At 62.7% G+C, this 57671-nt stretch carries 50 protein-coding genes and 1 other RNA gene (1 of these 51 only partly in view); 20 read left to right on the top strand and 31 right to left on the bottom strand.

The features are described 5' to 3' along the window. The 5 genes from KBC96_05300 to KBC96_05280 all read right to left on the bottom strand — a co-directional run. On the bottom strand, window positions 1–2026 hold the 5' portion of the coding sequence (locus tag KBC96_05300; protein ID MBP6963806.1) for a DEAD/DEAH box helicase. Its footprint begins 335 nt before the window's first position; 2026 of the gene's 2361 nt are visible here — the first part of the coding sequence; it begins with the start codon at window positions 2024–2026; its stop codon lies beyond the left edge, outside the window. A gap of 80 nt (window positions 2027–2106) precedes the next feature. Further along, a complete protein-coding gene (locus KBC96_05295) occupies window positions 2107–3459 on the bottom strand; it encodes an alpha/beta fold hydrolase (GenBank protein MBP6963805.1) in 1353 nt (450 codons plus the stop codon). Beyond that, on the bottom strand, window positions 3459–3872 hold the full coding sequence (locus tag KBC96_05290; protein MBP6963804.1) for a DUF3887 domain-containing protein: 414 nt from the start codon (window positions 3870–3872) through the stop codon (window positions 3459–3461). Before KBC96_05290 ends, KBC96_05295 begins: the two co-directional genes overlap by 1 nt. A 32-nt stretch (window positions 3873–3904) precedes the next feature. Beyond that, complete coding sequence (locus KBC96_05285) at window positions 3905–4483, bottom strand: metalloregulator ArsR/SmtB family transcription factor (protein MBP6963803.1); 579 nt, start codon at window positions 4481–4483, stop codon at window positions 3905–3907. 91 nt (window positions 4484–4574) lie between these two features. Then, window positions 4575–5252: a cytidylate kinase-like family protein gene (locus tag KBC96_05280; protein ID MBP6963802.1), complete on the bottom strand. Its 678-nt coding sequence runs from the start codon at window positions 5250–5252 to the stop codon at window positions 4575–4577. Window positions 5253–5375: 123 nt separating this feature from the next. Here KBC96_05280 and rnpB point away from each other — a divergent pair. Next, window positions 5376–5720: RNase P RNA component class A (rnpB, locus tag KBC96_05275), an RNA gene on the top strand. Between the two features lie 41 nt (window positions 5721–5761). Here the strand turns inward: rnpB and KBC96_05270 are convergent. The 4 genes from KBC96_05270 to KBC96_05255 all read right to left on the bottom strand — a co-directional run bounded on the left by KBC96_05270 (window position 5762) and on the right by KBC96_05255 (window position 10157). Beyond that, window positions 5762–6535, bottom strand: a complete 774-nt coding sequence (locus KBC96_05270) for an ADP-ribosylglycohydrolase family protein (protein ID MBP6963801.1) — start codon at window positions 6533–6535, stop codon at window positions 5762–5764. Window positions 6536–6634: 99 nt separating this feature from the next. Continuing rightward, window positions 6635–7861, bottom strand: a complete 1227-nt coding sequence (locus tag KBC96_05265) for an ATP-binding protein (GenBank protein MBP6963800.1) — start codon at window positions 7859–7861, stop codon at window positions 6635–6637. A 215-nt stretch (window positions 7862–8076) separates the two neighbouring features. Next, a complete protein-coding gene (locus KBC96_05260) occupies window positions 8077–9240 on the bottom strand; it encodes an aminopeptidase P family protein (GenBank protein MBP6963799.1) in 1164 nt (387 codons plus the stop codon). A gap of 29 nt (window positions 9241–9269) precedes the next feature. Next, window positions 9270–10157, bottom strand: coding sequence for a polysaccharide deacetylase family protein (locus KBC96_05255; GenBank protein MBP6963798.1), 888 nt, complete (start codon window positions 10155–10157; stop codon window positions 9270–9272). Between the two features lie 268 nt (window positions 10158–10425). Between KBC96_05255 and KBC96_05250 the strand changes: the two genes are divergently transcribed. Together KBC96_05250 and KBC96_05245 are read left to right on the top strand one after the other, a co-directional pair. Continuing rightward, window positions 10426–12402 (top strand): alpha-L-fucosidase, encoded by a 1977-nt coding sequence (locus KBC96_05250; protein MBP6963797.1) that lies wholly within the window; start codon window positions 10426–10428, stop codon window positions 12400–12402. Window positions 12403–12605: 203 nt separating this feature from the next. Then, entirely contained in the window at window positions 12606–13412 is an 807-nt protein-coding gene (locus KBC96_05245) for a VCBS repeat-containing protein (protein ID MBP6963796.1), read from the top strand. Between the two features lie 6 nt (window positions 13413–13418). Here KBC96_05245 and KBC96_05240 read toward each other — a convergent pair whose 3' ends face one another. After that, on the bottom strand, window positions 13419–14195 hold the full coding sequence (locus KBC96_05240; protein MBP6963795.1) for a SagB/ThcOx family dehydrogenase: 777 nt from the start codon (window positions 14193–14195) through the stop codon (window positions 13419–13421). A 155-nt stretch (window positions 14196–14350) separates the two neighbouring features. Here KBC96_05240 and KBC96_05235 point away from each other — a divergent pair, with 155 nt between their 5' ends. Further along, complete coding sequence (locus KBC96_05235; protein ID MBP6963794.1) at window positions 14351–16345, top strand: hypothetical protein; 1995 nt, start codon at window positions 14351–14353, stop codon at window positions 16343–16345. Between the two features lie 9 nt (window positions 16346–16354). Next, the gene (locus KBC96_05230; GenBank protein MBP6963793.1) at window positions 16355–18802 is read left to right on the top strand and encodes a glycoside hydrolase family 95 protein; all 2448 of its coding nucleotides are present in this window, start codon (window positions 16355–16357) and stop codon (window positions 18800–18802) included. A gap of 14 nt (window positions 18803–18816) precedes the next feature. On the opposite strand, the gene KBC96_05225 is transcribed toward KBC96_05230, so the two are convergent. From KBC96_05225 to rpsB, 12 genes are all read right to left on the bottom strand, one after another. Then, a complete protein-coding gene (locus KBC96_05225; protein MBP6963792.1) occupies window positions 18817–19641 on the bottom strand; it encodes a metallophosphoesterase family protein in 825 nt (274 codons plus the stop codon). Window positions 19642–19645: 4 nt separating this feature from the next. Continuing rightward, entirely contained in the window at window positions 19646–19951 is a 306-nt protein-coding gene (locus KBC96_05220; protein MBP6963791.1) for a type II toxin-antitoxin system RelE/ParE family toxin, read from the bottom strand. Next, the gene (locus KBC96_05215) at window positions 19939–20124 is read right to left on the bottom strand and encodes a hypothetical protein (GenBank protein ID MBP6963790.1); all 186 of its coding nucleotides are present in this window, start codon (window positions 20122–20124) and stop codon (window positions 19939–19941) included. The genes KBC96_05220 and KBC96_05215 overlap by 13 nt, the downstream gene beginning before the upstream one ends. Window positions 20125–20137: 13 nt before the next feature. Further along, entirely contained in the window at window positions 20138–20593 is a 456-nt protein-coding gene (locus tag KBC96_05210) for an N-acetyltransferase (GenBank protein ID MBP6963789.1), read from the bottom strand. 3 nt (window positions 20594–20596) lie between these two features. After that, on the bottom strand, window positions 20597–21655 hold the full coding sequence (gene ispG, locus KBC96_05205) for a flavodoxin-dependent (E)-4-hydroxy-3-methylbut-2-enyl-diphosphate synthase (protein MBP6963788.1): 1059 nt from the start codon (window positions 21653–21655) through the stop codon (window positions 20597–20599). A gap of 30 nt (window positions 21656–21685) precedes the next feature. Then, window positions 21686–22741, bottom strand: a complete 1056-nt coding sequence (locus tag KBC96_05200; GenBank protein ID MBP6963787.1) for a site-2 protease family protein — start codon at window positions 22739–22741, stop codon at window positions 21686–21688. Further along, window positions 22734–23918, bottom strand: a complete 1185-nt coding sequence (locus KBC96_05195) for a 1-deoxy-D-xylulose-5-phosphate reductoisomerase (protein MBP6963786.1) — start codon at window positions 23916–23918, stop codon at window positions 22734–22736. The genes KBC96_05200 and KBC96_05195 overlap by 8 nt, the downstream gene beginning before the upstream one ends. A gap of 3 nt (window positions 23919–23921) precedes the next feature. After that, window positions 23922–24659 carry an isoprenyl transferase gene (locus tag KBC96_05190; GenBank protein ID MBP6963785.1) on the bottom strand — a complete coding sequence of 246 codons (738 nt, stop codon included), beginning with the start codon at window positions 24657–24659 and terminating at the stop codon, window positions 23922–23924. Between the two features lie 125 nt (window positions 24660–24784). Beyond that, window positions 24785–25342 (bottom strand): ribosome recycling factor, encoded by a 558-nt coding sequence (gene frr, locus KBC96_05185; GenBank protein MBP6963784.1) that lies wholly within the window; start codon window positions 25340–25342, stop codon window positions 24785–24787. Further along, complete coding sequence (locus KBC96_05180) at window positions 25339–26070, bottom strand: UMP kinase (GenBank protein ID MBP6963783.1); 732 nt, start codon at window positions 26068–26070, stop codon at window positions 25339–25341. The genes frr and KBC96_05180 overlap by 4 nt, the downstream gene beginning before the upstream one ends. A 63-nt stretch (window positions 26071–26133) precedes the next feature. Next, window positions 26134–26736 (bottom strand): translation elongation factor Ts, encoded by a 603-nt coding sequence (gene tsf, locus KBC96_05175; protein MBP6963782.1) that lies wholly within the window; start codon window positions 26734–26736, stop codon window positions 26134–26136. A 4-nt stretch (window positions 26737–26740) separates the two neighbouring features. Next, window positions 26741–27628 carry a 30S ribosomal protein S2 gene (gene rpsB / locus KBC96_05170; GenBank protein ID MBP6963781.1) on the bottom strand — a complete coding sequence of 296 codons (888 nt, stop codon included), beginning with the start codon at window positions 27626–27628 and terminating at the stop codon, window positions 26741–26743. A gap of 245 nt (window positions 27629–27873) precedes the next feature. Here rpsB and KBC96_05165 point away from each other — a divergent pair, with 245 nt between their 5' ends. From KBC96_05165 to KBC96_05135, 7 genes are all read left to right on the top strand, one after another. Then, window positions 27874–29106, top strand: coding sequence for a DegT/DnrJ/EryC1/StrS family aminotransferase (locus KBC96_05165; GenBank protein MBP6963780.1), 1233 nt, complete (start codon window positions 27874–27876; stop codon window positions 29104–29106). Between the two features lie 24 nt (window positions 29107–29130). Beyond that, entirely contained in the window at window positions 29131–29895 is a 765-nt protein-coding gene (locus KBC96_05160) for an amidohydrolase family protein (protein MBP6963779.1), read from the top strand. Between the two features lie 3 nt (window positions 29896–29898). Continuing rightward, window positions 29899–30696: an amidohydrolase family protein gene (locus KBC96_05155; protein ID MBP6963778.1), complete on the top strand. Its 798-nt coding sequence runs from the start codon at window positions 29899–29901 to the stop codon at window positions 30694–30696. Window positions 30697–30799: 103 nt separating this feature from the next. Further along, on the top strand, window positions 30800–32101 hold the full coding sequence (locus tag KBC96_05150; protein ID MBP6963777.1) for a sugar ABC transporter substrate-binding protein: 1302 nt from the start codon (window positions 30800–30802) through the stop codon (window positions 32099–32101). A gap of 71 nt (window positions 32102–32172) precedes the next feature. Then, window positions 32173–33042, top strand: coding sequence for a sugar ABC transporter permease (locus tag KBC96_05145; GenBank protein ID MBP6963776.1), 870 nt, complete (start codon window positions 32173–32175; stop codon window positions 33040–33042). Window positions 33043–33049: 7 nt separating this feature from the next. Continuing rightward, window positions 33050–33922 carry a carbohydrate ABC transporter permease gene (locus KBC96_05140; protein MBP6963775.1) on the top strand — a complete coding sequence of 291 codons (873 nt, stop codon included), beginning with the start codon at window positions 33050–33052 and terminating at the stop codon, window positions 33920–33922. A 58-nt stretch (window positions 33923–33980) separates the two neighbouring features. Continuing rightward, window positions 33981–35264 (top strand): hypothetical protein, encoded by a 1284-nt coding sequence (locus KBC96_05135; protein MBP6963774.1) that lies wholly within the window; start codon window positions 33981–33983, stop codon window positions 35262–35264. A 30-nt stretch (window positions 35265–35294) separates the two neighbouring features. On the opposite strand, the gene KBC96_05130 is transcribed toward KBC96_05135, so the two are convergent. The 7 genes from KBC96_05130 to KBC96_05100 form a co-directional block, all read right to left on the bottom strand. Next, on the bottom strand, window positions 35295–36698 hold the full coding sequence (locus tag KBC96_05130) for a glycoside hydrolase family 16 protein (GenBank protein MBP6963773.1): 1404 nt from the start codon (window positions 36696–36698) through the stop codon (window positions 35295–35297). A gap of 148 nt (window positions 36699–36846) precedes the next feature. Further along, the gene (locus tag KBC96_05125) at window positions 36847–38559 is read right to left on the bottom strand and encodes a glycosyltransferase family 39 protein (protein MBP6963772.1); all 1713 of its coding nucleotides are present in this window, start codon (window positions 38557–38559) and stop codon (window positions 36847–36849) included. A gap of 46 nt (window positions 38560–38605) precedes the next feature. After that, window positions 38606–40318: a glycosyltransferase family 39 protein gene (locus tag KBC96_05120; protein MBP6963771.1), complete on the bottom strand. Its 1713-nt coding sequence runs from the start codon at window positions 40316–40318 to the stop codon at window positions 38606–38608. 32 nt (window positions 40319–40350) lie between these two features. Beyond that, the gene (locus tag KBC96_05115) at window positions 40351–42117 is read right to left on the bottom strand and encodes a DUF4091 domain-containing protein (GenBank protein MBP6963770.1); all 1767 of its coding nucleotides are present in this window, start codon (window positions 42115–42117) and stop codon (window positions 40351–40353) included. Between the two features lie 241 nt (window positions 42118–42358). Then, window positions 42359–43534, bottom strand: a complete 1176-nt coding sequence (locus KBC96_05110; GenBank protein MBP6963769.1) for a hypothetical protein — start codon at window positions 43532–43534, stop codon at window positions 42359–42361. A 263-nt stretch (window positions 43535–43797) separates the two neighbouring features. After that, the gene (locus KBC96_05105; GenBank protein ID MBP6963768.1) at window positions 43798–45072 is read right to left on the bottom strand and encodes a hypothetical protein; all 1275 of its coding nucleotides are present in this window, start codon (window positions 45070–45072) and stop codon (window positions 43798–43800) included. 1 nt (window position 45073) lies between these two features. After that, complete coding sequence (locus KBC96_05100) at window positions 45074–46213, bottom strand: family 10 glycosylhydrolase (GenBank protein MBP6963767.1); 1140 nt, start codon at window positions 46211–46213, stop codon at window positions 45074–45076. A 300-nt stretch (window positions 46214–46513) separates the two neighbouring features. On the opposite strand from KBC96_05100, the gene KBC96_05095 reads away from it, so the two are divergent. Next, complete coding sequence (locus tag KBC96_05095; GenBank protein MBP6963766.1) at window positions 46514–48670, top strand: family 20 glycosylhydrolase; 2157 nt, start codon at window positions 46514–46516, stop codon at window positions 48668–48670. A gap of 8 nt (window positions 48671–48678) precedes the next feature. Here KBC96_05095 and KBC96_05090 read toward each other — a convergent pair whose 3' ends face one another. Then, window positions 48679–49809 carry a family 10 glycosylhydrolase gene (locus tag KBC96_05090; GenBank protein ID MBP6963765.1) on the bottom strand — a complete coding sequence of 377 codons (1131 nt, stop codon included), beginning with the start codon at window positions 49807–49809 and terminating at the stop codon, window positions 48679–48681. Between the two features lie 244 nt (window positions 49810–50053). Between KBC96_05090 and dprA the strand changes: the two genes are divergently transcribed. From dprA to KBC96_05055, 7 genes are all read left to right on the top strand, one after another. Then, window positions 50054–51136 carry a DNA-processing protein DprA gene (gene dprA, locus KBC96_05085; protein MBP6963764.1) on the top strand — a complete coding sequence of 361 codons (1083 nt, stop codon included), beginning with the start codon at window positions 50054–50056 and terminating at the stop codon, window positions 51134–51136. A gap of 93 nt (window positions 51137–51229) precedes the next feature. Further along, window positions 51230–52240: a LacI family DNA-binding transcriptional regulator gene (locus tag KBC96_05080; protein MBP6963763.1), complete on the top strand. Its 1011-nt coding sequence runs from the start codon at window positions 51230–51232 to the stop codon at window positions 52238–52240. A 30-nt stretch (window positions 52241–52270) separates the two neighbouring features. Continuing rightward, window positions 52271–53341: a hypothetical protein gene (locus KBC96_05075; protein MBP6963762.1), complete on the top strand. Its 1071-nt coding sequence runs from the start codon at window positions 52271–52273 to the stop codon at window positions 53339–53341. A 77-nt stretch (window positions 53342–53418) separates the two neighbouring features. Then, window positions 53419–54213: a ribonuclease H-like domain-containing protein gene (locus KBC96_05070; GenBank protein ID MBP6963761.1), complete on the top strand. Its 795-nt coding sequence runs from the start codon at window positions 53419–53421 to the stop codon at window positions 54211–54213. 64 nt (window positions 54214–54277) lie between these two features. After that, a complete protein-coding gene (locus KBC96_05065; protein MBP6963760.1) occupies window positions 54278–54481 on the top strand; it encodes a hypothetical protein in 204 nt (67 codons plus the stop codon). Between the two features lie 203 nt (window positions 54482–54684). Continuing rightward, window positions 54685–56607 carry a PQQ-binding-like beta-propeller repeat protein gene (locus KBC96_05060; protein ID MBP6963759.1) on the top strand — a complete coding sequence of 641 codons (1923 nt, stop codon included), beginning with the start codon at window positions 54685–54687 and terminating at the stop codon, window positions 56605–56607. A gap of 262 nt (window positions 56608–56869) precedes the next feature. Further along, window positions 56870–57385, top strand: coding sequence for a sigma-70 family RNA polymerase sigma factor (locus KBC96_05055; GenBank protein MBP6963758.1), 516 nt, complete (start codon window positions 56870–56872; stop codon window positions 57383–57385). Here KBC96_05055 and KBC96_05050 read toward each other — a convergent pair. After that, complete coding sequence (locus KBC96_05050) at window positions 57377–57544, bottom strand: hypothetical protein (protein ID MBP6963757.1); 168 nt, start codon at window positions 57542–57544, stop codon at window positions 57377–57379. The genes KBC96_05055 and KBC96_05050 overlap by 9 nt on opposite strands. Window positions 57545–57671: the final 127 nt, after the last annotated feature.

Here is a 57671-nt window from a genome sequence, read left to right as displayed (position 1 = left end):
CCGCCAGGTTGCGGATGCCCATCAGCCCCTCGATCGGGTTGCGTCCCTGCAGCTTGATCTCCCCGATGACGCCCGCCGGCGGGACGATCCACATCGCCATCGTCTCGAGATGCTGAGGAGGGATGTCCACCTTCCCGTAGCCGATGCTGTCCAGGCTGTAGAACTTGATCTTCTTGAACCCGGTCGTCGCCCATGTGACGGTTGCGGGGCCGTAAGACACCGATGAGCCGCCGAGCGCCTCCCGCTGAGCGCCGGGCGAGCCGTCCTCAGTCGTCCTCGCGATCCTGATGGACGAGTCGAGGATCGCGTTCGTGTAGTAGTCCACGTTCGCGCGGCGGACGGAGGCGACGCGGTTCACGAGGTCGAGTTCCTCGACGAAGTAGGTCTCGCCCTCGTGCATGTAAATCGCCTGCGGGTAGACGAGTTCCGGCGCGCTGATCGAATCAACCTGGCCGATGACCCGGCCCTCCGGCGACTCGACCTCGCCGTCCCTCTCCACGATGGTGAACGTGTTGTCCGAGATCGTCCGCAGGTTCACGTCCTTCGCGGGGAACTCTGTGCGCGAGTAGTACCACTTGTCGCCGATGCGCTTGAAGTCCCCGGCCTCCTCGAGGATGTCTGCGATCGGGGTCGTCCCGCCGCCGAACGCGCCTGCGTCCTCCTCCGTGATCGGTAGCTCGAACGCCGCGCACTTCAGGTGGTGAGCCAGCACGTAGGGATTCTCCGGGTCCACGACCGCGCTCTCCGGCGACTGCCCGAAGAAGTACTCCGGCCGCCTCACGAGGTACTGATCAATCGGGTCGTTATAGGCGACGAAGACGACCAGCGAATCCTCGACCCCCCGACCCGCGCGCCCCGCCTGCTGCCACACGCTGGCGATCGTCCCCGGGAAGCCGATGATGATCGAGGCGTCGAGCCCGCCGACGTCAATCCCGAGTTCGAGGGCGTTCGTGCTCGTGATGCCCATCAGTTCTCCCTCGAAGAGCTGCCGCTCGATCTCGCGCCGCTCCTCGGGCAGGTAACCTCCCCGGTACGGGCGCACCTTGTCCTGAAGCTGTCTCGGGAGCGCTTCCCTCACGTAGCGGTACATCAGTTCCGCGACGACGCGTGCCTTCCCGAAGGTGATCGTGCGCACGCCGCTCCGCATCAGCTCGACCATCAGGTTCTGGGCCTCTACGTTCGAGCTTCGCCGCTCCATGCCGCCGACGTCAATCACGGGCGGGTTCCACAACACGAACCGCTTCTCGCCCCTCGGGGAGCCGTCGTCGTCCACCAGGGTCATCGGGGTGCCGATGAGCCCCTCGGCAAGCTCCCTCGGGTTTGCGATAGTTGCCGACGAGCAGATGAATCGGGGCCGCGCGCCGTAGAACTCGCAGACGCGGTTGAGCCTGCGGATGACGTTGGCGACGTTCGAGCCGAAGATTCCCCGGTAGCTGTGGATCTCGTCTATCACCACGTACTGCAGGTTGGTGAAGAAGTTGCTCCATCGCGTGTGGTAGGGGAGGATGCCCTGGTGGAGCATGTCCGGGTTCGTGAGGATGATGCTCGCCTCGTCGCGCAGCTTCCGGCGCGTGGTCGGGGGGGTGTCTCCGTCGTAGCACCCGGCCTTCATCACCTCCGCGAGAGCGGGTTCCCACTCAGCGTAGCGCCTCAACCCCCGAAGCTGGTCCTGGGCGAGGGCCTTCGTCGGGAACAGGTAGAACGCCGTCGCATCTCGTGCTTCGTGCTTCGAATTTCGAATTTGCCTCTCGAGGACGGGCAGGTTGTAGCAGAGGGTCTTGCCGCTCGCGGTCCCGGTCACGATGACGACGCTTTCCCCGCGACGGACGGCCTCGACCGCCTCGACCTGGTGAGTGTAGAGCCTTTTGATCCCCATCTGTGCCAAGGCGGAGACCAGTTCCGGAGGCAGGGGCTCGGAGAGGTCGCCGTATGACGCCTCCCGCCTCGGGATGCGGTGTATGTGAACGATCTGCCCCTGGTAGTGCCGGGAACGCCGTATACTGTCCAGAAAGTCGGTGAAGTCCATTCGCTGTCCCCCGATCACTCCGCCCCTGACTGGTGCGAATGTATGTTCGAGACAATTGCGGGTCCATCCTGCACGCCCGATCAGTGCCGCTTCACCCAGGCCGCAATGTCATCAACGACTGCCTCGGAGACGAAGCCGGACTTCTCGTACTCCGCCGGAACGGCCTTGCCCTTGCCGGTCATGAACAGATGGTTTAGGTCCGGGTAGAACTTGAACGCCACGTCCTTCCGGGAAGAGAGCGAGGCCTTCCATCCGTTGAAATCGGCCTCGGTGACCTGGTAGTCGCGTCCGCCCTGCAGGATCAGCATCGGCTGCTCGACGGACTTCGCGATCTCGGCCGGCTTGGGCCGCAGGCTCAGCCAGTACGCCGCCGGAGCGCCGAGCGGCAGAGTGGATGCGGGCGTCTTCGGCGAAAGCCTGGGGCTCTTTGCGTTTGCCACCTGCCGCCTGATCTTCTCAAGCTCTTTCTCGTCGTCCGCCGACAGAGCGCCCTCGAGCGACGCGATGTACTCGACCTGCTCCAGAAGCACATCGTCGAAAGGGCGAGTCGCGCCTGCCATGATCACCAGCCCAGCGATCCCGGGGTCGGCCTTGCCTATCCTCGGTGCGAGTATCCCTCCGAGGCTGTGGCCGAGCACGAACACCCTCCTCGGGTCGATGCGGTCCGACTTGCGGGCGAGTTCGACGGCCGCCAGGGCATCATCGAGGACCTCCTCCTTCACAGTGATGGTATCCGTCATGGTGGCCATCCTGACGCCGTAGACCTTCGTGCGCTTGTCGTATCGCAGGACTGCGATGCCCTTCGATGCGAGGCCCCATGCCAGATCGCGGAACGGCTTGTTCGGGCCGATGGCTTCGTCGCGGTCGTTCGGGCCGGAACCGTGAACGAGCACCACGGCCGGGAATGGTCCCCCGCCCTTCGGGATCGTGAGCGTGCCGGGCAGTTCCCATTCCGCGCCCTTGTTGACGGCGACATCCCTCTCCTCGAAGCGGTCCTTCCTGACGTATGTCGGCGGGAGGTACTCGGGCGCGGCGCTCGATGCGCCCTCGGCCGCGGGCAGGATCCAGAGGCCGGAGACGCGCCCGGCGGAATCGTACACGACCTGGATATCAAGCTTGCCGTTCGCGAACTCGCAGGTCACGTCCACCGTGTCGAATCCGCCCTTCTTTCCGGGCTGAGCGCCGTCCATACCCTTGAAGCTCCCCTGCTGTTGCACGAGGCTCTGCCACAACTGCTGCAACTGCGCCGGGGACATGGCCTTCTTCATGGTCTCGTCGAACCGGGCGGTCGCGTCGGGGAATCTTCCATCGGCCAGCAGTTGGACGAAATCCCGGGCTTGCGCGGCCGTGTCTTCCGGTTGAGCGCACTGCGTGACGCAAGCCGCGAGTCCGGCGAACACCACCAGCAGGATGATCCAGCGCGCGGTCCTCATCACTTCGCGCCTGCGCCCGGCGCGGTCCGGACTACCCACAGTCCGCCGACCTTGTCGCTGCTGTCGAACACGACCTTGACGTCGAGGTTCACTTTCTCGAACGAGCAGGTCACGTACACCGTCTTGAATCCCTGCTCCACTGTCTCCCGAGTCGCGGTCCGACCCTTGAATGCCCCGGCCTGCTGCGAGAGCGCGGTCCAGAGCTGCTGAAGCTTCTCGTTGGGCATCGCAGATCTCATTGCCGCGTCGAAGTCCTTCGTTGCGGCGGCGAAGTCCCCCTTTGCCATGAGATCGACCATGTTCTCCGCCCTCCGCGTGATTCCGGGCTTGCCGCATGACGAGACCATCAGCGCTACCGCGCACGACAGCACCAACATCAGCGCTGTGCCCCCATTCCTCATCTTCCCGTTCATTGTGTTCTCCTTTCCAGCCGTCTCTCGGCTGATCACTCTTCCTCCATGAACCAGAGCCCCGATATCAGGCCCGACCTGCCGAAAACCACCTTGATACTGAGAGGCGACCGCCCGAACTCGCAGGCGACGATCGCATTGGTGAACTTCCAGTAGTTCTCAGTGCGCACGCCGGTCTGCTTCACGAACGGCCCATACTTCTCGACGACGAACTGCCAGTGCTCCCGCAGTTTCTCAGGGGTCAGGGCGGACTTCACCTCGTCGTCAAGGTCCTGATTCAGTGCGTCGAAGTCGCCCCGAACGAGCGATTCCACGAACTGCCGGGCCGCGAGCTCGACGTCAATCGGCGGCGCCCAGACGAACTGGTAGTCCTCCATCAGGGAGACAAGCGCGCGCTCCAGAAGCTCGGGCTCGAGCCGGTAGGTGACATGCCTGCCGCTCTTGTGGTCCGATACCAGGCCGGCCTCGCGGAGCACCGCGAAGTGTTTCGAGAGCGTCGGCTTCGTCAGCTCGAAATGCTCGGCCAGTTCGCCCGCGGTCATCTCGCGGTCGCGCAGGAGCTTGAGGACGGCCCTCCGGGTCGGATCTGCTATCGCTCTGTAGACCTTCTCCACTGCGAATCCTTCGATATTTAGCTAAGGTTCTAAATGTTATCACACGCGAAACGCCATGTCAAGCGTTCTGCGAAAAAACTTCCGGCGCGCGTCAACCGAACCTGAATCGCGCCCGGAAGGCCGTCTTGATGATCTCCGCCGCGTCGGCGGCCGTGAAGTGGTCGGTCCAGATCATGAGGTCGAAGTCGCCGCAATCGAGCTTCTTCTTGCCGAACGCCCGATCCAGGAACCGCCTGCGCTCCTTGTCGGATTTCTTGAGCTTGATCTCGGCCTCCGCGCGCCCGATGTCCTCATACTCCATCATGTTGGCGACCCTGCGCTCGAGCGAGGCGTCCATGCGGACGTTGAGCGCGCCCGGGAGCAGGTAGTTCGCCCCGCGGCCGAGGATGACCGCGTTACCAACGCTCGCGATAAGGGCGACGCTCCGCGCCAGGTGTTTCGTATACAGGAAGCCGGCAGGCTCGGAATCGCCTAGCATCGCGCGGACGAGAAGCTCGATCTCGGAGACGGTCCGCTCGTCGAACGTCTCGACGACCTTGCGGGGTATCTCCGCCTCCATCGCCATGATGTCAATCAGCTCTCTGTCCCACAGACTGAACCCGAGGTCGTCCGCCAGTTTGCGGGCGACGATGCGGCCCCCGCTTCCCATCGTGCGCGAGATCGTGATGACGGGATTGGTGACGGCCTCCCCGTTGCCGATGCGCTCCTTGCGCGCCAGTTCCGAGCGGCGCACCTGCTCGGCGATCATGTCCTCGACGCTTCTGGCCATTCGGGCCACCTGCCTTTCTCCGACTGCGGCGTCATCAATCACCCTGAGTATACCCAACCACACGCGCAACCGCAACCTGCGAGGCGGCCTTGACCTGCGGGCGCGGTGTGGTACAATGATGTCGGAGTAGGTCAGATGGTCGCTCCGCCCGAGAGGGCGGGGAGGAAAGTCCGGGCTCCGCAGGGCGCGATGCTCGCTAACGGCGAGGGGGAGCGATCCCACGGAAAGTGCCACAGAAAAGAAAACGCCGACCTCCGGGTCGGCAAAGCTGAAACGGTGGTGTAAGAGACCACCAGCTCCGCAGAGATGCGGAGGCTTGGCAAACCCCATCGGGAGCAAGGCCGAATAGGGAGGGGTAGAAGCTGCCCGCCGACCCTCCGGGTAAAGGCCGCACGAGGTGCGCGGCAACGCGCATCCCAGATAGATGACCATCCGAGACAGAACCCGGCTTATAGACCTGCTCCAGATAGGCGCATCCTGGTCGTTTTCACGCTCAGAATGCGCCTGATTCAAGTAGTGCGTCCGAAGCGGTAGATGAACTCCAGCGTGATTTCTCTCAGCCGCTCGTCGAGCCTGTCCAGCGTCTGCCTCGAGATATCCTCCGGAACCCCGTAGAAAGCCTCCGCGATCCCGCCGGTGATGCAGGCCAGCGTGTCGCTGTCGCCGCCAAGCGAGACGGCGTTCCGGACGGCGTCCTCGAAGTCCGTCGCGTCAAGGAAAGCGGCGAACGCCTCCGGCACGGTGCCCTGGCATGACTCGTCGAACCCGTAACCCGGCCTGATCTCGTCGCAGGTGCGGGAGAGATCGTAACCGAAGGTTCGCTCGACGTACTCCCTGATCTCCTCCTTGGACGAACCGGTGCGGGCGAGGAACATCGCGGCCGCCACTGACTGTGCGCCCTTGATCCCCTCCGGGTGGTTGTGAGTGACCGCCGTGAAGGCCTCGGCTTTCGCCAGCGTTTCCTCGAGCGTGTCGTAAGCATGTCCGGCGGGGCTGATCCGCATCGCGGCGCCGTTTCCCCAACTCTTGTAGGGATCGCCGTGTTTGGAGAGAGCCCACCTGCGGAACATCCCGCCGTAGCCCGCTCTCGGGTAAAGGCGGTAGTACTCCCTCAGCGCCGCAGCGTAGTCCTTCGAACGGAGTATCGCGTCGGCGAGGGCGACGGTCAGAACGGTGTCATCGGTGAACTTGCACCGCTGTCCGAACAGGGGGAACTCCTTGGTCTTGATCCTGTCCCACTCGTAGATGGAGCCGATGATGTCACCGGCTATCGCTCCTATCATCTTTCGCCTCCTAGTGTGGATCTCCGGTGCATCAGGGACGGCGGTCTGCCGGTTCGTGGTCAGCAGAACCGCTTGATACCTCAGCCGGCAGGTGGGACTTCACATCTCGGCAAAGGGCAGCGCGGTTACTCCCGGCGCCATAGGCAGAACCTCGCCGCCGAGGTGCACGAGCCACCCCGTGTCCACCCTGTCCGGGTAGTCCCGCATGAATGCGAGCAGCCCCGATGCCATCCGCGGGCGCGGCGTGCTGGTTGCCTTTACCTCTACCGGGACGAGCCGGCCACTCTGCTCGACGACGATGTCCACTTCGACTCCGTTGCTCGTCCTCCAGAAGTAGGCCTGCGGATCAGTTCCTCGGTGCAGGGAGTTCTTGACGATCTCGGATAGAACCGCCGTCTCCACTATCGCTCCGGACAGGGGACCGGCCTGCGCGTGCTGATGGTCCCTCAGTCCCGCTAGGTGGCAGAGCATCCCGACGTCCGTGAGATAGACCTTCGGCGTCTTCACCAACCGCTTTCCGATGTTCATGAAGTACGGCCGGAGGATCACCACCTGATAGGTTGATTCGAGGATGGACAACCACGACTTGGCGGTGTTGACCGCGAGTCCCAGATCACGCGACACGTCGGACAGGTTGAGCAGCTGCCCGCTCCGAGCCGCGATCACTCGCAGAAAGCTCTGGAACTGAGTCAGATCGCCGACCTGCCTGAGCGATCTGACGTCGCGCTCCAGGTACGTCTGAACGTAGCCGGAGTACCAGAGGCCGGGGTCCCTCTCCGGCTCTGCGGCGAGTTCCGGGTATCCTCCTCTCAGGAACTGCTCCCAGATCTGCTCTAGAGACGCCGGTCGCTTCCTTTCGGTATATCCGGGCTCCCAAGGCAGATCGGCGGCCGAAATGCCTGATATCTCATGTAACGACAGGGGAAGCAGCTTCAGGATGGCACTTCGCCCGGCAAGCGACTCGGTTACCTGGCTCATCATCAGAAGGTTCTGAGAGCCGGTGAGAACGAACTGGCCCTTGCGCGATCTGTCGGCGTCTATCCGCTCCTTGATGTAGAACAGAAGCTCCGGAGCGTACTGAATCTCGTCCAGAATGACGGGAGGGGAGTTGATCTCGAGGAAACCGCGCGGGTCAGCGGACGCGGAGGCTCTCACGTCCGGCAACTCCATCGAGACATACCGATAGCGGTCCCCGAGAAGGCGCTTGAGCAGTGTCGTCTTCCCTGACTGCCTGGGTCCGCTGAGGACCACCGCGGGGAAGTCCTCGACCGCCTTCCGAACCACCGGTTCGAGCGTTCTGGTGATGTAGGTCACGGTGTACTCCATGCAAATATGCAATCATAATGCAAGATTGCATGGATTTTGTCAAGTGCGGAATAGAATTGTCAACCGGCATGCAATACTGACCCACCGTGGGCGTCCAATGCTGACCCGTCTCCGCGCGCTTGACTCACGCTCAGCAGAGTGGGTCACCGTTTGGCGCCGAATGTGCGCCTGGGCGGGCCATGCTTGTCCCCCGACTTGCCTATCCGAGCGACCGATCACTCGATCTCGATGATCTTCCGGAAGCGGCCGGAGCAGAGTTCCTCCGCGCCGTCGCGTGTGATCCGGGCGCCGATCTCCCAGCGCATGCCGTACTCGGGCCGCTGCATGAATGTGTCCACCTGGAACGTCATATTCTCCTGCAAAAGGTAGTCCGAACTCGTTTCCATCCAGGGGCGCTCGACCTCAATCATGCCAAGCCCATGACAGGGACCGTACAGGAGGTTTTCGCCGTAGCCCCGCTTCTTCACGTAGTCGAAGAAGTTCACTGCCACCTGAGCCGCCGGCACCCCCGCAGCCATCCATTCGATGGTCTTGTGGTGAGCTTCCAGCCCGAACTCCGCCAGGTCCCTCATCGCCGGGTCCATCCTGCCGATGCAGATCGGGAGTCCCACGCTCGGCGAGTATCCTCCTACCCGCGCGCCCACGCTCAACTGCACCAGATCGCCCTTCCGGATCACCCTGTGCGACGGGCGGCCGATTGCGTGAGAGCTGTTCGGGCCAGACAGCACGTAGGTCGGGTGCGCCTCATACTCGGCCCCGTTGCGGTACATGGCTTCCTGGGCAATGCCGACGACCTGCAGTTCCGTCATGCCGGGCTCGATCCGCGACAGCACCTCTTCGACGGCCAACTCGCTGACTAGGAACGCTTCCTTGAGAAGCGCGATCTCGCTCTCGCTCTTGATCGCCCGCATCTCGTACATGATGTCGTCAGCCTTGACTATCTCCGCATTGGGAAGCGCCGCCTGCACCCTCTCGTATACCGAGACGGGCATGGCGGTGCTGCCTGCGATTCCCAGCTTCCCGATGCCCCCGCTCCCTATGGACGAGAATATGTCTTCGAAAGTGTCCACCTCGACGTCGGGGTAGTCCGGTTCGGCGGCCTCTCTGTAGTAGAGGACCTTCCTGATGTCGGGAATCACGCTGTGGCCCTGGGCGAACGTCTCGCTTTCCGGCCCGATGAGGAGGATTGGATTCCCCTCAGACGGTACCAGCACGCCTGCGCTCTCGAAGATCGGCCAGTACTCGGACAGATACCGCACGTTGGCGAAATCCGCCTCGTTGCTGTGTACGAGGAGAGCATCAAGACCTCGCTCCCGAACCTTGCGCCTCGCCAGTTCATGCCTCTCTCTGAACTCCTCGACAGGTATGCTGTTCATCATCCGATTCCTCCTAATGTTGTCCGCACCGATCAGGCCCGATACTCCTCGCAGATACCGGCGGCAGTGACGAAAGAGGCTCCCCTGTCCTCCAGCATCTCCAGCAGCCGGTCGAGTTCCCTGAGGGCAACCTCGCCGCAGTTCTTCACCAGGAACGGGTCGGGCAGAACCGAGCCCTCGCCATAGTGGATGAGCCCCTGGGGCATCTCGTGGAACTCCCACGGGTGCATGTAGAAGCAGAAGACGGCGGGCAGGGCCTTTCGCTCATAGAATCCGATCATGTCGTCCACGTGGCGCATCAGCGCCCCCGCGCCTTCGGTCCGGAAGACCGGCCACTGATCGCGATCTCTGCCGTATGCATCCGCGCTCTCGATGGTCATGTCCGCGAAGTTCGGGACCTCCAGTATTCGCATGTCCCCTTCCTGAGTCCAATCCTCCCCGCTCGGGTGGTAAGGTGTCAGCCGATCCTTGTAGAAGTACATCGGGTACGAAAGATCGGCCGCATACCCCAGGTCCTCCAGGGCGTTGGTGACGGCGGTGCTGCCCCAGAGCCTGGGGCATCTGAACGACACCACTCTCCTGCCGAGCGCCTGCTGCACGAGATCGGTCGCCACCTCGATTCGCCGATAGCACTCCTCCGGCAGCAGCGGTTTGATCCCAGGTATGGGAAAGAGCTCGTCACCCAGGGTCTCATGGTACAGCGAGTGACATCCCACCTCGCTGCCTGCGTCGTCCACCAGCCTGACGACTTCCGGGTGGGCGGCGGCGGAATCGCCGGTGAAGAGGAACGTCGCCCTCACATCGTGCCTGGCAAGGACGTCCAGAAGCCTCGGGGTGCCTCGCACCAGGCCTTGGTAGTACGGCGTCCAACTGCCGACATCGGTTTCCATGTCGAAACCCAGGATCACTCTCAGGTCCATGCTAAGATTCGCTCCTGCGGCCTATGGATAGTCCATTCTACGCAGCCGCGTCCGATCCGTCAACTTGCCAAGGCGGCGAGCGCCACCCCCGGAGCCGGCCGAGCGAAGAAAGGGACAATCCCCCGGCCCGTTGAAATAGTCCGCGGCAGACGGCAGCCGCATACACGGCATGGCGTCGGCCCACCGCGAGGAATCATGTTGTCACGGTCCCGCCGGCCTGGAGGTCGTACGGGCGGCGCCGGTCAGAGGAACAGGGGAGCGGAAGAGCATGTCGAGAAGAGCGTTTCCGAAAAGAGCCGTACATCTGGATTTCCATACTCTGCCGGGCATAGACGGGCTGGGTGCCGACTTCGATCCGGACGAGTTCGCGGGCACACTGGCGGACTGCGGGGTGGAGTACATCAATGTCTTCGCGAAGTGCAACCTGGGGTTTGCCTACTATCCGACGAAAGTCGGCATCCCCTATCCCGGGGTTGAGAAGGACCTTCTGGGTGGGATGGTGGAGGGCTGCCACAGGCGAGGGATCGGCGTGTCGGCATACTTCAACCTCGGGCTCGACCACGAGCAGTTGATGCGCCACAGGGAGTGGAGCCGCCTCGACGCCGACGGCTCCGTGTACGACGTGGCTTCTCACGACCACTTCTTCCGCACCGCTTGTGTGAACACAGCATACGGCGACTACATGATCTCGATGATCGAGGAAGTGGTGAATGCGTATCCGGTGGACGGCATCTTCCTCGACTGCATGAACGTCACCCCTTGCTACGGCGTCGAATGCCTTGACGGCATGAAGAGCCTGGGCGCAGACCCGATGGATGAAGGCGCGGCATACGAATATGCCCGGCAGAGCTACCGCAGCTTCATGGACAGGACCGAAAGCATGCTCGGCGACCGAGCAGACGACTTGTATATCATCTACAATGGGGCGGCGTACAAGCGCCAGCCCTCTCATCTCGAACTCGAGATACTGCCGTCCGGAGGATGGGGGTACGACTATCTTCCCGCAGCTATCAGATACGCGAGAACGCTGGGGAAACCGTATCTGACCATGACGGGCAGGTTTCACAATGGGTGGGGAGACTTCGGAGGGCTGCGTCCGGCGGAGAGCACGCTGTTCGACTGCTATTACTCAATAGCAAACGGGGGCGGATGCTCCATCGGGGACCATCTTCACCCATCAGGCAGGCTGGAGACTGCCGTCTACGCCATGGTAAAGGAAGTATTCGCGAAGACAGCTGAGCTCGACCCGTGGACCGAGGGGTCGCAGTCACTCGCCGAGGTGGCGGTCGTCGAACCCGCTCTCAAGCTGTACCCCGAGTTGCCCGCGAAGGATGCTTCTTCCTTCACCGATTCGCTGCGCGGGGCCGCCCGAATGCTTTCGGAACTGAAGGTGCAGTTCGACGTCTGCGACGGCGAAGGCGAACTCACGAAGTACAGCCTGCTCGTGCTTCCGGACCACATAACACTCGACGGCGAGTTGAAAGACAAAGTCCGAGCTCACGTCGCCGCGGGGAAGGGCGTCGTCAGTTCCGGAACATCCGGCTTGACAAGGGACGAGAAGGAGTTCGCCCTCCCGCAGTACGCCATGAGCCTTCACGGCAAGTATCCGTTCGTAGAATCATACTACAGGGCCGGCCCCCAGGTGTCCGACGGTATACCGGACATGCCGCACTCCGCGTACAAGACCGGCATCAGCATGTCCGCGGGGCCCGGATGCGAGATGCTCGCAGAGGCGCTCAATCCGTACTTCAACCTGGGGGACTGGGACAGACGCCACATGTATCTCTATTCGCCGCCGAACCCGAGTCCAACCGGCATGGCGGCGGCGCTGCGGATCAGCAACATCATACACATCGCCTTCCCGATCTTCGAAGCGTACTACGGCTTGGCCTCCGTGCCGGACAGAACGCTGGTCGGCAACTGCTTGCGGCTGCTCCTCCCTGAGCCGATGGTCAGAGTGGAGGGCATGCCCAGCTTCGGGCAGGTCGCCCTTACGGAACAGGCCGGCCGGCTGATCGCGCATCTGCTGACCTACGTCCCTGAACGCCGGGGGGCCCGGAAGGACATCCTGGAGGAGCCGATCACCGTGGACGACGTTCAGGTGCGGCTGCGGCTCGACGGGCGCGAGGTCGAGCGGGTCTACGAGGCTCCGTCCGGACGGCCTCTGGACCACGAGATCAGCGGCGGCTACGTCGTCATACGGGTGCCGAGAATCAGGGGTTACTGCATGGCGGTGGTGGAGTAGCAGTCACGGCGGAGGTATGGCACACCGTCGCCGCCGGCCTGACGGCCGCCCACCGAAGCTCGAGCGGGAAGGAGAGGTGTTGAACACAGACTGGGAGTCCATCAGAGACCGGTCGGTGTCGGAGTTCAGGCTCCACCCCCTGTCAGCGATCCCGAGCGAGGTGCTATAATGGGACTGCTCGGCGCGATAAGGATGGAGGCGATATGAACTCGATTCGTAGAACAGCATGTGCCTTCCTGTTCTGCATCATCATCGCGGTCGGCGGTCTTGTGTGCGCCGCCGCGCGCATTCATCCTGTCGTCTGCGATTACTTCCTGATCGGCGGGGCGGCGGACGGCAAGTGGCTCTCAGAGGAAGCCATGGGCAAGCTGATTCGCGGCGGCGAGCGGTACAGGATCTACAGTCTGACGAAGTACCACGGCGAGGGGACGGGCGGCAAGCTCTCCATCGAAGCGCCCGGCGACACCCATGCCGTCGAGATCGAGCCTCTGCCTAAGCAGAAGTCCCACCTGATCGCCGTCGCCTGCGACTGGAACGCGCTCCGGAGGGTTCCCAGGGTCCAGAGCACCTCGCAGAAGACGTACCTGGACGCCGTCTCCGCGATACTCAGGCAGAAAGGCCTCTCGGGCTCGAAGCCGAACATCACCCAAGTGCTCCGCATAGACCTTGAGGGCGACGGGCAGGAAGAGGTGCTCATCGCCGCCACCGTGGCGAGGCGCGGGTACCCATCGGACACGAATTCGCGCAAGGGCGACTACTCCTTCGTCGCGATGCGGAAACTGGTCAAGAAGAAGGTCGAGACGACCGTCCTCACCGGCGAGTTCCACACGAAGAGCCGCCGGTTCAGCGCCCCCAACAAGTATGAGATACCGGCGGTGCTGGACCTGAACGGCGACGGCCGGCTCGAGGTGCTCGTATGGTGGGAGTACTACGAAGGCAACGGGGTAGACGTCTTTGCCCTGAAGGACGGCAAGCTCGTGGAGGTCTTCGGCGGGTTCTCCGGCGCCTGACGGGGCCTAAGCCGTCTTGTCTTCCACCTTTCCTACCGGGGCCAGGTAGATCGTGAACTCGTCGTCGCCGTCCACGCGCAGCAGGGCATCCATCGCCTCCTGATCGTACGCCGCCACTGCGCACGTGCCCGCCCCGATCGCCTCGCAGGCCAGGTACAGGTTCTGGCACACGTGGCCGGCGTCCAGCGCGATCACCTTGTGCGCGTGAGGACCGTAGCGCCACTCCATGCGATATGGTATCGTCGTCCAGACGAAGACCGCCGCGCCCTCCCCGACGAAACGCTGGCCGAAGGAGGCCTGCGCGAATCTCTCGGGCAGCCCGTCCTCCGCAAACTCGGAAGCCAGCTCGTGGGAGAGCGGGAGGTATCGGTACACGCCAGCGTCGAGCCCCTCGACGTTCAGCGCCCCGACGTAGGTCTCGAAAGCGTGCCTGCATCCCGCCGACGGTACCGTCCGAAACGCGCTGATCGGCGGCCTCATCGCCCTGATCCCCTGGGTTGCCCAGAGCAGGAACGCGGTCTCGTCCAGCGTCAGCGGTTCGCGGGTGTAAGACCGCCGACTGCGCCTGTCGCGGATCGCTTCCTCGACACCCTTCGCAGGGATGTTCCACTCGCCGGGTCCGGGAAGGCCTATCCGGGTCGCGCCCGGCGGGCAGGGTTTCTCTATCGGCGGCGGGTCGATGCCTCGGCTCTGGTCCGTCTGCGAAAAGTCTATGCTCTTGCGGACGGTGTCCTTCAAGAACATGCGATACTGCTTCGACAGGTTCTCAAGCTCCGATCCCATTCTCTGCGTCTCCTCGTCTGCGATCGGCTCGGCCCAACCGCTTCTGCGCACATTGTACGCGAAAACCGGCCCTGCTGAAAATTCCGGCCGCAGGACAGTCGGCCGTCCGGGCAGTATACTGTATCTGTCAGACCACGGAATGGAGGCCGAAGAGTATGCTGCGCATGCGAACGATCACCCTGGTTCTCGTCTCTGCCGGCCTGTGCGGCGGGATCACTCTGGGCGGAAAGGCGGCGAACGGCATGAACCCTGCGGATTACCTGTCCGGCAAGACGATCTCCGTCCGGCAGGACGGCCGAACCTGGACCATCGAGGGCGAGAAACGCGCCGTCTCGGTCAATGAGGCCGACCTCGTCGTCACGGTCAGGTCCGGCGGCAGTGTCTGGAAGATGCGCGCGTCTCAGCCGGACGACCTTGTCGTAGAGTCGGACGGCAAGAGGCTTCCCCTGGCGCTCGTCTCTGCGGGGAAGGCCGAGTTCTCCCGGTACGACACCGGGAGGGTTACCGGGCTGAAACTCGACCTGAGGGAGTTCAGACAGGACGGCAGGCCGCTCGACTTCGACCTGTCGCTGATCGTGGCGCTCGAAGGCATGAGCGAGGATCTCATCTGCGATGTCATACCCACCGAGGGTGCCGCGAAGATCAAGGAACTCCGCTGGCCGAAGGCGTTCGAGCCGGCTGACGTTGACGCCACCGTCATTCCCGCGATGCAGGGAATGCTGGTGCCGAAGGACTGGCCGACCCGGGTCTACCTCTACGACAGTATGTCCTACGGCCGAGGGCTCTACATGCCGTGGTGGGGCGCGCAGAAGGGCAAGGCGGCGGCGGCCCTGATCCTGGAGACACCAGACGACGCCGGCTGCGTCATGGAGCATCCGGCGGGCGGCCCGACTCTGATGGAGTGCAGATGGGTGCACTCGCTCGGGAAGCTCGGGTATCCGCGCCGCGCGAGGATCGCCTTCTTCGACGAGGGGAACTATGTCACCCTTGCCAAGCGGTATCGGCGGTATGTCATCGAGACCGGGCATTTCGTCTCCCTGAAGGAGAAGATCGCCCGGAGCCCGCTGGTCGGCAAGCTGATCGGAACTCCCGTAGTGCACACAGGCATACTGACTCACATCCAGCCCGAATCCAGCTACTACCACAAGGACGACCTCGCGAAGAACCACTACTTCACGACCTTCGACGCCCGGTCCGAGGAACTGAAGAGGCTTCACGCCCTGGGTGTGAAGCGCGCTTACGTCCACCTCGACGGCTGGGGGTTCAGGGGCTACGACAATCTCCATCCCGACATCCTGCCGCCGTCCCCCGAGGCAGGCGGATGGGACGGGATGAAGCGCCTCGCGGACACCTGCGAGAAGCTCGGCTACGTCTTCGCGATCCACGACCAGTACCGCGACTACTACCACGATGCGGCGTCATACTCGGAGAGCCGGACCGTGCTCCGCGAGGACGGCTCGCGGCCCTTCGAGAGCACCTGGTACGGCGGCCATCAGTCTATTCTCTGTTCCAGCTTCGCGCCCGGTTACGTGAAGCGGAACCATCGCGCGCTGCTCGATCACGGGGTAAGAGTCAGGGGCGCTTACCTCGACGTGTTCGCGGTCGTTCCCCCGGACGAGTGCTACAACCCGGACCATCCCGTGACCCGCGCGGACTGCCTGAAGTATCGGGGTGAGTGTTTCGACATCGTGAGGGCGCAGCTGGGCGTCGTGAGTTCCGAGGAGCCTGCCGACTACGCGGTCCCGCACCTGGACCTTGTGCACCACGGCCCGTATGCTCTCGATCCGAATCCGGGCGCGGGGCCCGGGATGGGAGTTCCAGTGCCGCTCTTCAACCTCGTTTATCACGATGCGATCATCCTGCCGTGGGGCTCTTCGGACTCGGGGGGTGGGTGGGGCATACCGAACACAGACTCCAATTATCTCCACGGCCTCCTGAACGCCGGGATACCGTACTGCTCGACCGACCCTGGGGATGAGGAACTGGCGCGGGTGCGGGCGATGTGCGCCCTCCACAAACGGGTGGGGCGCCTCGAGATGACGAACCACGAGTTCCTCGATTCGTCGCTTCGCCGCCAGCGCTCGACTTTCGCCGACGGGACGACCGTCACGGTGGACTTCGACTCAGGGAAGTACACGATCTCACGTTAGGAGCGCAGTATGCGAAAGGAAGCCATCATGCTAGTGCTGTCGGCGATCACTGCAGGGAACGGCCACGCTGCCGGGGATGACGATCTGCGGCTCTGGTACAGAGTTCCCGCTAAAGAGTGGGTGGAGGCGCTCCCGGTCGGGAACAGCCGGCTTGGCGCGATGGTCTTCGGCGGGGTTCGGGAAGAGCGACTCCAGCTCAACGAGAAGAGCATGTGGTCAGGCAGCCCGCAGGATGCGGACAACCCCGAGGCCCGCGACGCCTTGCCGGAGATACGGAAGCTGCTCTTCGAGGGACGGTATGCCGAGGCCGACCGCCTGTCGTCCGAGAAACTCATCTGCAGGGGGCCGGGGACCTCGACCGAGGACCCGGACAAATCCCCGTTCGGCACCTACCAGACGCTCGGCGACCTGCACCTGTCGTTCGATCACGGCGCGGACTGCTCAGATTACGAACGCGACCTCGACCTGCGCGACGCGGTCGCGTCCGTGACCTACCGCGCGGACGGCGTCCGATACCGCCGGGAGGTGCTTGCCAGCGCGCCCGCCGGAGTCATCGCGGTCCGCATCACTGCGGACAAGCCCGGCAGGATCGGGTTCACCGCCCGGCTATCCAGGCCTGAGAGAGCGTCCGTCAGGGCGGCCGGCGGCGGCGAACTGACGATGTCCGGGACGCTGAGCGACGGCGTCGGAGGCGACGGGGTTTCCTACATCGCGCGGCTCAGGGTCCTGGCTGAGAATGGATCGATATCGGCTGATGGAGATGGTATCCGGGTCGCCGGCGCTGATGCCGTCACGCTTCTGATCTCCGCGGCGACCGACCTGAATGGCGCTCCATGCGAGACCATCACCCGTCGGAACATTGACCAGGCTGCGTCCACAGACTACCCGGACATGAAGAAGGTCCACATCGCCGATCACCGCGCGCTGTTCGACCGGGTGAAGCTGACGATCGAGTCCGGAAGAAATGATCTGCCGACCGACGAGAGGATCAAGGCGTGCGATGCGGGCGCCGAGGACCTCGGCCTCGTCGCTCTCCTCTACCAGTACGGGCGCTACCTGCTGATAGCGAGTTCGCGGCCCGGCGATCTTCCAGCGAATCTGCAGGGAGTATGGGCCGAGGGAGTAACGACCCCCTGGAACGGCGACTACCATCTGAACATCAACGTCCAGATGAACTACTGGCTCGCCGAGACCGCCAATCTCCCTGAGTGCGCCGAGCCGCTGCTCGACCTGATCGGCTCGCTGGTGGAGCCCGGGCGGAAAACCGCCGGTGTTCACTACGGGCTTCCCGGATGGACCAGCCACTGGGTCACGAACGTGTGGGGCTACACCTCGGCCGGCACTTCGGTCGTCTGGGGGGTCTTCCCGATGGCCGGCCCCTGGATGTGCCAGCACCTCTGGGAGAGGTATGCCTTCGGCGGCGACAGGGTGTTCCTTCGGAGGGTCTACCCGATCCTCAGAGGCTCGTGCGAGTTCTGCCTGGCGTGGCTCGTCGAGGATCCCGCGACGGGCAGGCTGGTGTCCGGCCCGGCGAGTTCCCCCGAGAACAGATTCCGGACGCGCGACGGCGTGACCGCCTCGATGTGCATGGGACCTTCGATGGACCAGGAGATCGTCTGGGACCTCTTCACCAACTTCCTGGAGGCTTCTCGCGACCTCGGGATCGAGACCGCCTTCGTCCGTCGCGTGGAGGAGGCGCGCGGCAGGTTGCTCGTCCCGGGCATCGGGTCGGACGGCCGCCTGATGGAGTGGGCGCAGGAGTTCGACGAGCCGGAGCCTCAGCACCGCCACTGCTCGCATCTCTTCGCGCTACACCCCGGTCGGCAGATCACCCGTTCCGGCACGCCCGATCTCTTCGAGGCGGCCAGGAAGTCGCTGATAGTGCGCGGAGACGCCGGTACCGGCTGGTCAATGGCGTGGAAGGTCTGCTTCTGGGCGCGGCTGCAGGACGGGGATCACGCGTACAAGATGGTCCGCCAGATGCTCCACCCGATATGGATCGGCGAGGCCAACTACCGTCGTGGCGGTGTGTACCACAACCTCTTCGACGCGCATCCGCCCTTCCAGATTGACGGCAACTTCGGGGTCACGGCGGGCATCACGGAGATGCTCCTCCAGAGCCACGACGGCGCGATCTCGATCCTTCCGGCGCTTCCTTCATCCTGGAAGGAGGGGCGCGTGACGGGGCTTCGGGCGCGCGGGAACGTGGAGGCGGACATCCGATGGTCCGGCGGCAGGGCGAAAGAGGTGATGCTGCGACCGGGGCGTTCCGGGGAGTTCCGGATCAGGCCGCCGGAAGGGCAGTCGGTCGCGAGTATATCTGATTTGGAAGGCTTATCGGTGAAGATCGCCGTGTCGGGCGCAGACGTCGCAGCGCCGCTCGAATCCGGGCGGGTCTATCGGGTGGCCTTCCGAGATAGAAAGTCAGATGAACACGCGCCCGGTTCTCTTCGATGACTCATCTTCCCTGGTCATTTCCGCCTGAGGGTTATCAATGTGATTTCTGAAGGGCAACGGAAGCGGATTGCATACGTGTGCATGCCGAGTCCGCGAGTCACATAGAGCTGGATGTCACCGACTTGGTAGAGTCCTGCCAGGTAACGCGTATTCGGGGTCTGCCCCGGGAGGTTGACTTGGCCTCCATGCCAGTGGCCTGCCAGCATAAGGTCTACCTTGCGCCCGCTTCTCGCGATATTGTCCACCGTCTCGGGAAAGTGGTCCAGTACGATCAGCGGCCGTCCAGCAACCTCGCTCGCGAGAACAGGCTCACTGTCACATATCGTGAGTGCTGCATCCCCCATCCTCACTGTCTTGCAGTCTTCGTCAATCACCTGTACGTTGGTCTCAGCGATGTCTTTCTGCAGCGTCGGTGGGTCCCAATTGCCGGAGACGGCGTAGATGCCGTGTTTGGCCTTCAGCCGGTGCGCGAAATGTCGGAACTCGCGCATACTCTCCTCCACGGAGATGTTGCCGGGGGTGATGCCGTCGTCCTGGACGTAGTCGCCGGTCAGGCAGATGATGTCAGGCTCGATGCGCCTGATCTTCGCGATCGCCCTGTCCTCGCGCTTACCCTGCTTGACGATGTGCAGATCGGAAAGGTGGACGATCTTGAGGCCCTCCAGTTCCCGGGGCAGGTCATCGATGAGTATATCCTGCCGAATCACTCGAGGGAAGTTCGGCTCGATGTAGAGCGCGTCGAGCGAGCATATCCCGGCGATCACCGCGGGGATGCTGAGGAGGATGAGTATGCGAGCGAAGGATACCATTCTGCCCAGCCATCGTCTTGCCTTGGGCATGGTGCTAGCCGCCTGAATCTGCGGGTGAGCCGAACATGAGTCTGGCACCGTGCACAACAGCGGCGATTTCAACTGTATCGGTCTTCACGCGGTACACAATGCGATAGTTCTGGAGTATCCTCTCGCGCAGATGCTCCGATTGGTATTCGGGGACGACCCTGCCCGCCATCGGCTGATCGGCAATCTGTTCCGCCAGCGAGATTACCCGCATTGCGAATACACGCGCGTAGTGCATGGAGTCTCTGGCGATGTACTCGCAAATCCCCTCAAGGTCCTTCACTGCCTCTGGGGACCAGATCAGTCGAGCCATTTGCCCAGCCGCTCCTTGACCTGTTCGTGAGGCAATCCCTTGCCTCTATCGAGTTGTCCGAGGCCGGCATCAACCTTCTGCCGAAAATAGAGTTCGGCCATGATATCGGCAACGCTGGTGTCGTCCGGCATGCCGCGAATCATCTTTATGACTTCCTGTTTCACTTTGGACATACTTCTTACCTCTCTACTCCAGGTCTCGGATGACCGCGACTTCGCCGCAGTCGGGGAACTTGACGCAGTTGATGCACTCCGTCCAGACCTTCTGAGGCAGGTCCGACTTCTCGATGTATCGGAACCCGTGCTTCACGAAGAACTCCGGCTTGTAGGTGAGCGCGAAGACCCGGTATATCCCGAGCGCCCGCGATTCGTCGAGACACGCTTCGATCAGCCGCCGCCCGAGCCCGCGCCCCTGGCACGATTCGTCCACCGTCAGCGCCATGATCTCCGCCAGGTCGCCCCAGTTAACGTGGAGCGCGCAGGTGCCGAGCACGCGGCCCTCTTCCTCCAGGACGTAGAAGTCGCGGATGTTCTCGTAGAGCTGGTTGAGCGAGCGGTGCAGAAGCTCGCCCCTGTCCGCGAACGCGTTGATCAGCCGCTGCATCTCAGCCACGTCCGCGATCGTTGCCTTCCGAATCTCCATGAGTTACCTCTTTCCGGCGACCCTGCGCACTTCCGACAGGAGTTCGTTCACCATCTCCGCCGAGGACACCTTGCGGAGCGCCTGTCCGCCGGCGAATATCACCCCGCCGTCCTTCGAGCCCGCGACGCCGACATCCGCCTCCCGCGCCTCGCCCGGACCGTTCACTTCACAGCCCATGACCGCGACCGTGATCGGCTCCAGGTCCTTCATCTCGGCGAGCCGCCGCTCGACCTCGGTCGCGATGCCGACGAGGTCAATCCCGCACCGGGCGCAGGTCGGGCACGAGATCAGCGTGAACCCTGTCTTCCGCATACCGAGCGACTTCAGAATCTCGATGCCGACTCGCACCTCTTCGATCGGATCGGCCGTGAGCGAGACCCGGAGCGTGTCGCCGATGCCCATCGCCAGCAGCGCGCCGATCCCGACCGAGGAGCGGATCGTGCCGTGCCATGCGAGCCCGGCCTCCGTGATGCCGAGGTGCAATGGATAGGCTGCTCTCTCCGACATAAGACGGTAGGCCTCGATTGTCATCGGCACGTCGAACGCCTTGAGGCTGACGACTATGTCGGTGAAACCCCTCGATTCGAGCAGGGCGATCTCGTCCAATGCGCTCTGAACGAGGCCCTCGGGAGTGAGTCCATAGCGCTTGCGGTCGATCGAGCCGGCGTTGACCCCGATGCGGATGGGGATGCCGCGCTCCCTGGCGCGGTCGGCGATCAGCCCGATCTTCTCCGGATCTCTGATGTTGCCGGGGTTGAGCCGGAGTTTGTCTACGCCCTGCTTGATGGCGGCGAGTGCGAGCTTGTAGTCGAAGTGGACATCGGCCGCGAGAGGTATGAGTATGCGTTCCTTGATCCGGGCTAGCGCATCGGCGGCTTCCCGGTCAGGCACGGCGACTCTCACAAGGTCGCATCCGGCTTCCTGCAGGCGCTCGATCTGGGCGACCGTGGCGGCGACGTCCCTCGTCGGGGTGTTCGTCATGGACTGCACCGACACCGGCGCGTTCCCGCCGATCAGCAGGTCGCCCACCCGGACTTGTCTCGTCTTCCGCCTCTCACACACGGCCCGGACCTTGACCTCTGGACTTCCCGGTTACCTGAACAGTCGTCCGTCAACGAGGCGGCTCAGGTCCAGGTACATGATCGAGAAGAATATCGCGGCTATCAGCAGTAGGCCGATCCTCTGCGCCACCTCGAGCGTCCGTGGCGATAGCCGCCTGCCGCGAACGCCCTCCGCCGCGAGCAGAACGATCGCGCCGCCGTCCAGGATCGGTATCGGCAGCAGGTTGATCACGCCCAGGCTCAGGCTCAGGATCGCCATCAACTGGAGGAAGCCGAACACGCCCCGCTTCACGCTCGTCTTGGTCGCGTCGGCGATCGCAATCGGCCCGCCGACATTCTCGCCGACTTCCTTGCTGAATATCACCGTGACTATGCCGACCACGAAGACGCGCGTGCGGTCCATTCCGTAGAGCACCGATTCGCCGACACCGATCCGCTGAAGCTTCGGCGTGGGCATGAACCCGAGCAGACCGATCATCTTGCCGTCGACTTCCTCGGCCTTCGGGGTGGCGTAGGCGGTGAAGACCTTCTCTCCGCGCTTCACGGTGAGACGGAGCGCCTTGCCGGGACTGCCGTGGATGATCTTCACCATCCGCTCGCCCGAACTGATCGCCTCGCCGTCTATGGCGATGATGTAGTCCGCCGTGCGCAGTCCGGCCTTCTCCGCCGCGGTGTCCGGGTAGACGAACTCGACGCGGTTCACGATGTCACCTGTGACCGGCAGTCCGGTCGTGACCCCCATAAGGGAGAAGACGAGCGCGGCTAGTGCGAAACTCATGAGGGGCCCGGCGAAGTAGACGACGATCCTCTGCCACACCGGCTTGGTATTGAAACCGTTCGGCACATCCTCCTCGCCGGGATCCATGCCCGCCAGCTTGACGAAGCCGCCGAGCGGGAACGGGTGAATAGTGTACTCGGTGTCGCCGCGCTTGAACAGGCGAATCCACTTAGGGCCGAAGCCGAATGCGAACTCGTCCACGCGAATCCGGAACAGTTTCGCCATCGCGAAGTGCCCGACCTCGTGGAAGAGGACGAGCGTCCCCAGGAGCACTATCAGCGCGAGCGCAGTGGTTATGTAATCAGGCAATGCAGTCCTCCGCCGCCGCAGCGGCCTCTCGTCGAGCCCACGCGTCGGCCTCAATGATCTGATCGAGAGTGGGCTCCTGGACGACCGAGTGGCTCTCCATCGTCTTCCTCGTGAGGCCGCAAATGTCCAGGAAGCCTATCGCTTTTTCGAGGAACAGGCCGACCGCCGCCTCGTTCGCGGCGTTCATCACCGCGGGCATGGTTCCTCCACGTTCGAGCGCCTCATAGGCCAGGCTCAGCGCCGGGTAGCGCTCCAGATCCGGCTCGCGGAAGTCGAGCCGCCCGCACGCGGTGATGTCGAGCCTCGGGAGGCCGGTATCGGGCCGCTCGGGATAGAGCAGGGCGTACTGGATCGGCAGGCGCATATCGGGCACTCCGAGCTGAGCGATCACCGATGCGTCCTCAAACTCCACCATCGAGTGTACTATACTCTGAGGGTGAATAACAACCTCGATGCGTTCGGCGTCCACCCCGAAGAGCCAGCGAGCCTCGATGATCTCCAGGCACTTGTTCATCAGCGTCGCGGAGTCTATCGTGATCTTCCGGCCCATCGTCCAGTTCGGGTGCGCGAGGGCCTGCTCGATGGTCGCCGTCCTGAGCGCCTCCACGGGATGGTCTCTGAAGGCGCCGCCTGATGCGGTCAGGATCAGCCGCCGGACCGACTTCGGGTCCTCGCCGTCCAGGCACTGGAAGAGCGCGGAGTGCTCGCTGTCTATCGGGAGCATTCGGACTCCGTGCTCCTCGACGAGCTTCGTCACGAGGCTCCCGGCGGCGACCAGGACCTCCTTGCTGGCGAGGGCGATCTCCTTCCCCGCCTTGATCGCCTCGATCGTCGGGGCCAGCCCGATCGCGCCCGCCACTGATATGACAGCGGTCTGCGCCTCCGGCATGGCGGCGACGCGCGTCAACCCTTCCTGTCCCCACACGATGTCTGGGTACGATGTTGGACGTTCGAGGTTCGATGTTCGCTTCAGGATCTCCCTCAGCCGAGCAGCATTCTCCTCCGTCCCGATGGACACCAACGACGGCCGATACTTGCGGACCTGCTCCGCCAGAAGCTCGACGTTCCGATGCGCCGCAAGCCCGACGACCTTCAGCCGCTCAGGGAGGCGCGAGACGATATCGAGCACCTGCGTGCCGATCGAACCCGTCGAACCGAGGATGGAGATGGTCTTCATAGGCTACTTCGAAACCTGGTCGGCGGTCTTGCCGAACTTGCGCGTTCGGTGCTGGAAGTCGGCGACCGCGCGGACCAGGTCGGCTTCGCGGAAGTCCGGCCAGAGGGTGGGGGTTACCCAGATCTCGGCGTAGGCGATCTGCCAGAGCAGGAAGTTGCTCACCCGAAGCTCTCCCGCCGTGCGGATCAAGAGATCGGGGTCCGGCAGACCGGCCGTGCAGAGCATACTCGAGAAGCGTTCCTCCGTCATCGAATCGGGGTGAAGCTCCCCGGCCATCACCTTGTGGCATATCGCATGGACCGCATCGAGTATCTCGCCCCGGCCGCCGTAGTTGATCGCCAGGTTCAGGACGAGCCCGGTGTTGTTCTTCGTCCGCTCGATGTTGTCGTTCAGCGCGTCCTGAAGCGACTGGGGCAGTTCGAGCATCCGCCCGGAGACCCGCAGCTTCACGTTGTTCTCGAGCAGAGTAGGGAGTTCGTTCCGCGTGGCCTCCTCGATGAGCGCCATCAGCAGTTCGACCTCCTCCTTCGGTCGCCGCCAGTTCTCGGTCGAGAACGTGTAGAGCGTCAGCGCTCCGAGGTGCAGTTCGCCGGCCGCTGTCACGATCTTGTGGACGGTCTGGTAGCCTTCGTGGTGGCCCATGATCCGCGGGAGACCGCGCCCGGTCGCCCAGCGGCCGTTGCCGTCCATGATGATCGCGACGTGTTCGGGCATCCGCTCCGGGTCGAGCGTTACGCCGATCTCATGCTGTACGCGCTCGATGTCGGTCACTCCGGCACCTCACAGTCAATGGGAGCATGGGCTATGGCGGGAATCCCCCGCAATCCCATACTCCCATGCCTGGCAGAATCTGTCGCAGGAGCGGACTACACTTCCATCAACTCCGCTTCCTTGGCGTGAGTGACGATGTCTATCTGCTCGATGTACTTGTCGGTGAACTTCTGAATCTGTTCCTGCGCCCGGTGGACGTCGTCCTCAGACGCCTCATGCGACTTCTCGAGTCTCTTGAGTTCCTCGTTGCCGTCCCGGCGGACGTTCCGCACGGCTACGCGGTGCTCCTCTGCCTTCTTGTGGAGCACCTTGATCATCTCCCTGCGCCGCTCCTCGGTCAGATGCGGGATGTTCAGCCGGATCACGTTCCCGTCGGACGACGGGGTGAGCCCGAGGTCGGATTTCTGGATCGCGCGCTCGATCGCCGCTATGGCGGTCTTGTCCCAGGGGGCTATTACGAGCTGTCTCGGCTCCGGAACGGAGATAGTCGCGAGCTGGTTGACCGGCATGGGGCTGCCGTACATGTCAACGGTGATTCGCTCCAGAAGCTGCGGATTGGCGCGCCCCGTGCGGATCGTCGTGTAGTCGTGCTGGGCGGCTTCCACCGCCTTCTTCATCTTGCGTTCCGTTTCGTTGATCACATCGGAGATCACTGGTCTACCCTCCCAACGTAAGTTCCGATCGGTTCGCCGCAGACGGCCCGTTTGATGTTTCCCGGCTTGCTTGCATCGAAAACCACTATCGGCAGGTCGTTCTCCTTGCAGAGCGAGAACGCCGTCAGGTCCATTATGCCCAGGCCCTTGCTGATCGCCTCCATGAAGTCGAGCTGCTCGAATCTGACCGCGTCGGTGTTCTTGCGGGGGTCCTTGTCGTAGACGCCGTCAACGTTCGTCGCCTTGAGCACCGCGTCGGCGTGAATCTCGAGCGCGCGCTGCACGGCGGCGGTGTCGGTGGAGAAGTACGGCATGCCGGTCCCCGCCGCCAGTATGACGATGCGGCCCTTCTCCATGTGCCGTATGGCGCGTCGGCGGATGAACGGCTCGGCCACGGCGGACATCGTTATGGCGGTCTGGACGCGCGTGTCGGCGCCGAGCTTCTCCAGGGCGTCCTGCAGGGCAAGGGCGTTGATGACCGTGCCGAGCATGCCCATGTAGTCCGCGCTCGCGCGGTCTATCCCCTTGCTCGATGCCCTTCCGCCGCGTATGATATTCCCACCTCCGACGACGACCGCCACGTCCACGCCGGTCCGGCGCGCCTCTACTATGTCCTCGGCCAGGCGTTTGACGGTGTCGGGGTCAATACCGAATGACTGGGAGCCGGCGAATGCCTCGCCGCTCAGCTTGAGCAGGACTCGCTTCCATTTCGGAGCTTGTGGCGTCATATCAGGTCCCATTTGTCCCATCTGTCCCATCTGTCCTATAAGACCAATGGGACAGATCACAGATCAGCCTTCCTCGCCGACCCTGAACCTGGCGAACCGGCGGACCCCCATCTTCTCGCCGAGCTTGGCCGCCTTCTCTTTCACCAGCTCTCCGATGGTCTGGTCCTCGTTCTTGATGAACGGCTGGTCCATGAGTACGACCGTCGAGAAGAACTTGTCCATGCGGCCCTCGACGATCTTGGGCAGAGCGGCCTCGGGCTTGCCCTGGTTCATCGCCCACTGCCTGTGGACTTCGCGCTCGGCCTCGAGCTTCTCGGCCGGGATGTCCTCGCGGGTCAGGTACTCCGGGTTGCTCCAGGATATGTGCATGGCGATATCCTTGGCCAGCTCCTTGAAGTCGTCGGTCTTCGCCACGAAGTCCGTTTCGCAGCTCAACTCCACGAGCACGCCGATCTTGCCTCCGGTGTGGATGTAGGTCTCCACCGTGCCTTCCGAGGCGGTCTTCGACTCGCGCTTGGCGAGCACGGCGGCGCCCTTCTCCCGCAGGATGGTAATCGCCTTCTCTATGTCACCGCCGCACTCCTGAAGGGCCTTCTTGCAGTCCATCATTCCGGCGCCGGTCTTCTCTCTCAGGTCTTTGACTATTCCAGCGTTGATATCCGCCACGTCTCTATTCCTCCTCGTCCTCTTCCGCGTCTTCGTCCTCAGCTACTGCGGCGACAGGCTTCTTGGCGACGACGACTTCCTCGTCCTCGTCTTCCACGATCTCTTCTTCCTCAACTGCCATCACGAGGTCCTCGTCGGCGATGGCGTCCACCGGCTCGGGCTTCTCTTCTTCCTCGGCCTCTTCGACCTCCTCGACCGCGTCTTCGACCTCGACGGGCCGGATCTCGACGATCGCTTCGGCGATCTTGCCCGTGATGAGTTTGATGGCGCGGATGGCGTCGTCGTTGCCCGGAATGACGTAGTCCACCTCGTCCGGGTCGCAGTTCGTGTCAACGATCGCGACGACGGGAATCTCGAGTTTCCTCGCCTCGGCGAGCGCGATATGCTCCTTCTTCAGGTCCACGATGTAGATCGCGCCGGGGAGCTTGGGCATGCTCTTGATGCCTCCGAGGACTCGCTCCAGCTTCTCCATCTCCTCGCGGAGCAGGGCGGCCTCTTTCTTGGTCAGCCGCTCGAGAGTGCCCTCCTCCTCCATCTTGCGGAGTTCCGCGAGGCGGTCAATCCTGATCTTGATCGTTTTGTAGTTGGTCAGCATGCCGCCGAGCCATCGCTGGTTTACCCAGTACATGCCGCAGCCGCGAGCGGCCTCTTCCACGGCGTCCTGGGCCTGCTTCTTCGTGCCTACGAACAGCACGGAATCGCCGTTGCCGACCACTTCCTGGATGAAGTCGCGGGCGACGTCGAAGAGCTTGAGGGTCTGGTGGAGGTCAATGATGTAGATTCCGTTTCGGCCTCCGTAGATGTACCGCTTCATCTTGGGGTTCCACTTGCGGGTCTGGTGGCCGAAATGAACTCCTGCTTCGAGGAGTTCCTTCATGGTGATCGAACTCAACTGAATGCTCCTTTCTGGTTTGAACCGCCTCTCCCATCGTTCCCCGGTTCCGACCCGAAGGCACCAGCGCCGAAGTCCGGGAGAGTGTGTAGTGTTCCGGCATCCATCGAACGCCGGACAGCGCAGTATAACACATGCGGGAAGAGAAAGCAACCTTGCGCGCGGAGGAAGTCCGGCGCGCGCGTCGAACATACGCGAGGCCGCCGCGCAGGCGGCCCAAAAAGACGAACCAAGGAGCGATTGCGATGGCGCAACTGGCGATAAACGGCGGGGAGAAGACCCGAGCGAAGCCGTTCCCGGGCTGGCCGGTGTTCGACGACACCGAGGTGAAGGCGGTAGGGGACGTCGTCCGCTCGGGCAACTGGGGGATGCTCACGGGCTCGAAGGTCTCCGAGTTCGAGAAGAAGTTCGCGGAGTTTCAGGATGCGGCATACGGCGTCTGTGTCTGCAACGGTACGGTCGCCCTGGAGGTCGCGCTCAAGGCCGTCGGAGTCAAGGCCGGCGACGAGGTCATAGTCCCGCCGTACACGTTCATCGCATCCGCGAGTTCGGTGCTCAACATAGGGGCCATTCCGGTCTTTGTGGACATAGACGACGACACGTACAACCTCGACCCTGCGAAGATCGAGGCGGCGGTCACTCCGAAGACCAAAGCGGTCCTGGCGGTCCACATCGGCGGCGGCCCTGCCGACATGGACGGCGTGTTGGCGATCGCCGGGAGACACGGGCTGAAGGTCGTCGAGGACGCGGCGCAGGCTCACGGCGCGGCATGGAACGGCAGGCGGATCGGCGCTCTCGGCGACGCGGGCACGTTCAGTTTCCAGGCGAGCAAGAACCTGACCGCCGGCGAGGGTGGAATCGTCGTCACAAACAAACCCGAAGTCTACGCAACGGCCTGGTCCCTGCATAACTGCGGCCGCGTGCCCGAGGGCAAGTGGTACGAGCACCGCATCCTCGGCAGCAACCTGCGCATGACCGAGTTCCAGGGGGCGATCCTGCTCGAACAGATGAAGCGGCTCGAGGATCAGATGAAGGTCCGCGAGGAGAACGCTCTCTACCTCGACAGCCTGCTCTCGGGGATCGGGGGCATCAAGCCGCTGGTGCGCGACCCCAGGGTGACGACTCACGCCTATCACCTCTACATATTCCGATACGTCGCCGCGGCGTTCGGCGGCCTGCCGAGGGCGAAGTTCCTGGAAGCACTGAATGCCGAAGGAATCCCTTGCGGCGCGGGGTACGTCCCGCTCTACAAGGAGCAGATGTTCTACGTGGAGCCGGACGGCTGTCCGATCGGCTGTGCCTTCGCGGAACGGAAGATGGACTACGGCAAGGTCTGCTGCCCTGTCGCGGAGAACGCCTGCGCGAGCGAGTCGGTCTGGTTCGGCCAGAACATGCTGCTCGGCGCGAAGCAAGACATGGACGAGATCGCCGCCGCGATCTCCAAGATCAAGGCTAACGTGGGGGAGATCACAGAGTAGGGAACGGCGCGTCGGCCGTTCCTCATGTCAGAAGTCATGAACGAACTCAGCTTTTTCGACTGCAACGCCCGGATCGGGCGGTACGGCACGCCGCACCCCGAGGCCTTCACGACCGCCGATGCTCTCTCGGACGAGATGGCTCACGTCGGCATCTCCGAGGCGCTCGTTCACCACTCGATGGCGAAGGAATACGCGCCGTCGGTGGGCAACTCGATGCTCCTGGATGAGATCAGAGGCCGCGGTTCGATGTATCCCTGCTGGGTCGTGATGCCTCACCACACCGGCGAGATGCCGAAGCCGGACGACCTCCTGGCGCAGATGAAGCAGGCGGGCGTCCGCGCGGTACGCGCCTTCCCCGCGGCGCATTCGTGGAGGCTCGCCGACTGGTGCGCGGGCGATCTCCTCGCTATGCTGGAGGCGAAGCGCATCCCGCTGTTCCTCGACATGGACCAGACGAGTTGGGAGAACGTTGCGGAACTGCTCAGCGATCACTCCGGGCTGAACCTCTGCCTGCTCCGGACCTCTTACCGGTGCGACCGCATGATGTACCCGCTGATGGAGAAGTATGAAGGCCTGCGTATCGAGGCGGCGACGTACGCCGTCCCGTCCGGCATCGAGGAGGTATGCGGCCGGTTCGGCGCCGGGAGGCTGCTCTTCGGATCGGGGCTTCCGGTCACGGAAGCGGGATCCTCTATCGCCCAGATAACCTACGCCGATATCAGCGACGCCGACAAGCGCCTCATCGCGGGGGACAACCTCCGGGCGCTGCTGGCGTGGCAGGAAGAATAGCATATGCCTGATCTGCAAGAGAAAGTCCTGCGTGGTATTCCCCTGACCGATGATTTGGTGATAGACGCCCACTGCCACATGGGATACTACCCCGTCTTCAACGTCCCGGCGCCGAGCGCGGCCGATATGGTCCGGTGGATGGACCGCATCGGCATCCGGGCGTGCATCGCCGCTCACCACGCCGCCATCGGGCCGGACATGAGCTACGGCAACGACGAGGTCCTGCAGGGGATGAGCGACTTCCCCGGGCGGGTCTACGGCTACGCCACCGTCAACCCGAACTACCCCGCGTCGGAAGTGGTCGCCGAGCTCGAGAGATGTCTCGCCGGCGGGATGGTCGGCGTCAAGATTCATCCGGACCTGCATCAGCTCGCCGTTGATGACGACAAGTACCGCGTGGTATGGGAATGGACGAACGAGCACAGGCTCCCGCTTCTGTCGCACACGAGCACCGGCGGGAGGAATCCCGTCAAGGCTTTCGGGAGTCTCGCGGGGACCTACCCGAATGTCTCGATCCTGCTCGGGCACTCGGGCTTTGGCTCGGAGGGCGCCGAGCAGTCCATCGAGGCGTGCCTCGATCACCCGAACATCTACTGCGAGATTACCGGTTCCGTCGTCGTTTATGGTACACTGGAGCGCATGGTGAACAGGCTGGGCGCGGAGAGGGTTCTCTTTGGAACCGACCTGCCGTTTCTCGACGCCCGGCCGCAGGTGGGCCGCGTGGCCTTTGCGAAGATCGGCGACGACGACAAGCGCAAGGTCTTCGGCCTCAACGCCGCCCGGATATTCGGAATACCCTGAAACGCGGACGGGAAGTCCTGAGTCGGACCGTTCCCTCCCGGACCGACGACACGGTGTTACAGCCACGGCACCTGTTCGTGTGTCCGCGTCTGTCTGAGCAAGTATGAAGAAAGCGCTGACCTATCTCGTTGTCCTGATCATCGCCGTGCCGCTGGTTCGGTGGGTGCTTCAACCCAAGATTCGGCCGGAGTACGACGGCAAGGGCCGCATCATAATCGAGTGGTACAACTACGCCACGCCGGAGTTCCTCGAGTTGTACGACAAGTACCTCATCCCCGAGTTCGAGCGGACGCATCCCAAGATCAAGATCCGCCTCAACTCGAGTATGGGCGATACCGGTTACGACGCCAAACTGCTGACTCTCGTCGCGGGCAACATCGCGCCCGACATCGTCCACATCACCCAGCAGAACTTTCCTTTCTATGCCTCGAAGGGCCTCCTGATGGATCTCAATCCCGTCATCGCCGGCGACCCGTCGTTCCGCGTGGACGACTACTTCGCTCAGGTGCTCGACGGGCTGCGCTACCAGGACAAGCTCCTCGGCCTGCCGAGCGATTTTTCCACCATCGCGCTCATCTACAACAAGAAGCTCTTCGACGAGGCCGGGGTCCCGTACCCGGACAAGACCTGGGACTGGAAGAAGTTCCTCTGGGCGGCGAAGAAACTTACGCGGGACACCGACGGCGACGGCGCGACGGACCAGTTCGGGTTCGTGAACATCAACTCCTACAACCGCTGGCCCGCATGGGTATGGGCGAACGGCGGCGACATACTATCCGAGGACATGACGAAATGCCTGATGGACGATCCGAAGTCCATCGGCGGCCTGGAGTTCTACGTCAACCTGAGCCTGAAGGAGCACGTTGCGCCGACCGCCACCCAGAATCTCGGGCAGAGCTTCCAGGAGATGTTCATGGCCCAGCGCGCTGCGATGATCGCCGACAGCCGCTACGCGTACAAGATCTTCAGCAAGGGTCTTGAGTTCCCCTGGGACGTGGCGCACATGCCGAAGGGCCCCGCAGGCCGCTCCACGACGTTCATCTGGGGCGGGAACTGCATACTCAGTTCGACGAAGCATCCCAAAGAGGCGTGGCAGTTCCTGAAGTTCCTCTCGGACAAGCAAGGAGCGCTCCTGAACGTCAAGGCGGGAAACGCCTTTCCCGCTTACAAGAAGGTAGCAATGTCGGACGAGGTCTTGAAGTCGCCGATATCGCCGCCGAGCGACCGCGTGTTCATCGAGGCGATCGAATACGGCAGGCAGGCGCCGTTCCCGCCGCAGTTCACCGAGTTCAGCCGCGCGATGACCAACTTCGAGGCCGCGTGGCTTGGCTACGACACGGTTGGAGGAGCGTGCAGGAAGTTCGCCGCAGAGGTCAACTCAGCGATAGGTGGTGAGGTGTGGTGACGAAGAGAGAGAGGACTTCGAAGCTGCAGCGTGTGGAGGCCGTTCAGGGCTTCCTGTTCATATCACCGTGGATGATCGGGTTCCTGGTGTTCGCCGCCGGGCCGGTCATCGCCTCTCTCGCAATCAGCTTCTGCAAGTGGGACATCCTGACGCCCGCCCAGTTCGTCGGGTTCGGCAACTATGCCAAGATGATGGAAGACCCGCTGATACGCAAGTCGCTCCTGAACACGCTGTACTATGCGGCGGCGGCGATCCCGCTCGGAATGGTCGGCGCGCTTGGAACCGCCCTCCTGCTCAACCAGAAACTCCGGGGGATGCGCATCTTCCGCACGCTGTTCTACGTGCCGTCGGTCACCGCGGGTGTGGCGACCTTCCTGCTCTGGACGTGGATATTCAACCCGGAACTGGGGCTGCTGAACCGCGCGCTCAGGCATCAGGTTCCCTGGTTGGACTTCGCCAACGGCCTTGCTGTCAAGTGGGTGCCCATGGTCGCGAACCCGCCCAAGTGGCTCGCGGACCCCCAGTGGGCGATGCCCGCGCTGATCATCATGGCTCTCTGGGGAGTCGGCGGCGGGATGATCATCTACCTCGCGGGGCTCCAGGGCATCCCGGAGGAGCTCTACGAAGCCGCCGAGATTGACGGGGCGAACTCGTTCCAGAAGTTCCGCAAGGTGACGATCCCGATGCTCAGTCCGACGATCTTCTTCAACCTGATCATGAGCATCATCGGCGCGTTTCAGGTGTTCGGCGCGGCGTTCATCATGACCGGTGGCGGCCCGATGAACGCGACGCTGTTCTACGTCCTGTACCTGTTCCAGAACGCGTTCATGTACTTCCGGATGGGGTACGCGTCGGCGATGGCCTGGCTGCTGTTCCTAATCATCATGACGCTGACTCTGATTCAGTTCAAGCTTGCGCCCAAGTGGGTGCACTACCAGTAGGCGACCTATGGCAGTGACAGTCGTTCGGAGAACGAGAGATCCCCGGATCAGGCTCTACAACAACCTGAAGATCGCGTTCAGCTATCTCGTGCTGATCGCGCTCTCATGCGTCTTCCTGATCCCATTCTTCTGGATGCTCTCGACCTCGCTCACCGAGGCGAGCAAGATCATCGTGAAGGACCGGTCCTGGATTCCGCATCCCGCCGTCTGGAAGAACTACGCCGACGCGCTCACCGTCCTGCCGTTCCACCTGTTCCTCAAGAACACGCTCATCATCACGTTCGCTTGCATCGTCGGGCAGGTGCTCAGCGCGTCGCTCGTCGCGTTCGGCTTCTCCCGGATGCGGTTCCCCGGGCGGGACGGGCTCTTCATCCTCGTGCTCTCGACGATGATGCTCCCGGCCCAGGTCACGCAGATCCCGACGTTCATCCTGTTCACGCACCTGCAGTGGATAGACACGCTCAAGCCTCTGATCGTGCCGGCGTTCTTCGGCGGCGGCGCGTTCTTCATCTTCCTGCTTCGGCAGTTCTTCATGACGTTGCCGTCGGAACTGGAGGACGCCGCGAAGATGGACGGGTGCAGCCCGCTCGGGATATACTGGAACGTGGCGATACCGCTGTCGAAGCCCGCGCTGGCTACCGTGGCGGTGTTCAGCTTCATGGCCCACTGGAACGACTTCATGGGCCCGCTGATCTACATACAGTCAATGGAGAACAAGACCCTGGCCCTTGGCCTCGCATCGTTCAAGAGCCTTCACGGTACGGAGTACCACCTGATGATGGCCGCCTCGATCGCGGTCCTCCTGCCCGTGCTGATGATCTTCTTCTCGGCGCAGAAGTACTTCGTGAAGGGCATCGTGATGTCGGGCATCAAGGGCTAGAAACCCATTCGTCGTGCACGTCCCATCCGCCGCATGGGACTCATACAAGGAGGTTCTCATGTTCAAAGCCGGTGCAGGCAGTTGGATCATCACCCCGCCCGTGGGCACGTCGCTCGCCGGGTACTTCCACGACCGGGTCTCGACCGCCGTGCGCGACGATCTGATGGCCAAGGCCGTCGTCTTCGATGACGGGACGACCAAGGCCGCGATCGTCGTGTGCGATCTCTGCCGGGTCATGCGCGACGAGGTCGAGAAGGCGCGGGAGATCATCTCGGAGGCGACGGGCATCCCGGCGGGGAACATCTGGATCTCAGCCACGCACACCCATTCCGGGCCGGAGACCCACCCGAACAAGCACGTGCCGATCAACCAGGCATGGATCGGCCGCCTGCCTCAGATGATCGCGGACGCCGCCATCCGCGCCCACGCGAGCCTCCGGCCCGTGACTCCTCGCCTCGCCGAGGAATACGAGGACCGCATCGCATTCAACCGCCGGTTCCGAATGAAGGACGGCACCGTCCAGTTCAACCCCGGCAAGCAGAACCCGGAGATCATCGGCCCGGACGGACCCATTGACCCGCAGCTCAACGTCCTGCGTCTCGACGGACCGGACGGCCAGCCGATCGCGATCATTGCGAACTACTCTCTGCACGTGGACGTCATCGGCATCGAGGAGATATCGGCCGATTTCCCGGGCGAGATGTCGCGCATCGTCAGCTCGATCTACCCGAACCACCCGCTGGTGGTATTCCTGCAGGGCACCTGCGGGAACATCAACCATCTCGACGTCACCAGCCCCGACCAGCAGAAGGGCGAGGCGGAGATGCAGAGGATCGCCCGGGTGCTCGCCGGGAAGGTGCTGGCGGCGTCCGAGCTTTCGCGGCCGATGGAGAGCGGGAAGGTCGGGGTCGAGTCGGAGATGCTTGAGATCGCCTACCACCCGATGACCGAAGCCCTTCGGGAACGCGCGGCGGAGATCCGCCGGAAGGAAGACGCCAGCGAGATAGAGATCGCGCAGGCGGTCCGCATCGAGGACTACGACCTCGACGGCAAGACGGCCGACGTGGAGGTCCAGGCGATCCGGGTCGGCGACACGGCGTTCGTCGGCGCGGAGGGCGAATACTTCGTGGAATACGGGCTGAGTATCAAGGAGTGGTCGCCGTTCGATCAGACTTTCGTCGGCGAGCTTGCCAACGGGTCGTTCGGCTACATCCCGACGCTCGACGCGTTCCATCCCGGCACGTACGAGACGATGCCGATCCTTTCGGCGACCCTCGAGCCCTCCGCAGGCGTCAAGATCGCGAACTCAGCGGGCAGGCTCCTCCGCAGGCTGGCGGGCTGACGGGTCCGGTCTGTGCCTGCCGCGCCGGTCTTACCTGTTTCCCGAGGTGAGAAGCACACTCACTCTCCCCGAGGATGCGTCGAGATGCGGTACGCCTCCCGGGAGCAGGCTCAACACGCCCTGTGCCAGCACGTAGTCGCCCGGCTTCAGGCAGTGGAACGGCTCCAGCACCCTGACCGAGAGCGGTCCTCCGGATTCGGCCCTTGAGCCGTCGCTTATCGTGAGGTACTCACAGTCCGCCGACTGCACGTGGCCCCACAGCCTGAAGATAAAGTCGTCACTCGCGGTCGCGATCAGCGGGTCGGCGGCGGCGCGGTTGGTGGCCCCGACGACGGGCTTGCCCGTCTCCGCCGGCACGAACTGGAAGCTCTTCAGCACCACTTCCGACTCCTGCCCGTTCGTCGGGGGCAGCCCTTTCCGAAGCCAGAGGTTGATGCGCAGACGCTCATCCAGGCTGTCGGGAACCCTGGCGGCGTCGGCGACCTCCCACTCATGCACGAGAGTGCGTCCGGAGGCGTCCGAGCAGTCTCCGCATTCCGACTTGAACTTCACCCGGCCGGGCGTCCATTCCATCGTATGCACGGACTCCGCGCAGGACGGCATGCTGAACCGTTCCGTGTTGCCCGGCGCGTCGTACGGTTGGATGACGAACTGGGCGTTCAGGCCGGCAGGGTCTCCCCATCGGGAGAACTCGAAATCCATCTCGCGGTGATCGGGATCTGAGCAGGAATCGGACCATGGAAACAGGCCGAAGATCACGTTCGGATCGAGCGCATGCACCGCGCTGTCGAAACAGAAACGATACGTGCCGTACCCGGGCCTCGAGTCCAGCGCGATCTCGGAGCAGTACCAACTGCCGTCTCTGTAAGTTATTCGAAGGTGCAGCCTGTCTTGTTCGTCCACCCACACGTTTGCGGGATTCGATGAGAAGAAGTTCGGTCCGGGGCCGACCTCGACCGCTTCGTTCGCCTTGACGATCCAGTCGAATCCGGACCAAGTGAAGCGCGGCTGCGAGGGCCTGACGGCTCGGGCGCAAGCCGCGGCCGCGTTCTTCAACTGGGCCGGCACGCACTCTGCGGCCTCCACATAGCTGGGGTAGCATGCCGGGAAAGAGGAAGCGGGTATCAGATATGCTTCGACCATAGTGGCCTGCCGGTCCATGCCGACCCAGAACACATTGGCCGTCCATGTGCCGTCCGGGTTTATGGACACGACGCGCCTGTTGTCATAGTACGGCTTCGAATACCAGCCGCTGCCGGGGAAGAATACCAGCGGCGCGATTCGGTAGTCGCCGGGGACGACGCCGCTCACCGTGCCGGAGATGCTGCCGAACTCACCGAACGGCGCAACCGCGGTGACGGAAACCTCGCAGGCCGAATGGGCCCGGACGCAGGACGCAGCCGCGATCACCAGGATCATCAACGCTCTCGACATGACTCTACTCCCCCCAACCCGTGCGATTCGCGAATCACTCGCGCAGTGCGACCGGCACGAATGTTCGTTCTCCGGCGCTGTCCTCAGTATACCACGCGCGGGATTGCTGTCAATGGCGTCCGGCAACATCGTCGCGGAAGCCGGGGAACTACTCGGGCGGCGCGAGGAGTGAGAGGTTGTAATCGTCCATCGGGATGATGTAGTAGATCTCCGGGGAGGTGAGGCCCAAGCCGTACGGTATCGGCCCCCACGCGTCGGAATGGAACCCGGTCTTGCGCTGGAAACTCATCGTCGAGAGCCAGCGGCTGCCCGGGAACTCTCCCCTGTGCATCGTCAGTCCCTGAGGAGGGATGTCCACGCAGGTGTTGTTCTCCGGTATGACCACCACGTCGCCCGGCCGGAACCTGGTGCGCCGGAGTTCGAGAGGCTTCGCTCCAAGTCGCTCCATGTAGTACTGAAACCCCCAGTGTCCCTGGAAGCGCATCGTGCCGTCGGTCTCGAAGTCCCGGTGCAGGGCGTAGGCGACCGCGCGTTGAGAGTCGGCGAACTGGCGGTCGGCATGGGCGACGGACAGGGCGACCAGCGCGCTCAGTATAATCGGCACGGCGAGTGCGAGCGACGATATCGGCTTCCCGCGACGCTCGATCGCCCGCACTGCCACTATGCCGAGCGCCGGAGCCATCGGAAGGATCACGCGGCCGTTCACCGTCCAGTTCAGCAGGCCGACGAAGATCAGTGTGCCCGCGAGCCACAGGAAGAACAGGGCCGAGTCCGCATCCCTGCGCGCAGAAAGATCCTTGAGGGCCAGAACGAAGATGCTTGCCCCGGCGGCTGCGAACACTCCGAGGTGCAGCGCAATCAGCCAGCGGTGTTGGTCCGCCATCTCGATCGGAAAGCTCGTGACTGCCTCGGTGTACCGGCAGAGCAGGGTCAGACCCGCCGCGAGCGCGGTCCATGCCGCGAGCCATCTGCGGCTCCACAGAACCGGAGCGAGAAAGATGACGCTCGAGAGGCATCCCCCGGCGAACGAGAGCCCGACCATTGTCTTTGGGAAGAGATGCGTACCCAGGGCTTCGCGATACTGCCCCGAGAGCCCGAACGCATCGAGCATCAGGGGACGCCCGTACAGGGCCTTCGTCCACAGGTTGTATGCGATCAGCAGCGAAATCGGGACCAGGAGCCAGAGGAGCCGTGCCGGCCTGTGGCTCGAAAGAAGCGACCAGGCGAGCAGCAGAGGGATAAGAGCAACGCCGTAGTACTTCGTCAGGGCGCTCAGGGCGATCAGCAGACTCGCCAGGACGATCATCCACACGAGGTCTTCCTCCGTCCCCTTGACCCAGAGATACACCGCCCACACCCAGAGCGCCAGCATCATCATGTCGCACATGACGGTAGACCCGGAGACCGCGAACGCGGGCGTGAGCGCCGCTGCGAAAGTCGCCGCCAGCGGACGGGTGCAGAAACGCCGCGCCAGGAGGTAGGTCCCCAACGCCGCCGCCATCGCAGGCAGAAGGAATGCGAGGTGAAGCCTGACCTCGCTCAACCCGACGGAGCGGATCACGCCGGCGATGAAGTAGCTGTTCAGCGGGGGGTTCTGCATGACAACCGACATCGGCTGTTGCGAGAACGACCAGTTGACGGTGAAACCGTATGGGTCGAGAGGGTGCTTGAGGATCTGCTCGGCCATCCCGATGAACAGGGGATCGTCCACGCCGAACGCCCTGCGGATGAAGGGCGCCAGAAGAAGCGCCGCGACGGTGGCCGGAATCAGGACCGACAGGCGCTCGGAGATTCCGCGCCGGGCGGCCGCTTCCAGCGTCGCGCCACGCTCCTCGATGTTTCCGGCATTCGAATCGGTCATGTCAACCTCTGGAAGTGCGTGTGACGCACCTTCTTCGACCGGCCCGTCACTTCGCGGAGTGTTTCAACAAAGGATAGTTCCACTCGTCCACCAGCATAACACGGTATGTTTCCGGCGAAGTGAGTCCGAACCCGTAGGGAATCGGCCCCCAGACGTCGGAGTGGAACCCGGTCCCACGCTGCTTGTTCATAGTCGAGAGCCACGCGCTTCCCGGGAAATCCCCGGTCATTACTCTCGCCCCCGCAGGCGGACGACCGACCAGCGTGTTGTTGACGGGCAGGATCACCGCATCACCGAGAGTGAAGACTGTCGTGTCGTTGTCGTACGGCTCGGCCCCTAACCGCTGCATGTAGTACTGGAAACCCCAGTGTCCATGAAACCATCTCGTCCCCTGCCCGCCGAACTTTTCATGGATGGCCAGCGCGGCGGTGCGACTCGAGCAGGCGAACTGGTAGTCCGCGTTCGCGACCGCGAGCGCGAGGAGGGCGCTGAGCGCCAGGGGCAGGGCGAGCGAACGGCCTTGGACCGGCCTGCCGTGCAGGCGCCGCCGCTCTTCCAGGCGCATCATCAGAACCCCCGCGGCCGGCGCCGCCGGAAGAATCACGCGACCGTTCACCGTCCAGTTCAATGCGCCTACGAATAACAGCGTACCCGCCATCCACAGGAACAGCAGGGCCGAGTCCGCGTCCCTTCGCTCGGTCAGATCCGCGGCGGCAAGGGCAAAGAGGCTTACTCCCGCCGCCGCGAACAAACCCATGTGCGCGGAGAGAAGCCATCGGTCGGCCCCGTCCAACTTCAGCGAATGGCCGCTGGCCAGTCCCAGCACGACCACCGCCGCCGCCGCGGTCCCGACCCAGCCGGCCAGCGCCCTTCGACTCCACATGAGAGGAGCGAGAAAGATGACGCTTGCGAGGCATCCCCCGGCGAAGGCGAGTCCGGTCATCGTCTTGGGCAGCAGTGCGGCTCCGATCTCCTCTCGGTACAGCCCCGACTGCCTGAAGGCATCCAACACGAGCCCGCGCCCGTAGAGCGACTGCGTCCAATAGTTGTAGGCTATCAACACGAGAACGGGGATCAGGAAGCTCAGCAAGTAAGCCGGCCTGCGCTTCGCGAGGAAATGGTAAGCAAGCAGCAGGGGGATCAGGACCGCGCCGAAGTACTTCGTCAGGGCGCTCAGTGCGATCAGAACGCTCGCCAGTACGATCATCCACAGGCGATTCTCGTCGGCGCCCTTCACCCAGAAGTGAACCGCCCAGACCCAGAAGGCGACCATCATCATGTCGCACATGACCGTGGAGCCGCAGACCAGGAATGCGGGTGTAAGAACCGCTGCGAGCGTCGCCTCGAGCGGACGAGTGCAGAATCGTCGGGCAATGTGATAGATGCCCCACGCCGCCACGGCCGCCGGCAGAAGGAACGCGAGGTGAAGCCTGACCTCGCTCAACCCGACGAGACGTATCACGCCCGCGATGAAGTAGCTGTCGAGCGGGGGATTCTGCATCACCTTGGACATCGGCTCCCGCACAAGACCCCAGTTGACGCTCAGGCCGTAGGGGTCCAAGGGATGCTTGAGGATATGCTCGGCCATCCAGATGAAGAGGGGATCGTCTATCGAGAAGGCTCGGCGCACGAAAGGCGCGAGGAGCGCAACGACGACCGCGACGGGGATGAGCGCCTCCAGGCGAGCGCGGAGAGGCTGCCGCGCCGCCCCGTCTCCGCCGTCCACTTGTTGCTTTGTAAGGTTGGTGTCAGGCATCACGAGAGCAGTGTAGCCTCATGTCCGAGCCGCCGTCAACCGGCGCGGTGCCGACCTGTCAGGATCTTCGCTCGCGCCGCCTTCAGCCAGTCTTCGGACTTGGGGAAGGTCTCGTAGTCCTTCAGCTCCGCCAGCATCGGGTCATCGGGTTCGATACCCGCCGACTGGAGCAGCGCGTAGTCCTGCAGGCTCTCCGAGAGCACCTCCCACCGGACCGAACTCATCGGGCCGTCCGCTCCGGGGTAGACGACGAACGGATCGCCGTACGGGAGCCACGGCCACGAACCGTTCGCGGGATCGTGGAACGGGTTGCCGATCGTCCCGGTGCAGAAGACGTGCCAGTAGTTGTGCCCCCAGTGGAGGAACCCCTTCGCGCCGAGCTTGTAGAAAAGCCATCCCGCCATCCGGAGCTTCGCCAGAGGAGTATCGAGCAGCCGCTGGAGATACCGCCCCCTCGGCCCGCAGCAGAAGTAGGTCCACGCCGGGCACCCCGCCGCCGTGAACTGCGGAGCGGTGACGATGCTCGGTACCGGCATGTCGCTCAGCCGCTCGGTAGCGAAGCGCGGATCGCTCATCGCGTCCATCACCTTCATCCACGGCGCGAGTTCCTTCAGCAGTCCGCGGGCCTTCCGGTAGTCGGCCATCTGCACGTCGCCGTCCGGCTCATCCGCGCAGTGGAAGAGTGACTTGTCGAGAGCCTTTTCCTCTTCGAGCATGCGCTTGAACTCGGGCAGAAACCGCTCCAGGAATCCGCGGTAGGTCTCCGATGTCGCGCTGATCTCCGCCGGCCAGAGCATCTCGCCGAGCTCGTCCCAGCGCTCCCAGATGTGCTGCGGATATCGCCCGCTCGTCGGCGCGGGGGTGAAGAAGTGCGTCCACTCGACGTAGTTCGCCCCGCATCGGAGCGCCATCCGTATCCACCGCCGCACGTCGCTGAAATCGAACTCGTACGCGTGCTCGCCGGTGCGCCTGACTCTGAGAAGTTGGGCCGGGCGCGGCATGATCTCATGGCGGTTGTTGAAGATCGGGGAGTAGATGCAGTCCACGCCGTGAGCGACCATGTCCGCGACGTACGCCTCCGCCAGTTCCCAGAACCGATCGCTGTACGGCTCGATCCTGTACCAGTCCCAGATGGATTCGAGGAAGATCCAGTGGGTGACCGGGAAGTCCTTCCGGCGCTGCACGACGAGTGGATGGATCGTCAGCTCGACAGGGAGTTCCACGCTCCAGGGCTTGACTCCCAGCCAACCGGTGTGCGAGGTCTCGTCCTCAATGGTGAGCCGGACCGTCAGTCTGCGCGTTCCAGGCTGGGCGTCCTTGGGGACTGAGAGAGTGAACCAGAAGGCGCAGTTGGCTTCCGGTCCGACGTGCGCCCAGTCCTCGGGGTAGAGCGGATCGGGGGCCAAGCCGGGGATATGGCCGATGCCGTCTATCTCGTCCTTCGGGACATCTATGTCGAGCCCCTGGAGCGGGACGAACCCGACTCTACGGATGACCGGCGAGAGACCATCCGCGCCCTCGATGGAGGCTCGGACCCGGACCGCTGTCGTCTTCAGTACGCGCAGGCACGCCTGGAAGGAGACCCGCTCGTTCCGCGCCGCGAGTAGCCTCAGCGGACCGGCGTCACCCGGCGGAGAGTTGGGGAACACACGCTTCAGCGAGGTCTCCAGCCAGAACTTCATCTCGTTCCGCTCGATCGACTTCACGGGCCTCTCTGTCGCAGCCTCGACTTTATCCAGCGCCCCGAGTCCCAGCGCGCCCATTCCCGCCGCCATGCCCTTCAACACATCCCTCCGCTCCATCTCCGATCCCTCCGCGTCAACACTACCATTCAACGTCCGAAGAGTCAAATGCGGTGGCGCAGGGCCGTGCCGGTTCGGGTTCGGGTAGGTGGTGGGGGCGCGGAGGGCCGGCGCGACGCAGTGTGCGGGCCTCCTTCTGCGGGCGACGGTACGGCAGGTCCGTGCAGGATGCCGCAAGCACATCGGTGTTACCTGACTTCACGAGGAAGGCAGCTAACCTATAGGCACTGCGTATCGGCGCTCAGTCCAATCGATAGCCCGCGATCCTATTCGGCGACTCCACGAGCATATAACTCCTGCTTGGGGTGAATGATACCGATGCAATCTTCTCGCCGGAATCAGAATCCCATTGGACCTTACCGGTCTGATCGACTATGTGTAGCATCTGTGGCTGTGTGCCATACCTGACCGCTAGCAGATTGGGTGTCAGAAGCAAGACATCCGTAACAGCACTTATGTTGGCAATCGGCCAAGTCACCTGTTGATCCGGCACTCCGCGCGCGGTGAAACTACGAGTAGTTGCCGACTGCTCCGTCAATGTGGTCAACCAGCTCACGACCTTGCCGTCGATCTCCTGCTCAAGCAGATCCAACGCAAGGATGGATCCACCATACGCGCCTTGTCGTGGTATCCGTCTTCCCGGCACATACGAGATCACCTGAGTCCTCTTCCAGACTAGCTTTGCCTGTCCGGGCACAAGCAAGTCCAAGTTGCTCTGCGGTATAGTAAGGAGGACAAGCACGTCACTCACACTCTCGAGCGGGGCGGGGAGGGGTGTCGAGCCGCTCTTCGAAACCCTATCTATGCTGAACGGGTCGGTGCAGTTCACTTTAGCTGATTTCACTGCCAGGAACCGGCCCTCGTTTCCAGCGGTCACCGGGCTCGCGGGCGGCGGATACCAGTTCAAACCGTTCATGGTGAAGATGTGGTTCCCGTGGATGTCGATGCCCGCGACTCTGCCCAGTGCGGCGTCGCCCACGAGGACAAACCCAGCCTGCAGAACGGGCTGAACAAAATCAACGGTGGCTATGCCGAGTGCCGACTTTAGATCACCTTTTTCCCACACTTGAGTTCCAGAAGCCGATAGCTCAAGGATCAAGGATGCCGTATCAGTAGTCCAGCGCAGTACATGTTTGCCGTCTGGCGATATCCACACCCAGTTCGACTCCGCCATTGGTGTTGACCTTACCGGTTTACCGTTAGTGTCTAGCACTGCCAACTTCATCCTGCCCGGATCCTCGCTGGAGATGAGTCGTACAAGCACAAAGTCGCCTGCAGGTGTGGCATCCCTGAGCCCTATCTTCCAGCCCTCCGGAGCTGGATACTTCCAGACAGTATGGCCTTTACCATCAATACGGTAGACAGTATTGCCACCAGATCTGCTGACACCATCTGGCTCGCAACAAGCTGTGCTCACAACAGCCCCCCCGTCTGTCAAGGAGATGGCCCGTGTGAATCCTGCAGCACTTTCCATAGTCCAGGCCAAGGATGGCGAAATGCGACCCTGCTCCGCAGCGCCATGTTTGTTGCCCACAACTGTCAGCCATAGCGATACAGCAACTACAGAGAGAGATAGTTCCTTCGAACTCCGAGCCCACATGCATCTGCCTCCAGTAATCTGTTCAAGCGAAATATGCACTACACCATCAATACATCAGGCCACAATCCATTAAAGTATTATTAGTTCCAATTGGGATGCAGCTGCTGCCCACAGCTTGTGTTCGAGCCATTGCCAGTTGCGCCTGTTCTGTCCGGCGAAACACACGAACCATTGACTTTAGTGATAAAATGGTCATGTGATCCTTGTACATTGCCGCTATACCCGCCATTGCCTAATGACTGGTGGTAATCAACCGTCCCCGATGTTCGTCCTGCATTCATCATGTGCCAGTGATCCGTCTGTAGGGACCTCGAATCGTATGTAGGGTTGGTGGTATTTACCAGCCGCACGTTGAATGTATTATAACTTACCAGATTAGCATAACAGTAAGTAGTGTTGCACGGATCTTGAGAAGGCGTAAATTGATGTGGGGAAGCCGATCCGTCCTCAGAAGCCAACAAAGGTGTCGTACCGCTACAGCCTGTCCCGCTGATGTCAACATCCACTCCTAACCATGACGAGTCGCCATGCAGCCATTGGACAATGAGACCATTAGTTCCTCCGCTACACATCGGCCACGTTGGCTTGGCGCAGAATATATCCGCCGTCTGGGCAGAGCACATCGCATTTCCATTCACATACAACACCGTCTTCACTTCCCAGTTGCCTCGCTCCGTATAATCAGTATTCCAGACCGCGGTATACCTGCCCTCTCCTGCTGATGTCATTGAACCCTTTTCATTTGAGCCCCCGCCTTCAGGGGTGACCCACCATCGCACATCATAGCTAGCATCTGCTGGATAGTAACCATCAACCGTCGCAATCACGGCAATGTCGCACTCGTTCATTCCTACGATGAAACGCATATCGTCCTCAGGAGAGTCTAGAGTGAGGTTGACCACGATAACTATGAGTTCGTACTGCTTACTGCCGTCCGTATAGATATTGCCTGCATCACAGGCCGTAGGGTTGTACACGTATCGACCTATACTCGAGAACGTGTTGGTCCATTCGCCACAATACATGCCTGTCCACTGTTGATACTCATCAAGCATCTTGTATGGAGGATCGCCACGCCAGTTCGAGAAGCTAAGGTCGTCGTAACCTCCCGACGGGTATACGAAATCGTAATCATCGGCGAACAACACAAAATCTATAGTTGAGCCGACACACGTCACCCATGTGGATCTGTTAGGGCCAAACTCCAGGCAATGGGCTGGAGCGGATGCCACGACACTCATTTGTATCTCTTCACCTGGTTCCCCGGGCCAATCCCATGCACGGGCCGAGCCGCACACCCAAACAACCACGAACAAGCATACTACTACGGTCGGTCCCCTAAGTGCGCTCTTCATGTCAATTTGCCTCCTGTTGTTTCCATGGCATGGCTGGAACTGCCGCAGCGTCAGTAAACACCGACGAACGAAGGTCCGACAACTTGGCGCATTGGTCGGTCGCAACGTCGGGACGGAGATAGTGATAGCTGTACACTACGATGCCAAGCCCGCCAGATCCCCTGACATCGGTGATATGCTTGGAGGCTAGGTCTGCCGACAATCTGTATGCGCCGATGCCGACGTATACGTCACGGTTGTAAGCCGCAGTCAGCGCGTGTGCGGCATAACGAGGCATCCGGTCCACGGTGAGATAGACCATGGGAACGACAAAGTCCATGAGGTTGTCCCTGGTCCACACACTCCACTCCTGCAGGAATATCTCGCTAGCCAGCTTGGGACTTTCGGAACACACAGACGCCGATAGCTTGACTTCGGGCTTTGTCGTCTCAATGCTGGCCTTGACCTTGCGTACCAGGTCGGTGATCTGCCTGCATCGCCAGGCATTCCATACGGTGTCATCGTCCGCAGGAATGTCGGTTCCGGCTCGCTCGCCGTTGAAGCGCTCCAAGCTCGTGGCATTGTAGCCGCTCTTGGCATCCGGGTATCTGATATTGTCGAGGTGGATTCCGTCAACAGCGTACTTCTTGAGCAGGTCAAGGACAATGGAAACGAAGTGATCCTGAACCGCGGGTACGCCGGGGTCTACCCAGATCTTGCTGTGGGCGAGCGTAGTCTTACCGTCTCTGAAGCACATCAACCATTCGGGGTGGCTCAGGGATATGTTCTGCTGGGAACACTCGAACCACTTGGACTCAAGCGCGACCTCATATACAGCCAGCCAAGCGTGTACCTCCAAGTCAACAGCATGTGCCTGCTGGATGACATCGGCGAGTGGGTCGTAGTCGGGGGCGATATCGGATGCCTTCGGCTCGATCTTCGAGTTGTAGTAGGCGTCGCCTCGTTTGCGCACCTGGACGATAAGAGCGTTGAAGTTCGCCGCTTTGGCGGCGCTGACCATCTGCGTGACCTGCTCGTGGTTCTTGATGCCGGGATGGAAGGCATCAACATACAAACCGCGGAACTCGGTCATGCCGGCTGCCGGCAGAGCCGCCGCCGACAGAACAAGCAATGGCAAGGCCAATCGAACTGCGAGTTTCACTTGCATACCTCCTGGGGATTAGCTATGGTGAAACATCATTCATCTCGTCGTGCGGCGCCATCCCCTTTGTCATAGGCTGCTCGGCTGACGCATGCATGGCATAACCTACACATGTATGGAGAGCCCAACAGTATACGAATCTATTTGCATTATAACACGTCTACCCCCCCCGTCAATGACCGCACCGTGACTTTTTCGTGATGTAACGTTCGCATATGTGCAAGGCTCTGGCTCCTCTACCCAATCTGCTCCGGAGCGTGTATACTGTTCGGGAACGCACTCGAAGATGAGGAGACGCCCATGAACCCTCTGTTCAAGCCCAGACTGCTCGAATTCCACGGCAGGGAACTGCCGCTTTTCAAGTCGGGGAAGCCCGCATACCAGGTCGTCATCGCCGACCCGCTCGCACGTGAGGCGGCGTCGATCGTCTGCAGGGGCCTCGGCTACCCGGAGAAGTCGATCGTCGTCGAAAGCAAGTCCGAGAGCCGTGCGCCGGGCATCTTCATCTGCACGCCGGAGGGCCCGAGCCGATTCTCCAACATCATCGATGGCAGCCGACTCCCCGAAGCGCCGAAGAACAAGGACCAGGCGTTCGAGATCATCGTCATGGGCGAGGATGTCGTGATGCTCGGCTACACATCCCAAGCGCTCCTCCAGGCCGCCCGCACCCTCGGCGACCTCGTCCAGGGCGAGGGGAAGAAGGCCGTGCTGCCGGAGATGTCGGTCTTCGATTACCCCGATCTCGCCTACCGGGGCATCTACGCCGAGTGCCGATGGGGGCCGGACAACATGACCCTTCAGGAGTGGAAGCAGGCGATAGATACCCTCGCCGACCTGCGCATGAACGTCCTGAGCATCGGCGTCCACAACAACTGGCCGATCCAGTACGACGGCCAGCTCTCCGAGTGGCTGCTCGTCCCGATCAGGAAGTATCCCAAGCTCAGGACGCCGAAGCTGGTCAAGTACTACTCCCCGACGAGCAAGGAGGACGTCCGCCTGGAGTACGTCCCGCGCATGTACGAGGAGGACCTCTTCGGCGAGATCGTCAAGTACGGCAAGTCCAAGGGAGTGCTCGTCCGCCCGCACTTCAACACGCCGGGCCACAATACGCAGATTCCGCGCCATTACCCCGAGACGTCCGCCAAGTTCCCCGACGGCAAGCCGAAGAAGTACGGCTTCTGCATGAGCAATCCCAAGACGTTCGAGATGATGTTCGACATCATGGACGAGATCTGCGACCGGTATCTACTCCCGAACGGCGTCGACTGGTTCCACATCGGCCTCGATGAGGTCTATCCGCTCGTCGGCATGAACGAGGATACGCCGATGCTCCGGATCGACCCCTGGTGCGAGTGCCCGGACTGCGCGAAACGGTCGAAGGAGGACCATTTCGTCGACTATGCGGTCCGGCTGGCGAAGCATCTCAAGGAGAAGGGGATCAACAACATCGGCATGTGGCACGATCACTTCGCGCGAGGGGGGAAGATGAACGTCGAGCTGGCCAAGCGCTTCGAAGACGAGGGCCTCAAGGACAACGTCATCCTCCACTGGTGGCGCTATGCCGACTTTTTCGAGACCACGATGCCCGAACTCGGGCTCCGGCGCTGGGTCACGCCGATGACCGGCTATTTCTACTGGATCAACTACCAGAACCACCTCGACAACTGCTTCCTCGCGGCGAAGAAGGGAGTCGAGGAGGGCGCCGAGGGCACGGAAGCATACGGGCTCTGGCATCCGTCGTACCATCAGCACTTCGCGATCCTCGGGGCGAAGGCATGGAACTCCGACCAGTGGCCGGATGTCGCCTCGTTCCGTCAGGCGTACTCTAAGGTGATGTTCGGCGACCGATGGCGGGAGGGCCTCCAGGGGTTCAAGTACTTCGACGACATGACGGCAGGGATCGCGATGATGAACTTCGCGTCGAAGCTGTTCGATTACCCGTACCTCTACGCCGGTTGGAAAGAGGATGCGTTCATCCGGCAGAACTACCCGCGCCCGCTGATCGAGCAGATGGTCCCGAACCCACTGAACCTGATGGGATTCTTCAACCAGATCTCGGCGTACATCCAGAAGGCGGCGGACATCTTCTCCCGCGACGGCCTCTGGCTGCCATCAGCCATCAACCATCAACCATTGTATGCGATCGAGTGCATGCGGACCAAGGCCGTGCTCGATCTCTTTGCGCGGATGGTAGTGGGAGTCCGGCTGCATCGAAACGGCGCGGATGAGGAGGGGCTCTCGAAGGCCGCGGATGACATCGACGCCGCGACGCTCAAGCTCGAGGAGACGATGCTGGCGATCGAGAAGACGTGGGACCCGCCGTTCGTGCCTCAGGCGCTCCGTGAGCTGACCCTGATGCGCGACTTCGCGAAGTGCCTCGCCGGCGAACTCCACCTCGGGCCCTCCGCCGAGCTGAAGTCCATGGTCACCCAGCCGGTGGATTGGCCGAATGACTGATTGACTGTTCAGAACCCCTTGATCGCCTCGGAGACGTCCGGGAGGAACTTGCGGAGGGATTCCCAGGTGAAGAAGATCACCCCGTCCGCGCCGGCCTCCTTCGACATCGCGATATGGCGCTTCACGTCGTCCGCAGTAGCCAGCGAGCCGTGGCTCGTGAGCACGCCGATAGTGATGTACATCGGCATGGTCTTCGGGACCGCCGCCCGGTTACCATTCGCCGCCTCCATGAACGACTCGTCGGTGTACCGGTAGCCGGACGGGTTGATCCAAGTCAGCCACCCCTTCGCGATCCACGTCTTCCAGTCCTGGCAGGTCTCGTACTTTCCGACGTAGGTGTGCGCCCCCCAGACGTAGCTCGATATCGGCAGCCCCGGTTTGGCCTTGTGCACCGCCCGGTCGAGCTCGTGCATGAAGGCGTTCAGCTTATCCCTGCGCCAGTCGTACCATTCCGGCCAGACCGGATGCTCCCTGGCGGACCTGGTCACGTCCGAGAGCGCCTTCTTCCCTCCCTCGGTATCGAGCGCGACGTCCGGGCTGATCGAGACGATCTCAGCCAGGTCCACTCCACGCTTCTTCAGGAAGCGCTCGCGGCCCGTGTCGGAGTACGCCACCCTGTTCTCCCAGCGCATGTAGTCAAGGCTCAGGCCGTCAATGTCGTAGTTCGAGACCAGTTCCGTGATGAGAGCCAGCTCGTACGCCCGGGCGTCGGGATTTCCGACGTCAATGTAGCCCCGTTTCGCACCCTCGAAGTACAGCGCCCAGCCAGGATTGTGCTGAAGCAGGGAGTTCATCACCTTGTTGCCGCCCTCGGTGCAGACGCAGACGACCGGGTAGACCTGAAGGCCGACCGCGTGGGCGTACTCGACGACCATCTCCATGTACTTCGGGTTGGCGATCAGGTCGGGCGGCGCGACCTTGCTATCCCAGTTGACCGTGCCGCTCGTAGACTTGCCGCTGGGTAGGATGAAGTCGATCCCTGCGGCCTTGATCGCCTTCATCTCCTTGAGCAGCAGGCGCGGCGACTTGATCTCCTCCGAGAATCTGACATAGCATCCGGCTCTCCCCGGCATGTTCGCGGCCTGAACCACCGCGGACACCAGCAACACGGCGACGCTGACGAGCATCATTCGGCACATGGGACAGATTCCTTTCGATTCAGGGCTACACATCCTTTCGCCGAATCGGAAGTGCCTTCCTCCAGGCGGAGCAGTACCGCAACACGGCGTCATGCTGAACTTGATTCAGCATCCATGTCGCCACGGTGGGGGCAGATCCTGAATCGAGTTCAGGGTGACGCGCCGCTGTCCGAGAGATCGGGTGCCTCTCCGCTTGACACTCCCGCGCCCGCCTTGCTACACTCCTGCCGTCAGGAGGCTCGTGGTGTCGGACATCGAACAGTGGGTGCGCCTTGCCAGGCTCGAACTCTCCCCGAAGAAGGCCGTTTCCCTCGTGGACTACTTCGGCGAGCCGGCGGAGGTCTTCCGCGCCCCGATCGCCGAGATCAAGACCGCCGGCGCGCTGGGCGACAAGACCGCGGAGCGCATTCGCGAGGCGACCTCGACCTCCGCCGACGAGGAGATGAAGGCCCTCGACAAGATCGGCGCCCGGGCAGTCACCATCCGCGACGGAGAGTACCCCGCGAACCTGCGCCAGATATACGACCCGCCGCCGGTCCTATTCGTCAAGGGCGAACTCCGCGAGGAGGACCGGTTCGCCGTCGCGATCGTCGGCACGCGCAGGCCCTCGGAGTACGGCCGCTCGATGGCGATGAAGGTCAGCCGCGACCTGGCCGCCCGGGGGCTCACCGTCATCAGCGGCGGCGCGCGAGGGATAGACACGACCGTCCACACCGCCGCGATTGCCGCCGGACGAACGATCGCCATCCTCGGCAGCGGGCTCGACGTGCCGTATCCCTACGAGAACCGAGGTCTCTTCAAGCGCATCGCGGAGTCCGGCGCGGTAATGTCCGAGTACGTCCCAGGCACCAAGCCCGACGGGTACCGCTTCCCGGCGCGGAACCGGCTCATCAGCGGCATGTCGCTCGGCGTCCTGATCGTGGAGAGCCTCATCACCGGCGGCGCGATGATCACCGCCGGGATCGCCGCGGACCAGAACCGCGACGTGTACGCGGTCCCCGGTGCGACCGACAACGAGTTCAGCGAGGGGCCGCACAGGCTGATCCGCGAAGGCGCGAAGCTCGTCGAGCGCGCGGAGGACATCCTCGAGGAGATCGGGGTCCCGGTCGAGCACTCGGACCGGCGCGAGCGGCCCAAGGTCCCCGACAACATTACGCCCGAGCAGAAGGTCGTGCTGGAGGCGCTGAACCTCCACCCGAAGCACGTGGACGACATCATCGCGGAGTGCGGCCTGAGCGCGTCGGTAGCGAACAGCACGCTCACGCTCCTCGAGATGCTCGGCCTCGTCCGCCGCGTCCCCGGCAACGCATACGTCCGGGCGGTGTGAACTCGCCCCCGAATCCTTGACAAAGGATTCCCCTGCCGCTAAGATGAAGGCGAACGCGCGGCCGTTTCCGCGGGCGTTTCGCAAGGTGAACCGATGCAGCCGACCATCAAAGACGTCGCAAAGCGCGCCGGGGTGTCAACCGCCACCGTCTCCAGAGTCCTGAACGCAGTCGAGGTGGTGTCGGACGACACCCGAGTCCGAGTGGAGCAGGCGATCCTCGACCTTGGGTACCGCTACAACTCCCTCGCCCGAAGCCTCAAGAAGAAGACCACCGGGCTGATAGGCCACATCATCCCCAGCATTTCGGGGCCGGTCGCCCCGATACTCGCGCGAGCGGTCGAGGACCAGGCCCGCACCGAAGGCTGCAATGTCATACTCTGCAACTCCTACGACAGCGCCGAGAAGGAACGCGCGAACATAGACATCCTGCTGGAGCGCCGGGTTGACGGCATCGTCTTCTCCTCGCCGCTCATGCCCGACCACCTGCGGATGGTCAGCGCGAGGGGCATCCCTCTCGTCATCATCGAGCGGCGCGAGGCGATCTCCGGCTTCCCCTACGTCGAGCCGAACAACCGCGACGCCGCCAAGGAAGCTGTGGAGTACCTGATCGGGCTGGGCCACCGACGGATCGGGTTGATACTGGGTCTCAAGAACGCGATTCTGGTCAGGCAGAGGCAGCAGGGCTACGAGGCCGCGCTTTCCGATGCCGGCATCCCTCTCGACCCGAGGATTATCGTTGACGGCGCTTACACCAGGCCGTCCGGCTACAACGCGATGCACAAGCTGCTGCTGGCGAACCCGAGGCCGACCGCCGTCTTCGCCTGCAATGATGCGATGGCGATCGGCGCTATGCAGGCCGCGCACCACGAGGGTCTGGTGACGCCTAAGGACATCTCGTTCATCGGTTTTGACGACACGCTTGCCGAACTGACCATTCCTCAGCTCACTTCCGTGCACCAGCCGCTGTACGAGATCGGCACACTGGCCACCCGGATGCTGACCGCCCAGATTCAGGGAGACACCGCGAGCTACCCGGACGAGAGCATCCTGGCCTGCGAGCTGCGAGTTCGCGAGTCATGCGCCCCGCCGCCCAATCAGGTCTGACCGCTCTGCAGAGTAGGGAGTCTAAGTCTCATGTCCACCCCCCTGACTTCTCGCGAACGGTTCACGCGCATGTTCGAACACCGCGAGGCCGACCGCGTCCCGATCGTTGACTCACCCTGGGGCACCACCGTCGAGCGATGGCGGAAAGAAGGCATGCCCGAGGGCGTCAGCTTCGTGGACTTCTTCGACCTTGATCATGTCGCCGGCTTCGGTGTGGACAACTCCCCGCGCTACGAATCGAAAGTCATCGAGGAAACGGACGACTACGCTATCCGCACGACCGGCTGGGGCGCGACCATCAAGAACTGGAAGCACGCCACCTCGACTCCGGAGTTCCTCGACTTCACCATCAAGGACCGCGAGTCATGGGAGGCCGCTAAGGCGCGCATGACTCCCTCCGACGACCGCATCCCCTGGGAGCACCTCGAGGCCAACTACGCCGGGTGGCGCGAGAAGGGCTGTTGGGTCGAGGCGGGCCTTTGGTTCGGGTTCGACGTCACCCACGCGTGGGCCGTCGGCACGGAGCGGCTGCTCATGGCGATGGTCGAGGACCCCGAGTGGTGTGCCGACATGTTCAACCACTTCCTTGACGTGCAGCTTGCCCTGCTGGAGCGCGTCTGCGACGCCGGATACACCTTCGATGCCGTCCGCTGGCCTGACGATATGGGCTACAAGTACCACACGTTCTTCTCGCTGAATACCTACCGCGAACTGCTCAAGCCGGTCCACAAGCGCGCGATCGACTGGGCACACGCGCACGGCATCAAGGCCCACCTTCATTCCTGCGGGGACATCAACCCAATCGTGCCCGAACTCGTCGAGATCGGGCTCGACGCGCTCAACCCGCTCGAGGTCAAGGCGGGAATGGACCCGGTCGAGCTCAAACGCAGGTTCGGCGACAGGCTCGTCCTGCACGGTGGGATCAACGCCGTGCTGTGGGACGACCCGGAGGCGATCCAAGCCGAGATCACCCGCGTGCTCCCGGTCATGAAGGAGAACGGCGGTTACATCTTCTCATCCGACCACTCGGTCCCGGATTCCGTGAGCCTCGAGGACTTCCGCCGGATCACCGATCTCGCCAAGCAACTTGGGAGCTACTAGGGGTCTCACGCAACGGAGTGATGGTGACTCGTTGCTCGACCACTCCAGGTCTCCGATGTGATATACTTCCCTCGGCCATGCTTGCGTCCACCTTCATCCATGCCCAGGGGATCGGGTATTCCACCGAGCGCAGGATTTGGGATGCCGGCGCGCTCACATGGGAGCAGTTCCTTGCCCAGCACCACGATCTGAAGCTCTCCCCGGCGAAGAAGGCGCTCCTCCTCCCGCGTGTAGAGGAGAGTGTCGCGCGGCTCGCAGGGAAGGACTACGCATACTTTGCGGAAGTCCTTCCAAAGAAAGACCACTGGCGCGCGCTCAGCGAGTTCGGCGACGCTGTCTGCTACCTGGACATCGAGACCACCGGCTGCAACTGGGACGATTCCATCACCGTGATCGGGATGTACGATGGTCTCGAGATGAAGCAGTTCGTCCAGGGCATCAACATGGATCAGTTTCCCTCGGAGATCGCCCGATGCCGGACGCTCGTAACTTTCTCCGGCAGCAGCTTCGACGTCCCATTCATCCGCAGGGCGTTCCCGGGACTGCGGCTCGACCAACTCCACGTGGACCTGTGCCATCTGCTCCGGCGGGTCGGTCTGACCGGAGGGCTGAAGCGCATCGAGGAGAAGCTCGGTGTCCGGCGCATCCCGGAGACCGAAGGGCTCAGCGGGTTTGACGCAGTCAGGCTCTGGCATCAGTACCGCCGCGGGAGCAGAGAGGCGCTTGAACTTCTGCTGCTCTACAACAGGGAGGACGTCTTGAACATGGAGGCGCTCCTCCGCCACGGCTGTTCCGAGCTCTTGAGAGGCCTGGATCATCCGCTCTACGGCAGTGCATGGGAGTTCCCGGGGTTGGCGCATTCCGCGTTCTGACCGCTGTTCCTCGGGGTCCAAACGTGGTATAATGCCGTCACATATATGACCGTGGAGGGGATCTATGACCGATTCGGAATACGAAGCCGTGGAGATCGAGCCGGAACACGAGCTTTTCACCTCGACCAGCTACAGCAGTAAGATCCGGTGCGGCATCTGCGGAGCCCCTGTGCGCAATATTCCGTCCATGTACGAGGATATGGATATAGACTGGCGCTGCGCGAAGTGTCTACGGCGGGACAAGCCTGTCCTCGAGGAGCATGCCTGACGGAGACCCGTATCTCGCATGGACGAGGCCGGGGGTGCGCCCGGCCTCGTACTTGTCAGACCGTGGCTGTCATGGAACACCCCGCCGCTCCGCCTCGTCTGTCAGATGTGCGACTCTCTGACGGAGCCTCCGCCGCGACGTGATTGACGCTGCGGCGCCTAATACGGTATACTTCCCCGAACCCTCAGCTAAGGAGGATCGAGATGCCCACGAGGCTGATCGCCTGTCTGATAGCAGTCATATTGGTGTTGTTCTGCGCGGTTGCGGTCTTCTCGCAGGACGGGCCTCCGGCGCCCCCGATGCCCCCCGGCCTCGCAGATGACGACGCGCCTCCCGGCCCGCCGATGCCGGTCGGCACTGCCGACGACGGCTCGCAGCCTCCCGCGCCTCCCGGCGATCCCGGCAGCGGCGTAGGTCCTCCGGCGCCCCCCGGCCTGCCCCCGGGCGTTCCGGGTGTGCCCCCCGCTCAGAGGCCGCCCAGACAGGGACCGCCCAGGCCGCCGACTAACCGCCCGACCCCGCCACCGGTCGAGAACGCGACGACGAACAATGACGGCTCGGTCGGCGAGATCACGCCGCTTCTGGTCGATGCGGCTGAAGGCCGCAACTCGCCGATGTTCAAGGGCAATCCCGCTCACACAGGTTATTTCGATGAACTGCTCGGCTTTCCGCTGAAGCTATCGTGGAAGTTTCTCTCCGAGGTGTCGCCGGACAACCCGTCCTCTCCCGCAGTTAAGGACGGAGTCATATACTTCGGCGCCGGATCCAGGCTCTACGCCGTGAACGCGGAGACCGGCTCGATGCGATGGCGGTATCCGGCCACCGAGTCGCTCACGGCTACGATCCGGACGTCGCCGGCCGTCGGTGACGGCATGGTGTACTTCGGCGCGGGCGACGGCCGCCTCTACGCGGTCTCCACCGACGATGGATCGCTGGTGTGGAACTTCGTGACTCGCAGCAACATCACTTCCTCTCCTGTGCTGGTGGACGGAGTGGTCTACTTCGGCTCGGACGACCGCAGCCTCTACGCTCTCGACGCGAAGACGGGTGCGATGAAGTGGCCGGGCGGATTCCGTACGAAGGACGGTATAGCGTCGTCTCCCGCCGTTGCGGACGGACTCATCTACTTCTTGTCTACCGACACGATTTTGTATGCGGCGAGCACGATCTCCACTCGTCTGAGCTGGGCGACCCGTATCGGAAGCGGGTCCAGGCAGACTACGCCCATCGTCGCCGACAATACCTTGTATCTGGCCGCCGGCCACCTTCTGTACGCCCTGCAGTCGAAGAGCGCCCGGGTAAAATGGGCCGCGCCGGTGCCCGGGGAGATCACCACGACGCCCGCCGTATCCAAGGGTGTCATATACTTCGCTTTCAAGGAAGGCAAGTCGAGCAAGTTCGTCGCGTTTACCAGCGCCGGAAAGCTCAAGTGGAAGGAGCCGGTTGACCTCGGCTCGCCGTCCTATTCCTCGCCGATCGTGACCGAGGACACGGTGATAGTGACCGCCAACAAGGGGCTGATTCTCGCACTGGACAAGGAAACCGGCGCAGTCCGATGGAAGTACACCATCCAGCCCTCCATCCTCGAATACGGCTCCACCAGGTACAAGTACCGCTACGTCAACTTGGTGGCTGCTCCGGTGGTCGTGAACGGCACACTCTACGTTCTGGCCGACGACGGAGCACTTCACGCGTTCTCTATGAGTTCGCCGGATACGACTCCGCCGAGAGTCGAGACGGTGCGGCCCCTGCGCAACTTCCTGATGCCGGGCACTCCGCCGGTAGAGATATCCGCGCTCGTCAAGGACCTCGGCAGCGGAATCCGTGAGGACACGATCAAGCTCACGCTCGACGGTGAGACGCTCGATCACCATGTCATCCCCGAGCGCGGAGTGATCTGGTACAAGACCCCCCGATCCGAGCGGCTCGTCCCGCTCTCCAACGGGCGTCACACCGCCACTCTCACGGTCGAGGACTGGGCAGGGAACAGGACGCTCGAAGAGTGGACCTTCATGGTGGACAACACGCTGCGGACCGCGCCTCAGGCCAAGCCGGGTTCCTCGACCACCGGCGGTTCAGGCGGCGCGGGAGGGATGCCCACCGAGGCCCCGCCCGTGGGCTTCTGAGCGTAGTCGGATATCCTCTGGAAGTATTCGAACGGGCAGCGTCACCGCTGCCCGTTTCCACTTCATCGGTTGCTTGTCGGCATAGCAACCCAGCAATAATACCGGTATTCGCCTCGTCGCCCCAACAATCTCAACAATAACCAGGTTTTTGGCACGAAATCTGCACTACTCCTGACAGAGTCGGCAGAAGATCCGCCGGTCGAAACGCTCAGGCGGTTCCCGCGCGGCACACGTACCTGCCGGACAGCCGGTTGAAGCGCAGATGGATGTGCGAGATACCAAGCAGAATACGGGCGAAGAGCGGTTCCGCGTTGACGATTGCTGGCGGGCATACATCGCTGACTGCGCGGAGCACTACGCGGCCAGCTACGACGAGCGTCAGGACCTGATCTCGGATACCGTGCGCGCGCTGCTCGAGTACGGGAAGCCGATAGAACACCCCAAGACCTTCATCTGGACCACGGTGCGCAGGCTGGCGATAAACCACGGGTGCGTCGGCGCGGGCGCGAGGGAGTTCAGCAACACGGAAGACCTCATCGAGGCCGATACCTCCGAAGATCCGATGAGGCTGCCGGAGACCGTCATCCTGCGCGATACGCTCGCCCGATTCCTCAAGCGGCTCACGCCTGCCGAGACAGGCTGCTACGAACTTCTGAAGGCGGGATTCGAACAGCGCGACCTGCCCGGACTCATGGGTGTGTCGAGGCAGGCCGTCTCGAAACTGCTGACCTCGATGAGGGCCAAGTACGAGGATTTGGAGGCCGAGGACTCAGTTTAGAAGCCTGCCCGAGTCGGGCGCTATCCAGGCGACGCGGAACAGCCGCCTGGGAAAGAGCGCTCGAAGGTGGCCGCAGGCTTCGAGGTGGCTCTGTCCTCCCGGACACTCAAGCGCGCCTGATCTGTTCGAAACGGTGTCTTTCCAGAGTAGGATCCACATCTTCTTCTCCAACAGGCCGCGATGGCCGCAGTCGCTTCCCAGTTCGACTGTCACTGCATAGACGTTTCAGCCTCGGTAATGTCAACTACGAATTCGATGGTTGACATTCCGCCTCTTCGCTTGTCTA

This window comes from Armatimonadota bacterium (assembly GCA_017993055.1).
Classification (GTDB): domain Bacteria; phylum Armatimonadota; class UBA5829; order DTJY01; family DTJY01; genus JAGONM01.
The sequence above is the reverse complement of the archived record's forward strand: the minus strand, read 5'-3'. Positions and strand labels throughout refer to the sequence as shown.

Bases quoted from the DNA above. Each gene is read 5' to 3' on its own strand.
- KBC96_05295 (MBP6963805.1), bottom strand. From the start codon at position 3,459: ATGAGGACCGCGCGCTGGATCATCCTGCTGGTGGTGTTCGCCGGACTC.
- KBC96_05290 (MBP6963804.1), bottom strand. From the start codon at position 3,872: ATGAACGGGAAGATGAGGAATGGGGGCACAGCGCTGATGTTGGTGCTG.
- KBC96_05280 (MBP6963802.1), bottom strand. From the start codon at position 5,252: ATGGCCAGAAGCGTCGAGGACATGATCGCCGAGCAGGTGCGCCGCTCG.
- KBC96_05270 (MBP6963801.1), bottom strand. From the start codon at position 6,535: ATGATAGGAGCGATAGCCGGTGACATCATCGGCTCCATCTACGAGTGG.
- KBC96_05265 (MBP6963800.1), bottom strand. From the start codon at position 7,861: ATGGAGTACACCGTGACCTACATCACCAGAACGCTCGAACCGGTGGTT.
- KBC96_05260 (MBP6963799.1), bottom strand. From the start codon at position 9,240: ATGATGAACAGCATACCTGTCGAGGAGTTCAGAGAGAGGCATGAACTG.
- KBC96_05255 (MBP6963798.1), bottom strand. From the start codon at position 10,157: ATGGACCTGAGAGTGATCCTGGGTTTCGACATGGAAACCGATGTCGGC.
- KBC96_05250 (MBP6963797.1), top strand. From the start codon at position 10,426: ATGTCGAGAAGAGCGTTTCCGAAAAGAGCCGTACATCTGGATTTCCAT.
- KBC96_05245 (MBP6963796.1), top strand. From the start codon at position 12,606: ATGAACTCGATTCGTAGAACAGCATGTGCCTTCCTGTTCTGCATCATC.
- KBC96_05240 (MBP6963795.1), bottom strand. From the start codon at position 14,195: ATGGGATCGGAGCTTGAGAACCTGTCGAAGCAGTATCGCATGTTCTTG.
- KBC96_05235 (MBP6963794.1), top strand. From the start codon at position 14,351: ATGCTGCGCATGCGAACGATCACCCTGGTTCTCGTCTCTGCCGGCCTG.
- KBC96_05230 (MBP6963793.1), top strand. From the start codon at position 16,355: ATGCGAAAGGAAGCCATCATGCTAGTGCTGTCGGCGATCACTGCAGGG.
- KBC96_05225 (MBP6963792.1), bottom strand. From the start codon at position 19,641: ATGCCCAAGGCAAGACGATGGCTGGGCAGAATGGTATCCTTCGCTCGC.
- KBC96_05220 (MBP6963791.1), bottom strand. From the start codon at position 19,951: ATGGCTCGACTGATCTGGTCCCCAGAGGCAGTGAAGGACCTTGAGGGG.
- KBC96_05215 (MBP6963790.1), bottom strand. From the start codon at position 20,124: ATGTCCAAAGTGAAACAGGAAGTCATAAAGATGATTCGCGGCATGCCG.
- KBC96_05210 (MBP6963789.1), bottom strand. From the start codon at position 20,593: ATGGAGATTCGGAAGGCAACGATCGCGGACGTGGCTGAGATGCAGCGG.
- KBC96_05195 (MBP6963786.1), bottom strand. From the start codon at position 23,918: ATGAAGACCATCTCCATCCTCGGTTCGACGGGTTCGATCGGCACGCAG.
- KBC96_05180 (MBP6963783.1), bottom strand. From the start codon at position 26,070: ATGACGCCACAAGCTCCGAAATGGAAGCGAGTCCTGCTCAAGCTGAGC.
- KBC96_05165 (MBP6963780.1), top strand. From the start codon at position 27,874: ATGGCGCAACTGGCGATAAACGGCGGGGAGAAGACCCGAGCGAAGCCG.
- KBC96_05160 (MBP6963779.1), top strand. From the start codon at position 29,131: ATGTCAGAAGTCATGAACGAACTCAGCTTTTTCGACTGCAACGCCCGG.
- KBC96_05155 (MBP6963778.1), top strand. From the start codon at position 29,899: ATGCCTGATCTGCAAGAGAAAGTCCTGCGTGGTATTCCCCTGACCGAT.
- KBC96_05150 (MBP6963777.1), top strand. From the start codon at position 30,800: ATGAAGAAAGCGCTGACCTATCTCGTTGTCCTGATCATCGCCGTGCCG.
- KBC96_05145 (MBP6963776.1), top strand. From the start codon at position 32,173: ATGATCGGGTTCCTGGTGTTCGCCGCCGGGCCGGTCATCGCCTCTCTC.
- KBC96_05140 (MBP6963775.1), top strand. From the start codon at position 33,050: ATGGCAGTGACAGTCGTTCGGAGAACGAGAGATCCCCGGATCAGGCTC.
- KBC96_05135 (MBP6963774.1), top strand. From the start codon at position 33,981: ATGTTCAAAGCCGGTGCAGGCAGTTGGATCATCACCCCGCCCGTGGGC.
- KBC96_05130 (MBP6963773.1), bottom strand. From the start codon at position 36,698: ATGTCGAGAGCGTTGATGATCCTGGTGATCGCGGCTGCGTCCTGCGTC.
- KBC96_05125 (MBP6963772.1), bottom strand. From the start codon at position 38,559: ATGACCGATTCGAATGCCGGAAACATCGAGGAGCGTGGCGCGACGCTG.
- KBC96_05115 (MBP6963770.1), bottom strand. From the start codon at position 42,117: ATGGAGCGGAGGGATGTGTTGAAGGGCATGGCGGCGGGAATGGGCGCG.
- KBC96_05105 (MBP6963768.1), bottom strand. From the start codon at position 45,072: ATGAAGAGCGCACTTAGGGGACCGACCGTAGTAGTATGCTTGTTCGTG.
- KBC96_05095 (MBP6963766.1), top strand. From the start codon at position 46,514: ATGAACCCTCTGTTCAAGCCCAGACTGCTCGAATTCCACGGCAGGGAA.
- KBC96_05090 (MBP6963765.1), bottom strand. From the start codon at position 49,809: ATGTGCCGAATGATGCTCGTCAGCGTCGCCGTGTTGCTGGTGTCCGCG.
- KBC96_05080 (MBP6963763.1), top strand. From the start codon at position 51,230: ATGCAGCCGACCATCAAAGACGTCGCAAAGCGCGCCGGGGTGTCAACC.
- KBC96_05075 (MBP6963762.1), top strand. From the start codon at position 52,271: ATGTCCACCCCCCTGACTTCTCGCGAACGGTTCACGCGCATGTTCGAA.
- KBC96_05070 (MBP6963761.1), top strand. From the start codon at position 53,419: ATGCTTGCGTCCACCTTCATCCATGCCCAGGGGATCGGGTATTCCACC.
- KBC96_05065 (MBP6963760.1), top strand. From the start codon at position 54,278: ATGACCGATTCGGAATACGAAGCCGTGGAGATCGAGCCGGAACACGAG.
- KBC96_05060 (MBP6963759.1), top strand. From the start codon at position 54,685: ATGCCCACGAGGCTGATCGCCTGTCTGATAGCAGTCATATTGGTGTTG.
- KBC96_05055 (MBP6963758.1), top strand. From the start codon at position 56,870: ATGGATGTGCGAGATACCAAGCAGAATACGGGCGAAGAGCGGTTCCGC.
- KBC96_05050 (MBP6963757.1), bottom strand. From the start codon at position 57,544: ATGTGGATCCTACTCTGGAAAGACACCGTTTCGAACAGATCAGGCGCG.